We start from the raw sequence: 43,108 nt of genomic DNA, 5'->3' as shown, positions 1-43,108 counted from the left end.
ATGAAAGTGTCCGCATAAGGAAGTAATGTATGTCCGGTGTCCGCCAACGACAGAGTAATCGATGGCAGGGCGGCCATCCTTAATCACACCGATATTGGTCGTCGTTCCACCAACCTCAAAGTACACACCATTGGAGGCTCGCAGGTACATGAGAGATCCCATAACAGATGCTGCCGGTCCGGAAAGCATGGTCAGTACGGGACGTTTCTTCATCTCGTTGATCTCCATAACACCACCATCACCACGCATGATCATCAGTGGCACTTCCACGCCTGCCGCACGGACACTTGCCTCGGTAGAATTCGCTGTGTTAAGCATCTTCGGGAGGATGCTGGCATTGATCGCCGCCGTTCTTGTCCGTCTCGTGAGTCCGTAGAGCTTGGTGATATCAGACGCCATGCTGGTCTCCATTCCCATTTCTTTTTTCGTCACTTCGTAAACCGCTTTCTCACTGCTCATATCATCTACGCCGAACGCCTCGGACGCTACGATAACTTCCGCGCCTTCTCGCTTCATATCTTCCGCCGCTTTTTTGATGGAATCATGGTTTAAGTCTTGTTCCTTTATGAAACGGCTTGTAATCTCAATTTTCCTTCCGGATCCAAGATCAATGTCTTTGAGTTTTGTCTGAGCTTTTGCCAGGAATCCTTCCAAACCGCCTCTTGCGGATGCTACAATTCCGACTTTTGCCACATCTCCTTCGATAAGGGCGTTGGTTGCCTGTGTCGTACTGTGAGCGACGAACACTACATCCTTCGGATCAATATTATTTTCTTTCAGACAGTTTTCAAATGCCTGCACAACTCCGGCCGCCACACCCTTTTCATCATCGTGCGTCGTCTTGACAGAGGACTTTCCGATGATCTGCTGGGTAGCATTGTCGATTGCCACTGCTTTTGTATGTGTACCACCGACGTCAATTCCCATTCTGACTTTTCTTCTTTCCATATTTGTGATTCCTCCATCCATGATCCTAACCGAACATCAAGTAAACCATTGCCTGAAGGATGATGCAGATCATCCATCCGGATACTGCACTGAGCTTCAGGAAATCCTTTGTAGCAACCTTCGTGTAGTTTACACCCCATACGATCCAAGACTGTGTAATACAGCAGGATACATTCATAACCGTACTAGGTATGATAATCAGCGGCGCAAGGTATGCTGTGGAAAATCCGATTCCTTTCAGAATACCAAGTGTTGCCGCGCCGCATCCGAATAAGGTGAGCGGCCCACGAAACATTCCGATCGGAGCCAGAACCGCAAATACAATACTGATGACCAGCGTATTGTTCGGGATAATTCCTCCAAGCAAAGCGTTGAAATACGGGACACAGAGTTCTGCCGCCTTGTTAAAGATCGGAAGTACGAGCAGAAATCCTACCAGCGGAGCGGTATCTACCACGCCGTCGAAGAAATCTTTATTAATCATCCGGCAGGTCTGCCCCCAATTCTTGATCTTCTTGCAGGTAACGAGTGCGTAAAGACTTCCGATAATAAATCCAAGGATAATCGGAACTTTGAACACAATCAAAAGCACAACCGGGATAATCGGGGAAATCAAAGAGATTCCCGGAGCGTTATCCCCTCTTCTGTTCTTCTTTACCGGAACGGTTGCCGCCCAGGTATGTACTTTTTTCTGCCTGGATAGTACCAATACCATCACGATAATAAATGCCACCTGAATGAGAAGTGCATAGATCCCCCAGGATGTATGCTGTTCATAAGAATAGAGTGTCTTTCCATTTTCATCAAGGAAGAATGCAGAGTACTGTCCGTATAGTACCGGGTTGACAAACATTCCGGCGCCGACGCTCATCATAAACGCACAGGTTGCAAGTACCTTCGGGATTCCAAGGGACATAAAAATGGGAAGTACAATAACTCCGATTGCTACGACTGCTCCTGCCCCGAATATAGAGGAGAAGCATGCGGTTGTCACGACACAAAGCAGAATACAGGTCAGTGCCGGTTTGTCTCCGCCAAGCTCTGTCGTTGTACGAATCAGGGTAGAAGCGATTCCCGTGTTCATCAGGACACGTCCGAACCATGCGCCAAAGATGACGTTTACAAGTGTCGCTCCCCATCCTTCCGGACCACTCTGAAACGTCTTTTCCAGTGCCTCAATCCAGGTAATACTTACTGCATCTTTATTAGCCGCAATGAAATCCGGGTTGGTAGCGAATGTATTTCCGATCATTGGGAGTACTGTCCAGATGACGCCCATCACGAAAATGCCTAGCATTAGATTTCCTCCGCGTACTGCATAAACAACCAGTCCGAAGAAGGAAACCAATAACAAAATTCCAATTACATATTCCATAAATGCCTCCTGTTATTCTTTTGTTTTCTTTTCCTATCCGTTCTCTCTTTCTAAAAGCGCTTTCATATTTCCGATTATATCGTTTATACAAATAAAGTCAATATTTTCACTCGTTTTCTCAGCATTTTGTCATTTTACATAATTTAATTATTAATTTTTTGTAAAAATTTTTGAACTTCTTTTTCCAAAAATATGAAAGCGCTTTCATATTTATTGTTCAAAATAACCGAAGGCAAAGAAAATCACGGGACGGTCAAGACCGTCCCGTGATTTTCTTCCTGTCAGTTTACTTTTGCTCAGATTCTGAATTTAAGTATTTTTACTAAAAGATACCAGCCCTGCGGTATACTTCCTCGATAAATGCTTTCTTCTCCTTCACTGCCACGAGCACGTCATCACCAGATGAAGTGTGGATGTAGATCCGGTCAAAAGACATTGCGAGAGAAGAAAGCGGATTATGCGTCTCTTCCAAAAGCTCAATGTTACTATAGCGGATCCGCTTTTTGATAAGACCAAATACAATCAGAAGTTCCTGCTCTCCAAGAAGAATATAGTTCCTGAAACACATCGGCACCATCAGAAGATCCACTATAACAAGTACCATCAGTACAATGACGATCTCTATCATACTTTCCTTTCCCTGATTTAAACTTGAAAAAACGGCCCAGAGCATCATGACATTGACAAAAATGACCAATGCCCGCGCCCACAGATCCACTTTCCCCTGGAATTTCATGTCCGGAATTCCATGAGTGTCGTCCTCCCGTACCGGTCTTTTTTTCTCCTTTGCGTACCCTGTTCTGTTCCGAAATTCTTCCATCCTTTTAGCATCATGCTTCTGGCTGATTACAATCACCGCCATCAAAACCGCCACCAACACAAAGGCTACTGCAATAAAATATTTTCCCAGCTTTCCAAACCCGATTGTACCGACGGTAATCCATCCGAAAATAACCGCGATCACAGGGCCGGTGAGGACAATACAGTTCCGATTTATCATCACCGGTAATCCTGTCTTGATCGTAGACTTTACCGCCTGATGAAGCGCCACCTGGTCTATGAGCATCACGACCACTTGGACAAGAAACGGTCCCAAAATACTCGTTTTCCCTCCCCATGCATCCGGCTGTCCAAACAGCCCATAGTGGGTCGGGACGATGTCCGGGATCCGGCTCCACATGGCTGCCAGATAGACGCCCACCCCGATGGTAATAACCCACATGACAAGCGATGCCACAATCTCTATTTTCCTGTAATGTCTGAATGTCGTCATAATGGATCCCTCCTTTTATTTGATATAGAATCCGACACAGTTCATCTCTGTATCAAAAGAAATCGTAAACTGTGCCTTACCCTCCTCGAATTTTGCTATGACAATAGCAAGCGCGTATTCGGTTCCCGTATCCTTGTCTTTCTGACTGCTGACATTGGTGCCGTTAATCTTTTCAAACTCTCCCAGCGGCTCGATAGTTCCCTCGATCCCGGCAGTAATCTGCTCCTCTGTGACCTGCGCCTTTAACAGATCGCTTAATAAACCGTACGCCTCGCTGATTTTACCGGTACACGAAAGGGTCGCGACCTTTTCCGCCTGCTTTTCCACCTGGTTTTCGTCAAATTTGTCGGAAAGTCTGGATGTGCATCCAACGGCCAGAAATGCCGTCAAAACGAACACCAGAACGATTCCCAAAATCGGTTTGATTGTTCTCATACTTCTTCCCTTCTTTCTACTATTGGTATGGTAATACTCGTCTGATAACCTTCCTGGATACGGCTGACCTGCATTGTCCCGCCATAGGCTTCCACCACATGACGGACATTAACGAGCCCCAGTCCTGCATGGCCTTTTCTCGTCTTCGGCTTTGCCGGACAGGAGTTCCTCAGACAGATCACAAGGAATTCCCTTGCCTTCTCCACCTTGAGGAAAAGATACCGCTCATCTTTTGTATCAGCGATCGCCTCTCTTGCATTATCCAGCAAGTTGGTAAAAATCGTCGTCACGTCAATATCCTTCAGAAACGAAAGATCCGCCGTCCCGATCTCAATGTGGAGTCTTGCTCCCTTCATCTCCTGCATATTCAGCTTCTCATTGAGAATCAGGTTCAGCATCCGGTGATCTGTATATGTGACCCTCTCCAGGCTTCTCAGCATCCCGCCAATATCCTGGCAGTAAGCGTCCGCCGCTTCCAGATCTCCTGAATGGTACAGCTCTCCTATCATCTGGATGTGATTTTTCACATCGTGGATGACTTTGCGGGATGCCTGGTACTTTTCCTCCAGCTCCTGATATTGGTGCATCATCATCTGACGTTGCTGCTCATAGAGCTTCAAGCCTAAATTTTTCTTCTGCTGCTCCATCATGTAGCCAAACAGATAGGTCACCAGCAGATGCAGTAGAACAATCCCAAAAGCGATCACAGCAATGCTGCTGTATCCATAGATGAGCATCAGAGTGTCCCCTCCAAGATAGAGCCCGAAAAGAAGTCCCAGCATCAGGAACGGAAACACGAGAAAAATCATCGTCTGCCCCTTTGTCAGGAGCACCTGGTCCTTTCCCCGGAAAACCTTTACAAAGTATCGTGAGATTAGAATGTACTCTGCAGCCAGAATCAGATAAATCGCTGAACGCCATAGAAAATACCATTCTCCGACTTTCATCGCTACAGCGGAACCAAATCCGAACCACAGAAGCTGTAAAAGCAGTGTAAAGATCAGATAACTCCCGAAGACCGCCATGGCGAACAGCAGCGTCTCCACAATCCCCGTCCTGCTCCGCTGATAGGCTCCCACAGACAAAATGATTAAAATTACCATTCCTGTCCCCGCGTAAAGGAGCGCATGTTCCTGCCAAAGCGAGAGTACCGAGCTTAAAAACAGAAGAAGCACTGTAAGTGCCCTAAACATCCCCGGGATTTCATCCGCCCTGTGGTTTCGTTTCAGGAAATACCACGCCGCATAGCTGTAACCTGTACAGTAAGCCGCTCCTGACAGACCGAGGATCGCCCGTTCCAACATTGTATATCCAATTTCCATTTCCTTTCCCTCACATTCGTCCCGCCAGAAAGAGACCCAACTCCTCCCGGAAGCTCTTCCCTTTTTTCTGGGACAGTGGAACAATGCTTCCGTCCATCAGTGTGATATCATAACCCCGTATCCCCCGGACCTGATCCAGATTGACCACAAAGCTCTTGTGTGGCATCGCAAAGCCGTAAGGGCGCATCTTTTCCAGACATTCGCTGATTTTCTCCTGTTGTTCATAGACTCCCTCCCGTGTATGCACCTGAAGCATCCGGGAAGTATATTCAAAATAGTAAATATCCTCCACCGCAATCCGGATCCGCCCTGCCTTTGTGAACAGTTCTGCCATGGGACGCTCACTTTCCTTTTCCATATATTCCCTTGCCTCCTTGAGCTGCCGCTTGATGTCCGGCTCCTTGACCGGCTTTAAGAGATAACCAAACGCATGGACACCGAAAGCATATCCGGCGAAACCACCGTAATTTGTAATATAGATGATTTTCACCTTTTTATCACTCTTCCTGAGCGCCTTGGCTGTCTCGATCCCGTCAAGTCCCGGCATATCAATATCCAGAAACAGAATATCAAACGTCTTTCCGGAATTAAGAAGCGCTCTTCCATCGGAAAACACCTCTACTTCATACCTGTTTTCATCGCCATGCAGAATCATTTCTTTGATCTTCTCACTGACCAGTTTCTGATCGTCACAAACCGCGATTTGGATCATCCTCCCCCCCTCCTTTCCCCTTGTGCGTTCATTATAAGTCTCCTGTTTTCTATCTTCAAGACCCCTGTCACAAAAGAAAGAAAATCCCACACAAGAGACAGTTTCCTTTGCATTTCAAGGGCAGCATGGCAAAGCGCGAACCCAGAGGATACCTTTTCCTTTGGATTCGCGCTTTGTTGTTCGGCAAGAAAAGATTACTTCTGCTTTCCCATGCCCTTCCATATCTTTCTTTCCATATAGGTAAGCCAAATCTCCCACAAGAGATAATAGAAGATCGTAAAGACCACCGCCGCTATCGTATAGCGCAGGATATCATCCGGCTGATAAGACCGGTTCTCAAAGGTCAACAGCGCAAACACAGCTTCAACAACCACTCCGGCTGCTGCCGAAATCCAAAACGGCTTGTGTATCTGGCGGTGCATAAGTCTTTTTCTCTCCTTCTCTTTCATACCAAGTCGAAGAAGGAAGAGATCCTGTTCCCGTATGGCAGCCGCCTCACTCTCAGTCTTAGAGTAAATCTGGAAAAGACCGAAGACAAAGAGCAGCGCTGCCGCTACTGCCTGAATTGCCATATCTCCCACATTGAACTCCCTGACAGTCGTTATCATCTGATCCTTTGGATAGAGATTTCCGACCCGCTCATCAAACAAGCGATCGATAGGGTGATCCTCTTCCAAAAAGGACAGTGCCAATACCACATCGTCGTACTGCTCCTTTGGCACATCCCAAAGAATCAGATTCGTCGGTCCGTCTGTCAGATTGTCCTCGTGTTCCATCAGATATTGCTCCCTAGCCAGTTCTTCCTTCTCCCGAAGGATTGGCAGATTCTCCTCGTTTTTCTCCCTGATCTTTGTATATCCGCGCTCAAATTCCTCATCAGAAAATACAACCAGATGCTCCTGCTCTCCTTCTCCCAGCATCCCGATGAGAAGATCCCGCTCTCGCCCGGTCTCCTTATGTCCTTGGAAAAGCTCGTGCTTGCGGTCGACACTGTAATAGAAGAGAGGCTGTCCGAACCGGAGATAGTTTCCCGTTCTGGATCCGCTGTAATCCAGGCTCCGGGAAGGCATGGAAACATTCTGCTGGTAAACCGTGTAAATCTCTCCGTCTTTTAAGTCCAGGTCCTTAGACTTCTCTCCGAGCGCTTCTTTCAGCGACCGGTATGTATCCTCTGTGATCCCTATATAGGCCCCCTGTTCCGTATTTACTGACCGTTCATCCTGTTGCAAACTGCTGTTCCCACTGATGGAGCTGACTCTAACCATCGGATAAATCTGGACGTCGACATCATATGTATCCATGACCGCCTTCACCCGATCCATATCCTGATCGTATACCATACTCACAATATCGTACGGGAGCTGATCTGACGCCTGAGGCGTAATCACCGCCCCGATCAGAGGAACGCCCTCAAAAGAAAGCACGCATATATGTACGACCAGCATAACATAGATGCTCCAGCGATTCTTTTTGAACCGGTATCTCCACTCCTTCTTCCAAAGGATATTCCTAAGAAGCTTATCCTGATTTCCTGCGGCTTTTTTTACACTCCGAACCATACATCCGGTCAGAATCATAAACAAACCGATCGCCGCAAAAATATATCCAGCAATCCGGCCGTCCATGAATGTCATCGTATAGCATTTTTCCCCCAGTTCAAACACCCAAAGCCCAAAGATAATCCGCCTCCAAACAGCATTCGGAATCGTCTCTGCCTCTTTTTCCTCATAAAGCACCGTTGAATTTCCCATCCGAAGAATATTCTCCTGATTGAGCATCGTTGCAAACACCAGAATCAGCAAAAATCCGATTCCGCCCCATCCAAGTACTTCGATTGAGAAAAACGGCGGAAGCGCGATCCGGTCCTTTAATACATGCCGGATCAAAGTATACACAAGCCCTCCCGAACACAGACCGGTAACAGCCGAAAGAATCATACTGACGCCAAATTCCACCGCAAAGAGCAGATAGATGGTCCGGGTCCGAATCCCCAGAACCAAAAATGTCCGGTACTCCCGGTTACGCACTTTTGTATAGTTGGAAATCAGATTGTACATGAGAAGAACGCACAGAAAAATAATCATTACCGTGGCGCCCTGGAAAATCCCCTGGAGTCTTAAAAGCCACCGCGGAATCCCAGGTATCTGTGGTATCGCTCCTGCAGTGAGAAAGACTCCGAAAGAAACAATCAGAAAGATCGCCGTCAGGGCCCCGCCCACAATCAGAAGAATCCCATCGCTCATGCTCTCCCGGAAGTTCTCCCAGATAAGAATGGTGAGCTCTTTCGGATAACGTCCCGGGAAGTACAACGCTTTCTTTCTGCGAAGCTTTGCCTCCCTCTCCTGTCTCTTGACTTCGTGGTAAGCCGCAAGCTGTTCATACCACTCGTCCAGAAAGCGGAATCCCACATATTCAAAAAGGCTGGCGATGGAGACAAAAAGCAAAGGTACCAGTTGTTTTTGTTCCTCGTTCAATGGTGAATTGTTATTGACGCTCTCATAGACATTTGCCACAAGTATACAAACATTCAGGCTAAGAAACACCATCGCCCTGGAGGCCAGATCCAATATGTGAATCTTTTTTCCAAATACCATCAGAATCAGCCGAAGCAGATAGAGTACCCCCGCCAGAGTTACCGTAATATGACAGAGCGCCAGTGTAGGTCCTGCCGGTGACAGGATCCAGAAATCCATAAACGACTCTGCCCGGAACACCTGGATCCAGGCTCCGATCACAGAATACCGCTCCTCCCCTACCGGAAGGCGCCATATACCAAATATCAGTATTACCACCGCAAGTGACAATACGGCTCTCCAGATTTTTGCCGCCCGTTTCATCTTCTTTCCTCTCTTTCCCCTATATCTGCTCCAGTAGCGTTTCTAAAATGCCGCAAGCAGTTTTTCCAGATTTTCTTCTTTTGTAGCCCATGAAGTACAGATCCTGATCACCATATGGTTTTCGTCGTAACGCATCTCATGGTTGAACACAAATTGCTGTTCCAACTCCTGTAATTTCTGATCTTCCACTATCACAAACTGCTGGTTTGTAATACTATCGATGTAAAAGTGGTAACCCTTTTCCAGAAGTCCCTTTTTGAGCTTCATGGCAAGCCGGTCCGCATGGCGTCCCATCTCCATGTACAAATCATTCTCGAACATTGCCTGGAACTGAAGTCCGAGGAGACGGCCTTTCGCAAGCATACCGCCCTTTTGCTTCATCAGATAGCGAAAATCCTCCTTCATGGCGGGATGGTTAATGACCACACATTCTCCAAAAAGTGCCCCTACCTTGGTGCCCCCAATATAGAAAGCATCCGTCAACACCGCCAGATCGTGAAGAGTCACATCCGTCCCATCCGCCGCAAGTCCGTAAGCAAGTCTCGCCCCGTCCAGGAAAAGATACAATCCACATGCATCGCAGACATTCCGCAGATCCATAAGCTCCTGCTTCGTGTATAACGTACCAAGCTCCGTCGGATGGGAAATGTATACAAGCTTTGGCTGCACCATATGCTCGCGCGCCCCATCCGTCCAATGACTCTCATATGCCTTATTCACCTGCTTTGCGGTAATCTTTCCTTCCTGTCCTGGCATTGCAAGCACCTTGTGTCCACATGCTTCTACTGATCCGGTCTCATGCACATGAATATGCCCGGTTTCCGCACAAAGCGCTCCCTGATGAGGTCTGAGGGCCGCTGAAATCACTGTCAGATTTGTCTGGGTTCCCCCTACGAGAAAATGGACGTCCGCATCTTCTCTGCCTATGGCCTCCCGGATCCTCGCCCTTGCCTTCTCACAGTAGGGATCCTCTCCGTATCCCACACTTTGTTCCATATTTGTATCCACTAACTTCTTGAGAACTGCCGGATGTGCGCCCTCCACATAATCGTTTTGAAACATGATCATTGTCATTTCCTCCTATCCTTTCTATGTATCTTTTGCACCGCTCTTTGGTTTGCATACCATCTTTCCTTCTCCTTACAGAAACTGTGCAAAGAAGGATGCACCTATTACCGTCAAAAGTCCCGCCGTCACAATCGCCAGACTCCCCATGGCGCCCTCTACTTCTCCCATCTCCATAGCTTTGGCCGTCCCCATGGCATGAGATGCCGTCCCAAGAGCCAGCCCCTTTGCAACCGGGTGGCGGATCCTCAAAATTTTGAACAACCATTCTGACGTCATATCCCCGATCATTCCGGTCACACAGATAACCGCCACTGTGATGGCTGTGATTCCCCCCATCTCCTCGGAGACGCCCATTCCGATGGCCGTCGTGATCGACTTTGGAAGTAGGGTCACATACTGCTCATGGGTAAGCCCGAAAAGCTTTGATAAGAGCAGAATACTCACCAGGCTGGTCAGCACGCCCGCCAGGATGCCGCAAAGTACCGCCGCCAAATTATCTTTTAAAAGCTTGAACTGCTCATAGAGCGGCACCGCCAAGGCAACTGTCGCCGGCGTCAGAAAGTAGCTGATATATTTGGCGCTTGCATTATATGAATCGTACTCCACTCCGCTCACAGCCAGAAAGGCAATCAACACAATCGCGGTAATCAGGAGCGGATTGAGAATGGCAAGCTTATATCTGCGTTTGATCAGAAGCCCCACCTCGTAAAGCGCCAGACTGATCACCGGTCCGAAAAACAGCGACTGTTCAATAAAATCCTGCATCTTAGTTTTCGCTTCCTTTCTCCGTTTTCTCAATGACCTTTTGGGTCACAAGCCCGGTTGCTCCCATGACAAGGAGGGTGGTGACAAAGGTGATAACAATCACCGGAACGACCATCGGACGCAACTTCTCCCAGACAGTCATCAGCCCTACCGCCGCCGGGATAAACATGACCGGCATCAGTTCGATTAAGATAACCGCCGCTTCTTTTACCTGCGGGATGAGGATCGCCCCGGTCATCAGCGCCGCCATCATCAACACAAGCCCATATACACTGGCAGGAACCGGAAATGGCAGCAGCCAGCTCAGGATCTCGCCCAAAAGCGAAATCAGCAATATGATTAAAAACTGTCTCAATATTTTCATCTGTTTCTCCTGTTATTCTCTTCTTATTCCGCCAGAATATCCAGCACATAGACAACAAGCATGTCCACCATCTTGTCGTAACTTTTCACACCTTGTTCTTGCCCATTGGATTTTAAGTAAGCATCATTGATCTGGTTGGATACCTCGGCAATCTTCCCCTCATATTTCGCCCAGAATACGTCGTTTGCCGCAAGATCCCTCCGCGCGTTCTCCGGCAGCATCCCGTAGAGTTCTTCGTAAGAGGAAGGATCGTACTTCCAGAGTTGATTGGACGCATAGAGCCATCCGGAAAGCGCCGCACTGTAACGGAATTCCGGGGCGGCTGCGCGGCTGCAAGCAAGCCACGCAATGAAATTCGCCTCCTGCTCCTGCATAAATCCTTTCAAATGGGAAAGCTCATGGCACATAGTAAAAGGGATATTGTATGCCGTCATGTCGCTGTTATAATTCGCTTCTACGGTAAACGGAGAATAGATACCTGTCAGCGACTGAACCGATAAAAAGGCCGGGACAATCAATGATTTCGGCTGCGGATAATAACCCTTTAACTCCCGGTAGTCTTCCCCCAGCTCCTGCATGGCCCGAACCGCGTTTTTTCCGGCATCGGTGGAAAAGATCATCTCACCATCACTGTCCCGTGTGATCTGGGGCTCCGTCTCCTGCACTTTCTGGGCGAGCCACAGGCAAACATTTCTTAACTCCTCCACGGAATATTCTCTTGGCTGTATTCCACTTCGCTCTGCAAAAGATGTCGCTCGGTAATTGACGCCGCAATTAACGACATATAAAAAAGCGAGTACCGAGACTGTCCATAACAGTACTTTCGCGGCCCGCTTTGTCCGAAAGCGGTTCCAATTTTTATGAATCAAGGAAAGGATAATGTAAAGCATTCCCAGCACAAAAATTATCACGGTCAGGTACAGCCCAATCTCCGCCACAGACGTCGGCACCAGCCCGAAAACTCTCCCGAAAGCACCGGCTGATACCGGATAGAACCACGCCGCATACCAGTCGGCAAATCCGTCAATGTACACGGACGCCGCCATCAAAAGCATTGCCACCGCAAGAAGAAGGAGCGGAATCAGTACGCTCTTTTTAATTCTTCCTGCATTTCTCCTGGACCGCCGTCTTTTTATTCTTCTCTTCATTGTCATATCCTCCCGGAACTTTTTCCTCAAAGTATGCCAGCGTCCGGCGGATATCCTGATCCACCTGCTCTTTTACTGCCTCCAGGGACGGAAACTTCCGGATCCCCCGAAGAAAAATGTGAAACTCAATCGTCATCTCTCTTCCATAAAGATCCATGTCTTCGCCCGGTAGGAACGTTTCCACCGTCATCCTCGGATCGTCGTCCACCGATGGTCTCGTCCCCACATTGGTAACACCTGGATACCACTTGCCATCGATGCGGGCCCGCACCCCGTAGACTCCACGCTCCGGAAGCTTTGCCCCCTCGGCATAGTACAGGTTTGCCGTCGGCATCCCTACCTTTCTTCCATTTCCTTTTCCATGAATCACTGTACCTGTCAATGTATACAAAGCTGATCCTCCACCTGTCCAATTTCCTTCATAACGCTTATTATGACATTTTTCACCAGAGCAATCAAGTCTGACTTCTTTTTTCCTAATGATTCAGCCATGCGCTCTGAAATCACAAAATTCTGTCTCAAGCCACGAATCCGGGCCATGTGGCTGAATCGTTACTTTTCCCCCTTGCATTTCCTATGATGCAGGGTTAAAATAGCATACTGTAAATACAGCTCTGATCCATTTACAGGATCTGTTTTCTCACAACAAATCTTGAATTGGAAATGCTGTCGTAAAGGAGAATTGGCATATGGAAAACATACTGATTGCATTTTTACGAAAGTTTACAGATTATCCATTTCTTGTAAAGATGGATGGAAAAGAATACCTGATCGGAGAAGGGGAACCGACCTTTACAGTTGTATTCAAGGAACCGATTTCCAAGACAACACTTCTGACAAGCACCTCACTGGCTCTTGGCGAGGCCTACATGGACGGCGCCCTGGAGATTGAGGGAGATCTGTACTACGCACTTGACCACTTTCTTGGTCAGCTCGGCAAATTTTCAACCGATGAATCTGCATTAAAGAAACTGATGCACACTTCCCTCTCGAAGAAGAACCAGAAAGAGGAAGTCTCCTCCCACTACGATATCGGTAATGATTTTTATCGTCTCTGGCTCGATGAGACGATGAGCTATTCCTGCGGCTATTTCAAACACCCGGACGACACCCTCTATCAGGCCCAGGTCAATAAGGTAGACTATATTCTGAAAAAACTGCATTTAAAAAAAGGGATGGCGCTTCTGGATATTGGCTGCGGATGGGGCTATCTCCTTATCGAAGCGGCAAAAAAATACGGAGTTAAAGGAGTAGGTATCACTTTGAGCGCCGAGCAGTGCGCCGAATTCCGGCACCGAATCCAGGCAGAGGGCCTGGAGGACTCTCTGAAAGCAGAGCTCATGGACTACCGGGATCTTCCAAAGAGCGGCTATACCTTTGACCGTGTCGTCAGCGTCGGGATGCTAGAACATGTGGGACGGCCAAATTACCAGCTTTTTGTAGATTGTGTGAATGACGTTCTAAAAGATGGTGGAATCTTCCTATTACACTTCATCAGCGCACTCAAAGAACACCCCGGGGATCCGTGGATTAAAAAATATATCTTTCCCGGCGGTATGGTGCCAAGTCTCAGGGAAATGCTTTGCTGCCTTTCGGAAGACAATTTCCACACGCTGGACGTTGAGAATCTGAGACTGCATTATCATAAAACACTGCTTTGCTGGGCAAAAAATTTCCACAAACATCTGGAGGACGAACGAAAGATGTTCGACGAACGTTTTTTACGGATGTGGAATCTTTATCTGAATGCCTGCGCCGCCACATTCCACAACGGTATCATCGACATTCACCAGATTCTGCTCACCAAGGGCATTAACAACAGCCTCCCGATGGTGAGATGGTATTAGCTTTTTAATAGAAGAAAAAAGATAAGCTTTCCGCCGCAATACCTGCGGCTAAAAAGGGGCCAAGCGGAATGGCCTCTTCTTTTTTTCGCTTTTTCAGGACTGTCAGCCCCAGTCCAAAGAATCCGCCAAACACCAGGCCAAAAAAGAGAGCATACAGTCCCTTTTCAGGGCCAAGACATACTCCGGCGGCGGCCATTAGCTTAATATCCCCGCCGCCAAAAGACCCCTTTGCCAAAAGTGCTGCCACTAAAAGCGGAAGTCCACAGACAACCGCTCCTACCACCGCTTCGGAGACCGTAAGATCCGGCTCTGTCTGTCCCACAAGCGCCAGAAGTCCGCCTGCCAGAAGCAACAGAGGGTAACGGTTTGAGATCCTTCTGGTCTTCCAGTCCGAGACAGCTGCGCCTAAAATTACTGCCAGAAACAGGAATTCCCATATCAGACTCATCCTATCCCACCTTCCTTTCAGCCAGCGCATTGACATCTCCTGACAGACCATAAACCGGCAGGAAGAATCCACTTGATTTTTCTGATTGAATTATTAGCACAAAGTAAGGCAAATGTCAAATTTTTAGTCTATGCTCCACTGTTTCCAGTATCTGCTTTAAGGTATGACCTCCTTGACATTTTGGCGGACAGGGCTTACAATCAAACAGCAAAACTTTAGGAAAGGGATATAACTATACTATGAAAAAAAGAGCGATTGTCATATCAGCCATCTTACTTCTCATGCTCTTTATCGGCGCCTTTTTCCTTTACCGGAATTATCTTCCTAAGACAAAAGAGGGCGAAAAGAGCATTACTGTCACAGTCGTACATGGGGATGGTTCCAGTAAGGACTTTGACCTCCAGACTAACAGCGAGTATCTGCGCGAAGCACTGGAAGAGCAGGATCTGATTACAGGAACGGAAGGCGAGTACGGCCTTTTCATTACGGAAGTAGACGGCGAAACAGCCGACGACACCAGGCAGGAGTGGTGGTGCATCACCAAGGATGGGGAAAACGTAAATACCTCCGCAGACCAGACTCCTGTCGCAGATCAGGATCAATTTGAATTGACACTGAAAGAGGGCTATTAATGTCCCGGATCCATGTACATGAACTTCTTTTGATGGGAATTCTCACAGCATTGTTATTTATAGGACAGGTATTTCTTGCCTTTCTACCAAATATCGAGATTGTGAGTTTTCTCATTATCCTCTATACACTGGTTTTCGGCAGAAAAGTATTCCTGATGATTTACACGTTTATACTTCTGGAAGGGATTCTATACGGATTTGGTCTCTGGTGGTTTCAGTATCTCTATCTCTGGAGCATCCTTGCGGCAACGGTACTGCTGCTGCGCCGTTTTAACCACTTTCTCTTCTGGAGTGTAATATCCGGATTTTTCGGACTGGCTTTCGGAGCCCTCTGTGCCATTCCTTACGTCTTCCTCAGCGGCCCGGACGCCGCTTTTGCCTACTGGATAGCGGGAATTCCTTTTGACCTTCTGCACTGTCTGGGGAATCTGATCGTATGCTGTATTCTTTTCCGGCCGGTTTACGCCATTTTATCAAAGCTTTCCCGGCAATATCATTCATAGTTTTGCTTTACATCAGCTAAATCTTCATATTTGATTAAGAAATTTTCGTTTTCTTTTATGAACTGCACATATTTTAGACATATTTTCTGGTTATACTATAAGTCAGATAGTTGATGAACAATCACTATCTCCCCCCTCATAAAGTAGGCACATAAAAGTGCCGCACTTTACTCTCATTCCTTTAGATAACTTATAAACGCGAACACCCGTTAGCTACTTGGTTAACGGGTGTTCGTGTTTTTACTCTGTTTCCATCTCATAAATCTCTGTTTTATGAAATACTGCCCTCTGGTGTTTCTTCGTTTCTGGTAACCTGCCAGTACCAAAAGCAAAAGCAGGCAGCACCACGCAAGCTTTCCGCTCATTATTCCAGCCTTCTTACCTGCAAAAACCCCATGAACGAGGGACGTCATAAAAATCAGAATTCCATAGACTGCATGAGGCTTCAATATGACCTGTACTATCTTATTTCCTTTTAATGCACGATTCTTTTTCATGGGTGCCAACATACATAATACAAGTAAAATAAAAGAGATCAGACTCATCAGTTTTTTTCAATCAGCATAAATCCTCCTGTTGGTTTTGGTTAGTCATAACCAACTAAGTTTACACCAATTTGACAGAACTGTGAAGTTCTGATTTCTGATCTCTTTCCATTCTTTATTTCCGCCCGGTTCCCGGGATTTCCAATGCTTCTTTCACCAGACCCTCTTCACGCCGGCCAAAAAACTTATAACTGATCTTCAAATTTATCAATAGCGTCCACTTTTCCGATTACAGAAATGATATCTCCCTCCCAGAGGCGATCCTCCGGATGAATTTCAATCGTAGTCTTGTGATTCCGTTCGATAGCAATAATATTGAGCTGATAATTTCTCCGCAGAGCCAGCTCCTCGATACTGCGTCCATTTGCACTTCCGGACACCTGAACCTGACGGATCTCCACACTGTCATCCAAGGACAGGAAATCCATAAAGCTGTTAGAGACAAGTTTCTTCCCGAGCAGATAGGCCATATCCTTCTCCGGGTAAACGACCTCCGCTCCCAGTTTTTTGAGGACCGCTCCCTGCTCTGTCGTCAACGCCTTGGAAATGACTCTCGGTACTCCCATATCGATCACCGTCATCGTTGTCAAAATCCCGACACCCATATTTTCGCCGATACATACAATGACAACATCACAGTTTTGAATTCCTGCCTCCCTGAGAGACTCCTCATTAAGATCACTCGTCACAAAAGCCAGATCCGTATACTGCCTGATCTCTCTTACCTTACTTTCACACTCGTCGAGTACAATGACTTCTTTTCCGGCCTTTGCAAGCGTTACTGCAAGTGCCATTCCAAAACGCCCCAGTCCGATCACCCCAAATGAATTTGCCGTTGGTTTCTTTTTCATATCTGATTATCCTTTCTTATCCAAATGTTTATCCGATCGCAATCGTCTCTTCTGTGTATCGGATCATCTTTTCCGGTCGCTCAATCCACATTGAGATCAGCGTCATCGCTCCCAGACGTCCGATAAACATGACCAAAATAATCACCAGTTTCCCTGCCCCACTCAAATCCGGCGTGATTCCCGTGGAAAGTCCTACGGTACCAAATGCCGAGATCACTTCAAATAACAGCTGTATAAACTGAAATTCCGGCTCTAACACGCACAGCAAAAAGGTTGCCACAATCACAACCAGAGCGGACAACATGGAAATCGCATACGCCTTGCTGACATTCTGACTGGAGATGCTTCTTTTAAACGCGCCCACTGCCTGTTTGGAGAACATACTCCTTGTAGATTGTGCAAGTACAAAAAATGTACTCGTCTTGATACCGCCCCCGGTGGAACCCGGCGACGCCCCAATAAACATCAGAACACAAAGGACAAACAGTCCCGCATTTGTGAATTCTCCGATCGAATAGGTGGAGAACCCCGCTGTTCTCGCGGAAATGCTATGAAAAAAAGCCCCCATCCAGGAAATGTGTTCTGTAAATTTTAAGAGTACTGTTCCAAGAACAATCAATACTATACTTGTCGTCAGGACTACCTTGGAATGGAGAGCAAGCTTCCGGAAGTTCCTTCGTTTCAGTACATCCATGATGACCAGGAAACCAATCCCCCCAAAGAAAATCAACGTACATGTCGTCAAGTTTAATAAAATATTGTCCTGGTAAGGAGTCAGATTCCGAAGACCTCCCAGGATATCAAATCCGGAATTATTAAAGGCTGCAACGGAATGAAACACACTAATCCCAAGCGCATGGAGTGGAGCATAGTCTTGAACAAATACGATAAAACTTAACACCGCACCTGCTGTTTCAAAACATACCGTAGTAATCAAAATTGCTTTTACGAGCTTTACAAGCCCTCCATAAGAGTCCACGTTCAGCGCCTCTTTGACAAGTGTTCTGCCGCGAAGTCCCACTTTTCGTCCCGCCGCGATCATAATACCGACGCCAACGGATGTGACGCCAAGTCCCCCAATCTGAATCAAAAGAGCCACAATTGCCTGCCCAAGAGCTGTAAAATGATCCGCCGTATCAATGGCGATCAAGCCCGTCACACAGACTGCACTGGTAGACGTAAACAGTGCGTCAATCACACTTACTTCCGCCCCGTCTTTCACCGAACATGGCAGAAGAAGCAAAAAAGCCCCCAGCAAAATCACAACTGCAAATCCTGTCGTGATCAGACGTCCCGGCGGCTGGTACTTTAAAAATTCCACAAAATGCTTCATTTTCCTTTTCCCACTTTCCCCATTATTTTGTCTGTTTTTTCTGTCTGTATTTTAAAAGAACTCTCCTGCGGCAGTGTCTCGTTTCTTTCCATCCTTTTCTTTTTGAGAAATCAGTTCGTGTAAGAATCTCTCCATCCAGAATCTTCGGCGCCTGTCATTTTGAAGCAACCCCAATACATGCATTTTTACAAAAACAAAGTAAAAAAGAATAAAAAAGGACACGAAAAAAAGAGTCATGCCCCTGTCCATCTTCTGCCTGCTGCCGTGCGCTGACCCACGTAGGCCGCTCTTCACCGACTCATATTTTGTATCCAATATCAGAGCAGACTTATTGCCATGTTCTGAGATCGTCAACTTCTCTGATCCTTTTTCCTCTTCATATGCCGGAAAGCCCCCTATCGCATTTCCCAGATCAGTGAGGGTAAAACTCATCAGCGCAATCATAATACCGCACATCACTGCCACAGCTTTCTTTGCCATATTCATTTCACCCGCCACCTTCCTTTATAAATTCTTAACGAAATTGCCCTAAACATATCACGAAAGAACCTGTTTGTCAACACATGGAATGTATCCGTAGGAAATGCTTCCAGACACAAAGGGAGCCCTGGACTACAGATACTGTTCTGTAGTCCAGGGCTCCCTTCTGGTTTATATATTGACCGGAAATAGAATCTTCAGAAACGCCATCTGGGCATATTGCCTACTATTGAAATTGAAATATTTTCGTTCTGACTGAGCGTCATACAATTCAAAACCGCGTTCCGATACCCGGATAGTATACCTCAGATTCTGCATGGCTATATGCAGGGCGAGCTCCCATTCAACCCGGTTCTCCACTGCTCTCTCTGAAATCCTCAGATAAAGCCATTCAAATTCCTTATAGTCAAAGCCGTTCTCTAAAAATCCTGTCCATAACGTGACTTTCTGCTCAAGTGTCAAGGCATGTAAATAATCACTTGGCTCCACTTCCTCAAACAGGCTGCCATAGCAAAAACAACTATTCTCCCAATGATTCTCTATATTTTCCTTTTCAAAAAATTGGTGATATTTCCAATCCGCTACAATAATCCCTTTTCTCCAATCATCCGATCGAAACAGATTTTGTAGTATATGAGCCTCTTCGCAAGAACCACATTCGATTTTCAAGCAAAAAGAATGGATTGTGTCAACTTCTTTTCCAGACACTGTATTTTGAATTCCATAACACTGTCCGTCTTTTTCTTCCAATGTCAGCCACACAGTTTCCTGGGAAGGGTAGGCTGTTCCAAACACATCCAATTTCCATCTGGAATTCATTACATAAAAGTATTGTCCGAAAGTCTGCCAGAAATCGTCACCGGAAAAAGCGAAATCACGGAACAAAAGATAAATAACTTTTCCACGGTCCAGCCCGCCGCGGTAGACCAACGGACAAGACTGGGACCATTCACAAAGTTCAGAGAGAAAACAAAACAGCTCCTTTGCCGTTACCTCTGCTTGTTTTTCCGGCAACAGGCTCACCACTTGCGGTGTTTTTTTGAAAGAATGCATTTCCATCATGGCACATCAGCCCTCTCTTATATAAGATCCATTGCCTGAGCAATTTCAATGTTTACCATCAAGACATTCACTTTATCTTCTCCAAATACGCCAAGCACCTTACCAGACGTATTATTCTTGACGATTTTTTCAATTTTCTCCTCGCTCAGCCCGGAAGCCTCGGCAATTCTTGGAATCTGAATCTCGGCAGATTTCGGAGAAATATGTGGATCAAGTCCAGAGCCAGAGGCTGTCAGCAGATCCGTCGGAATATCTTCTCTTTTTACATCCGGGTTCTTTTCCAGGAATTTCTCGATATCTGCTTCTACACGCTCTGTCAATGCCGGATTTGACGGTGCATAGTTGTTGGATCCGGAGCTAAGCCCCGCAAACTCTGTTCCATCACTATAAGTCTGCTTGCCATCTTCTTCTGTATATACATTATAATGATAAGCAGAAGGACGGCTCCACATATAATAGTCTTCTGTAAACTCCTGCCCCACATTCTCGGCGCCTACTGTTTCCCCGTCTACGGAAACCAAATTCCCGTTTACCTGACTTGGAAAGATCAGACCGGAGATTCCCGTAAGCAGACAAGGAAACGCTAGGCCGCATATTAACATCAGAACCACTGTAATCATCACTGACTGACGTGTTCCATGTAATAGCTTTTTTACTGATTCTTTCATTTCACTATCATCCTTTCTTATAATCCTAATCCGATCATCGTCAGCAGTGGATGAATCAGCATATCGATAATCTTAATTCCTACAAACGGTGTAACAACACCGCCCAGACCATAAATTAACATGTTTCTTGCAAGCATTTTCCCAGATGACATCGGGCGATATTTTACACCCTTCATAGCCAGCGGAATCAAGCTTGGAATGATGATGGCATTGAAAATCAGCGCTGACAAAATCGCGCTGTAAGGCGATGCCAAATGCATAATATTTAATACCCTAAGTTCCGGGATCGCCATCATAAACATTGCCGGAATAATCGCAAAGTATTTTGCGATGTCATTCGCTATGGAGAACGTAGTCAAACTTCCCCGGGTGATAAGAAGCTGTTTTCCGATTTCTACAACTTCCAGAATCTTTGTCGGGTCAGAATCCAGATCTACCATGTTTGCCGCTTCTTTTGCGGCTGTCGTACCACTGTTCATAGCAAGACCTACGTTTGCCTGAGCCAGTGCCGGAGCGTCGTTTGTCCCGTCACCGGTCATGGCTACAATTTTACCTTCCGCCTGTTCCTTTTTAATAACATCAATCTTGTCTTCCGGTTTACATTCTGCAATGAAACCGTCAACGCCGGCTTCTTTGGCAATCGTAGCTGCTGTCAGCGGGTTATCCCCGGTACACATGATGGTTCTGATACCCATTGCTCTCAGACGTTCAAAGCGCTCTACCATACCAGGTTTTACCGTATCTTTCAGGTAAATGACACCCAGAATTGTCTTGTTCTCACATACGGTCAACGGCGTACCGCCCAGGCTGGAAATTTTATCTACTTCGTCATGTAAGTCGGCCGGGACAGATCCCCCCATTGCCTTTACATATTTCTCAATCGCTTCTGCAGCGCCTTTCCGGATTTTTGTTCCATCCGGCAGATCCACACCGCTCATTCTTGTCTGTGCTGTAAATTCAATATACTCAGCTTCTGCTGTTTCACGGCTCTGATCTCCCAGACGCTTTGCAAGCTCCAGAGTCGACTTTCCTTCCGGGGTTTCATCTCTAAGACTTGTAAGGGCCGCACAGCGAATCAGATCGCTTCTGTTTGCGCCGCCTACCGGAAAGAAATCTGCCGCAAGACGGTTGCCGTATGTAATCGTACCTGTTTTATCCAGGATCATAGTGTCTACGTCACCGCAGGCCTCAACTGCTTTGCCGGACATCGCAATGACATTAAAACGTGTAACACGGTCCATACCAGCAATACCGATCGCGGAAAGCAATCCTCCGATAGTCGTAGGAATCAGGCAGACACACAGTGCAATCAGTGTGGATGTCTGAAGCTGAACACCAGAATAAATACCAATCGGATACAAGGTTACAATTACAATCAGGAAAATGATTGTTAATGAAACCAACAGAGTGCTCAGCGCAATCTCGTTTGGCGTCTTTTTACGGGAAGCACCTTCAACCAGTGCGATCATACGATCCAGAAAGCTGTTTCCCGGTTCTGAAGTGATTTTTATCTTCAGCCAGTCGGATACAACCGTTGTACCACCGGTTACAGAGCAGAAATCCCCGCCGGATTCACGTACTACCGGAGCAGACTCACCAGTGATAGCAGATTCATCTACGGAAGCGATTCCTTCAATGACTTCACCGTCACCCGGGATAATTTCGCCTGCAGAAACCATGACGATATCACCTTTTTTCAGTTCGCTGGACATCACCATTTTTTCTGTGCCATCCGGCAGAAGAACACGTGCCTGCGTATCTTTCTGTGTTTTCTTCAGGCTGGCAGCCTGTGCCTTTCCCCGGCCTTCCGCAACAGATTCCGCAAAGTTCGCAAACAGTACTGTAATAAACAAAACAACACAAACAATAATATTGTAAACCCTTAAATTACTTCCATTACTGATGTCTCCAAACAATCCTGGGAAAATGGAGAGCAACAAGGTAATAAAGAACCCAATTTCTACCACAAACATGACAGGGTTTTTCATCATGTAAAGTGGATTCAATTTGGTGAAGGAGCCGATGACCGCCTGACGGAAAATGTCAGGCGTAACCAGCTTCTGATTTTTCTTGCTCATAAATGTTCCTCCTTATGCCCACAGGGTTAAGTGTTCCGCAATCGGGCCCAGCGCCAGTACCGGGAAGAAGGTCAGCGCCGCAAAAATATATACTACAAATACCAGAATAATTGCAAAGCTTACGGTATCCGTATGTAATGTACCGGCCGACTCATTGACAAACCGCTTCTTCATCAAAGACCCCGCAATCGCTAACTGAATTACGATGGACAGATACCTGCCGAAGAACATTGCAAGTCCGGCCGTGATATTCCAGAATAATGTATTATCCGCAAGTCCTTCAAAACCAGAACCATTATTTGCCGCTGAAGAAGCATATTCGTAAAGAACCTGCGACAATCCGTGGAATCCCGGATTCGTAATGCCCTCCATTCCGGCCTGCGTTCCAACTGCCAGTGCGGAAAACGCAAGAATCAAAAATGGGTGGATAATAATACACAGTGCCGTCAACTTCATTTCACGGCCTTCAATCTTTTTACCTAAATATTCTGGCGTACGTCCAACCATCAATCCGCAGATAAACACTGCTAAGATAGCATACATAATCATATTCATCAGACCGACGCCTTTTCCGCCGAACACAACATTCAGCATCATATGAAGCATCGGAATCATGCCGCCAAGAGGGGTCAATGTATCGTGCATGTTATTAACAGTACCTGTCGTAAAGGATGTCGTTGTCGTCGTGAACATAGCGGACTGTGCGATTCCAAAACGAACTTCCTTGCCTTCCATGCTTCCCATAGACTGAGACAAGCCCACATCCTGGAGAGCCGGATTTCCCTGATTTTCCGCCCAGAAGCAGACGCTTAAGCCGATCAGGAAGATAATGCCCATTGCAAGAAAGATACTGCGTCCTTCTCTTCCGTACATCCTTACCGTCAGACCCTTACGAACCTTCTCGGTTTTTACAACTGTCAGTCCGTTCTCACCTGCTTTTTCTGCCGCCTGTATACGTTTGCGATCACGTACCATCTTACCGAAAGTGATGACACATGCGCCCGGAAGCAGCATCATAGAATAAAGTTCAATCAGGTCGCTGATAATCGTCGGGTTCTCAATCGGGGTAGATGAGTTCGCTCCCAAAAATCCACCGCCATTGGTACCCAGATGCTTGATAATCTCAAGCGCCGCAACAGGTCCCTGTGCAATAATCTGTTTTGTACCTTCAATGGTATTGACTACGACGTTTGCACTGAAGTTTTGTGTCACTCCCTGCCATACAAGCAACAGTCCGCCGATAATGGAAAGCGGAAGCAACACACGGGTTGTAATACGGACAAGATCCGCAAAAAAGTTTCCAACATTATCTTTTGTTTTTCCTGCAAGTCCCCGGATAAATGCGATGCATGCCGCATAGCCTGTGGCCGCCGATACAAACATCATAAAAATGATTACCAGCATCTGGGACAGGTATGACAGACCGGATTCACCGGAATAATGCTGCAGGTTTGTATTTGTCATAAAACTGATAATCGTATTGAAGGAAAGTGATTCCTCCATTGCCCCAATCCCATTCGGATTGAAAAGAGCGATACTCTGGATTCTCAGGATAATATATCCCACAAGAATCATAACTCCGTTTGTCGCAATCAGTGACAAAGCGTATTTTTTCCAACTCATCCCGTTTTTCGGATTGACTCTGCCAAGCTTATAAATAACTCCGTCCACACGGTCAAATACGGGATCTGCAAAGGTGTGTTTTCCGGCAGCGATGTGGTACACATAAATTCCTACCGGAATCACCAAAATCAGATAAATTAATATTGTCAATATAATCTGTAACATGATGATCTCCTCCCGCCGGGTCTAAAATTCTTCAGGATGTACCAACGCATATACCAGGTAACACCCCAACAATAATACAATAACTGCAAGAACAACCATGTTCTCTTTCCTCCTTATTCATTCCTCTCTACCTGTTTTTGGCACCAATATACCAATAGAGTGACTAGCCCTATACAGCCAGCCAAAACTAACAGCATAATAATATCCATCATAAGGCTACTTCCTCCTTTCTGTATGGATTATAGCAGTATTCACCTGAAGATTGTTTTAAGACATCTCCCGCCATATTAAAAAGCTGTTAAGATTATATTTATGCGCCATTAAATACAATACCGCCTGCCCGATTTTATCAGGCAGACGGTATGTCTCCACATTGGCTTGTTTCTTATTTTTATACTGAAATATATCAAACTACTGCCGGATCATCCGGTATCCAACCCCAATATGAGTCTGAATATATTGCGGAGTCGCAGGGTTTTCCTCGATCTTTTTCCTCAATGTCGCCATAAACACGCGCAGGGAAGAAGCATCCGCAGAAAAAGCGTTCCCCCAAACTTCTTTCAGAATATAATTATGGGTCAGAACCTTTCCGGTATTTTTGGCAAGCACGCAAAGCAACTTATATTCGATCGGTGTAAGATGAATTTCCCGATCATCCCGGTACACGCAGCCTGCCGCATAGTCTATCGACAGATTTCCGTTACGATAAACGCTTTCCTGCGGCGCAAGCCCCGTATCATCCAGCTGGCGTCTGCGTAGTGCTGCCCGAAGCCGTGCCAGAAGCTCATCAATACTGAACGGTTTGGTAAGGTAATCATCCGCTCCGGCATCCAGTGCTTCCACTTTATCACTGTCTTCGCTTCGTGCACTTACTACAATAATCGGCACCGTACTCCATCCACGGATCTTCCGAATAATTTCCACTCCATCCATATCCGGAAGCCCCAGATCTAAAATGATCACATCGGCATTATAAGCGACTGCATCCATCAGACCGGCAGACCCGGTTCGCGCCGTATGATACTGATAATCCTGGGTATCCAGCGTTGTTCGTATTAAATTTGTAATTGCCGGGTCATCTTCAATAACTAGAATTTTGGATTTATTCATATTGTAAGCTCACCTCTTCCAATGGTAATGTAAAATAAAATACAGATCCTTGTGGTATATTATCTTCCACTCCTATCGTCCCACCATGCGCGTCAATAATGGATTTACAAAGGCCAAGGCCAAGGCCAAGCCCCCTTCGATTATCTGGTTTCCCAATCCCCGCGGTGTAAAACATATCAAACAGATGTTTCTTAGCTTCACCGGAAATTCCCTGTCCATCATCTGAAATGCTGATACGCACCATGTCATCCTGCTTTTCTGCTGAAAGTCGGATGTGCGACCCAACAGGCGTATATTTGATAGCATTATTTACAATATTGATAATCACCTGTACAATCAGGCGCACATCCATCTTTGCCATAAGAAGATCATCTGAAAGATTTACTGAAATATCATGCTGCTTGGACTGACGATCCACATGAGCGAGCGCTTCTTGGAATACCTCATCGAGCAGTTCCGCCTCAATCTGCAACTGCATCGTACCATTCTCAATCCTGGTGATAGACAGCAGGTTCTCCGTCAGATTGACAAGCCACATCGAATCATCATAGATAGCATTATACATTTCCTGTCGTTCTTCTTCTTTAAGTGAAATACTTTTTTCCATTAAAATAGTCGCGTTCCCGCTGATACTTGTGAGCGGCGTACGTAAATCATGGGAAATCGCCCGAAGCAAATTGGAGCGAAGCCGCTCTCTTTGGGTCTCCATCTCGACAGCCTGCTTCTCTGCACGCAGCCGGCGCCTTTCCAGCGTCATACCACACTCATTCAGCAAGGAGACCATCACATTTTTTTCAAACGCCTCCAAAGGCGGATAAAATCTAGCCGGTATCCCAATCACGCCCATTACTTCCTGGCTTCCGCGGATAGCGAGATACAGATTTTGCGCGTGGGAAAGCGTATTGGTCCCCGCACCTGCGTGTTTGTTATTCTTCGCGACCCAGTCTGCCACTCCCTGTTCCTCTGCCGTCATACTTCCAAGAAGCTCTCCTGCCTTTGTCTTTGGTGTGGCCTGAAAGGAAAGGTCGCCCCCCTTTCCTGCCAACGCATACAGGATCGGACGGTTCAAAAGCTTACTCACCTGCTCTGCGGCAAGCTCGATTGTTTCCTGCTCGTCACGTCCTTGCTGCATTTTCTGGCTGCTGTTCATTAAAAGCTCCATATAATATGCCCTCTGAGACGACTGGCGCGCCTGCTTCCGTACTCGGGACGCCAGTGTACAGGACATGATACTGGCTATCAGCATGATAAAAAAAGTAACCGGATAATCCGGATCCGCGGCCACCAGGGAGAAACGTGGTACTGTAAAGAAATAATTAAACAAAACTACGCTGCACAATGAAGCGATCACTCCGCAAAGATGCCCATGAGTACAAACCGCAGTCAATAAAACCCCCAAAATATAAACTGTAATAATATTCGCTTCCCGCAGTCCCAGAGAATAAAATCCAAAACCGATCAACGTAGCCCCGCTAATAATCAGTAATGTCTTCAGTAAGTCAACCCAACGGAACTTTTCTTCCTCATCTTTCCGGAACAGGGAAAACTTCTTTTTATATAGGGGCTGCGAATCAGGAATAATATAAATATCAATATCGTTTGCCAGATTCGCCAGTTTATCAGACAATGTCCTGTCCCGAACCCCCGCAACCGTATTATGATTGGTTCTCCCCACCACAATCTTAGTAATTCCGCTGACTCTTGCGTATTCCGCAATCTGTACCGCAGGTTCATCTCCATATACAGTGGTAATCTGCGCCCCAAGCTGTTCCGCCAGCCGCATGTTGTCCCTCAGTCTTTTCAGGCTTTCTCCCTTTAATTCTTTCGTCTCTGACGTCTCGACAAATAGTGCGGTAAAACCACTATGAAACGCCTCTGCCATACGTGCTGCTGTCCGTACTACCTTTGCATTGGAAGGTGAAGCGGAAAGACAAACTAAAATGTGCTCTCCGGCTTTTGCCGCACGTTCATTTCCTTCTTTCTGGGCATTCCTGCTCAGGCGGTCCGCAGTACGGCGAAGCGCGATCTCACGAAGTGCCGCCAGATTTTCTTTTGAGAAGAAGTGGTCTAACGCCCGATTCGCCTGATCTTTCCGATATACTTTTCCAGATTGCAGACGTATAATCAGATCATCCGGCTCGATATCTACCAATTCTACCTGATCTGCAGAATCAAATACCGAGTCCGGGATACGCTCGCTGACGGCAACTTGTGTAATCGAAGCCACAAGGTCGTTCAATGACTCCAAATGCTGCACATTAATCGTCGTATATACGTTGATCCCGGCTCTCAAAAGTTCTTCTACATCCTGATACCGCTTCGTATGTCTGCATCCGGCTGCATTACTGTGTGCCAGTTCATCTACCAGCATAATTTGTGGATGCCGCTTTAAAGCCGCATCCAGATCAAATTCTTTTAGCTGAATCCCTTTATAATTCACTGTTTTATTTGGAAGCTGCTCTAGCCCGTCCAGAAGTGCCAACGTATCCGGCCTTGTATGTCGCTCAATATAGCCGACTACAACGTCCTGTCCCTGTTCGCTGGCTCTATGCGCAGCTTTTAACATTGCATACGTTTTCCCTACACCGGCAGCATAACCAAAAAAAATCTTAAGAGTTCCCTGCTTTCTTTCATCTGCCGGTCCCTGATTTTTAAAATCCAACGCAACAATCACCTTCCTTTTATTTTTTCTAATTATACCATGCTTTATCTTGCTTTGAGTATAAAGATATCTCTTCTCGCATTAAAATTATGTTAAGATACAATAAAGTCCCTCTTTAAACCTTAATGTCATCTTAATGCCAAACAGAAAAGTTTTATACAATTTTTATAGCCAAACATAGATAAAACGAAGATAATGACATACAGATACTATATTAGTGTTATTTTGTATATTAAGACTTGAATGTCAGTTGGAGGTGAACCTTGTGGGGCGATGGAACATCCGGCGTAAACAGAATATGTCTCCCTTTCAGGTGATCATACTTGGCTTTCTGCTTGTGATACTTTTGGGAAGTTTTTTGCTTATGCTTCCTGTAGCCACCCAAAACGGGCACCCTACACCATTTATAGACGCTCTGTTTACCTCGACTTCTGCTGTCTGTGTTACAGGTCTGGTCATCCATGACACAGCGACATATTGGTCCCAGTTTGGACAGTTTGTTATCATTGTGCTGATTCAGATTGGCGGACTCGGCGTGGTAACGGTAGCCGGAGCTTTTGCCATTCTTTCAGGCCGCCGGATCGGATTGATGCAAAGAAGCGCGATGCAGGAGGCGATTGCCGCCCCTAAGGTAGGCGGTGTCGTCCGCCTGATCTGGTTTATTCTGAGGGTGTCCCTCATCGTCGAATTCATTGGCGCCGCCCTGCTCTTTCCTGCTTTTGCGGCCGATTTTGGAATAGTAAAGGGACTGTGGTTTGCCTTTTTCCATTCCATATCCGCTTTTTGTAACGCAGGATTTGACCTGCTGGGAATCAGAGAACCCTTTTCTTCTCTTACCAGTTATGCGGCCAACCCTGTCGTTCCCATTGTGATTGCTTTGTTGATCATTATTGGAGGTATCGGTTTTCTTACCTGGGAAGACATCCGGTGTAACCATTTTCATATTCGGAAATACCGTATGCAGACCAAAGTAATTTTGTCGGTGACGGGAATTTTGATTTTCCTCCCGACTCTGTACTTTTTCTTTTTTGAATTTGCTGACGCCCCTGTTGGGGAAAGAGTACTGCTGTCCTTTTTCCAGGCAGTCACTCCTAGAACTGCCGGATTCAACACCGCTGATCTTACCTCCATGAGTGAGACAGGACAATCTATGATTACGATTTTAATGTTGATCGGAGGTTCTCCCGGCTCTACCGCAGGAGGTATGAAAACAACAACGATAGCCGTTCTGTTGGCTAATGTTATAGCGGTTTTTCGGCGCACCGAAAATCCACACTTTTTCAAACGCCGCATTTCCGCAGAAACGGTATCACGGGCATCTACCATACTGATCATGTATCTGGTTCTGTTCCTGACAGGCGGTTTCATTCTCAGCCGTCTGGAAGGGATCCCGGCTCTGGTCAGTCTCTTTGAAACGGCTTCCGCCATTGGTACAGTCGGTCTATCATTAGGCATTACGCCAGAACTTAGTACGATCTCGCATATGGTTTTAATTGTCCTGATGTTTTTTGGTCGTGTAGGTGGTCTTACTTTAATTTACGCCACCCTTTCCAATATGCGAAATTCAAACGCCCGACTCCCACAGGAGCGGATCACAGTTGGTTAACAGAAACAGATAAAAAAATAATTTACGGAGGAAGATATGAAGACAGTATTATTAATTGGACTGGGCCGTTTTGGCCGACATGCCGCTTTGAAATTAAACGAATTAGGACATCAGGTAATGGCCATTGACAAGGATGAAGAACGTGTAAATGACGTTATGCCCTATGTAACAAACGCTCAGATCGGTGACAGCACAAGCGAGGAATTTCTGGAATCCCTCGGCGTCCGTAATTTTGATGTATGTATTGTCACAATCGGTGATAATTTCCAAAGTTCTCTCGAGACTGCGTCTCTTCTAAAAGATTTAGGTGCAAAACGTGTCGTGGCAAGAGCGGCCAGAGATATCCAGGCTAAGTTTCTCCTTAGAAACGGAGCAGATAATGTCGTCTATCCGGAAAAAGAAATGGCAATCCGGACTGCCATTCGTTATACTTCTGACCATATTTCTGACTATGTGGCCTTGGGAGACGATTATGCTCTTTTTGAGGTGGAAGTCCCGGAAAGCTGGGTAGGAAAAACCATTGCTCAGTTAGACGTGCGGAACCGTTTTCATGTAACGATTATGGCAATCAAGCAACATGGCAAATTCACCATGACAGTAATCAAATCAGATACCCGGTTCCCGGCAGACAGTACGATCCTTGCATTAGGCACATACCGTGATGTTCAGCGTTGTTTTCATATCTGATCTAAATGTTACAAATCCATGATAGAGAGAGGTTATCGGTATGGAAGTTATGGTTTTAACCGGCTGCTTTATTTTTATTTCTCTAGTGGGATATTTGTTTGCCGGAAGTGTAGATAAATTTCTGAATCATGTGCTGAAAAACAGAGAGAACGATGAATAATCATCATTCTCTCTGTTGCATATTATACTATCATTTTTATTTGCCTAATTTCCACCAGCTTTTTTCCTGAAAATAAGATCCCAAGCTGCCAATCGCCTCTTTTCCTTCCCCTTTAAAATTCTTTTCGATATCGATAGCTGATGTAAGCACGTTTAAAAGCCCCATGGGAATGGATAACGTATTCAAAAACAGCCTGGTATGGCTTGGCACTGTCAACACATCATCACTGAATCTCGTAATCGCCGCCTCTTTACTATCTGTAATCGCAATTACATGGCTGCCTTTGCTTTTTGCGTATTCAGCGATCTTTTCCGTCATAAAATAATAGTCCGGAAAGGAAATAACAACAGTCAGTGTCTGATTCTGGATCAATGGAAGTCCCATATGAATATTATCATTCAGTTCTGTGTCCATCACCACTGACCCAATCGTACATCCTGCCAATCTGATGGAAATCATTTCTGCAAGCATCTTAGATACACCCCGGCCGCAAAGCACGATCTGCTTCCGGTAAACAAACTCCTTGGCGATCCGGAAAAGAGCCTCATAGTCAAGAGAAGCATAGTAATTTTCCCACTGTACATTTTCTTCTTCCGCGATCGATTTTAAAAGCTCCTTTTTATTATCCAGTTCATATTTGGGAATCGTGGACACCCCCAAATCTCCGCTCTCATGTAAAAAAAGCTTTTCTCGCAATCCCAGATATTTCCTTGCTTCATATTTAAACTCCTTAAAGCTTGGAAACCCAAGCGCCGCACATGCATTAAGAATCGTCACTTCTGTGACAGAGGTCGCGTCACTTAATTCTTTCATTGTAATAAACGACATCTTATCTATATGATTGATCATATAGTCCGCGATTTTCTTCTGCTTTTTTGTCAGTCCATCATACCTGCTTTTGATTGTTTCGATAATATCCATATATTCTTCTGTTCCTTTTCTAGTGTTCTTTCAGGTATTCCGCCATCAAAAGACCACATTCAAGCTGGATCGATACCAGTTTGCGAATCGGAACAACCAGATAGTCAATCTCCTGTTCAAGATATTCAGCCAGTTCTCTATGCTCCTTTTCCGCAATCTCAAATGCCTTCTTCAGTGCGGCCGCCTTTTCCTGTTCCTCTTCACCCTTACCTTGCATTTTCTCTAGTTCATACTCGTTTGCCCGGATGAGCATCCCGTAGCTCAGAAGTTTATAGAACTTAGAAACAAGTCCATTATCAAACTTTTCTGCAATCGTAGCCGTCTTATGATACTCTGGATTTTCTTCCACCATTCTCTTTGTGGCTTCTCCGGAATCATCCTCCGTAAACGCACACAGCGCCAGTAAGAACGGATTTTCCTCCTCCATATACCTGCGGGAAATATCCAGTGTCTCACGAATAAAACGATTGCTCTTTTCATTCCATTCCAACTTTTCCAGTACCGCATCTTTCCTCAAAATATCGGACGGGCTCATATCTTTAATTCTCTTATCATAGAAATACGGAAGCTCCGTCAGCAAAGTAAACGCGCCGCATACGTCTTTTCCATAATCAGCGCTGCAGGTGCCGCATTTGATCGCTTCCTTCATGTCCACATTTCCATACTGCTCCATGTAGTCATAGTCCTGCCGTATTCCAAGACTCTGATATACTGCCGGCGCCCATTCCACACAGTACGGCGCCTCCGGTTCCCCCAGATTGAGCGGAACATCCTGACGGTTTGCCGCTTCACGCATCTCTTCATAGATCTCCGGCGTCTTTCTGGAAAGATACCAGTACACTCCGCCGAAGCCCGCATTATGTAAGGAATAAATAAATTCCGGTCTGATCTTGTCAATGAGATGCATCATTGCCGTTGTCTCCGGAAGTGTATTGTGGAAATGAAGCTCTTTGTAATCGATTGGAAATGTCCAGTCCACCTGCCTAAACCCTGCCGGACGGAAAAAGTTCCTTGAATAGTTATACAGTGTATATGGTCCTTTCAGCCATTTCTCATTTAGTCTTAGTCCATCCGCGTCCCAGGCTTTCACAATATACCATGTATAATCCAATTCTTTTCTAAGCTCTTCATCTTCTGCAAGCCGTTTTGAAAAATATTCCAGCATCATCGTTCCGATTGGTTCATTCGGGTGTGGACATCCAAACATCAATGCTGTATGTGAGCCGCTTCCAATCTTTAAGCAGTACAGTTCTATTCCGTCCCTGGTCTGTCCGATTTCAAATATAGATACGCTCTCCGGATGCTCTTCGGCCAGTTTTTTTGATGAGCTGTTCATCTCTTCCACAGTCAAAAACTCTTTATAATCTGGAATCCCTTCCAGAAGTTTCTGGTATATTTTTTTCATCTGTAGTTCCCTCCTGGTGAAAAAATTTTCATACCCGTTTTGCTGTAAATATTTTCCATATCATCTACATCTTAACGGGGTTTTTGAAAAATGTCAATTTTTATTAGTTTCTCTTTATTGGAGGGCCGGAAACCCAGCCCTCGCCTTTCCTTCTAATTTGCTTTTTCTACATGAGAGTAGTCTGCCCATGCCCACTTTCCTTCCCCATCATACGGAAGGTTTTTAAATCCGGCATTGCTTGCCTCTGGCCCTGCGAAGCTTACAATATTGATATATGGAAGTTCTTCCGCAAGGATCGTCTGCGCTTCTTTATAATATGTCGCACGTTCACTCTGCTCAGCAGTAGACGCCCCCTGCGCCAGAAGTTCATCTACTTTTGTATTACTGTAACTTCCATAGTTAGAGCCGCCTCCTGTACCGATTCTATTTACAAGAGCTGACGGGTCAGGTCCCATGAATCCACCCATCAGGCAAATATCAAAATCTTTTTCCACTGACACTTTCTGGCTCCATGCATTATACTCAGAAACCTCAATTTCCGTCTGAATACCAACTTCCGCAAGCGTTGCCTGAATCAGTCTTGCTGTATCCGGGTATCCTGATCCCTCAAATACATCAATCGTTAATCCTGTGATGTAATTGCCGTCTGCGTCCGCAGTAAACCCTGCGTCCTCCAAAACTTTTTTGGCCCCTTCTATATCAAATTCCGGAGCTGTATCCTCTGTATTGGCTGCCCATTCTACATAAGACGGATACAGCGCATATTCTGGTTTCTGAATTTCATTAAATACTTTTTCTGATACCTCATCCCGGTCAACCGCCATGGCAATCGCTTTCCGGACAGCCTGATTTTTCAATGTATCATTGTTAAAATTAAACAGCATACGGATTGGAGACGGGTACTCATTAATTTCCACCCGGATATTCGGATCTGCTTCCAGCTCTGTCACATAGGATGCCGAGAAATTTTCAAAGAAATCAATCTCTCCGTTCTGAAGCGCCTGAACCGCTGTCGCTTCATCCGGAATAATGGAAAAGATCAGTTTGTCCAGTTTTGCCGGATCCGCAAATTCCTCGTTCTTTACAAGAGTTACACTCTCACCCTGGTTATATTCCTCCAGTTTAAACGGTCCACATGTTACTGTAGGATTCGTCGCCTCGCTGTTCTCTTCCCATGCCTGACCATTATTATAAACATGTTCCGGCATAATAAAAGTTGCATACCATCCCAGGAAATAAACAAGTGATGAATCCGGTTTATTCAAATTAAATATAACGGTATAATCATCCGGCGCTTCAATAGAATCTACAACTGCCATACTTGCACTGAAATAGTAGGTTGGATTTGCCTTGATCGTGTCAAACGTATACTTAACATCCTCGCTTGTCAGCGCTTCTCCATCCGACCACTTCAGATCATCCCGTAAGTGGAAGGTCAGTTTTGTCGCATCCTCATTATACTCCCAGGACTCCGCCGCTTCCGGCACAAGATTTTGTTTACTGGAATCCAGCGCACACAGCCTCCGGAACATATTCTGAGCGATCGGATAACCATTGTCATCTCCCGCGACATCCGGGTTAAACGACATCGGGTCCCCTGCCGAACGGACAATAAAAGTACCTCCGCTTCCATCTGAAGAAGACGCGTCACCACCACTCCCTTTCCCGGAGCCGGAGCATCCACCAAGCGCTGCCGTAACACACAGCGCCGCTGCCAATAAACAAGCAATTTTTTTCCTCATGTTTTTTCCTCCTCTTTTGATTTTATTTATTGATTCTGGAACACGTTGCCCAGTGTCCATTCTCCATTACTATTTTCTCAGGATAAGACTGTCTGCATGTCTCGCACGCACAATAACATCTCGGTTCAAAGTAGCAACCCGGTCCCGGATTCAACGGTGTCGGCGGTTCCCCTTCAATGGCAATATTCTGTACTTTCTCCTCCGGATCAATCGATGCACAGTTGGAAATCAACGCCTTTGTATAAGGATGCTGTGGATTTTTAATAACATCATCAGCGGTTCCATATTCCACGACCCGCCCCAGGTACATCACCGCAATATAATCGGAAATATACCTGGTCAGCGCAATATCATGGCTGATAAACAGCACCGCGGCACCCTGATTACGGCTCAGATCAATCAGCATATTGATAATATCCGCCCTCACAGAAACATCGAGCATGGATACCGGTTCATCCGCAATAATAAACTGTGGATTTAGAAACATGGATCGGATGATGGAAATTCTCTGAAGCTGTCCGCCAGACAGTTCGTGAGGAAACCGTTTCATAATATCCTCTGCCGGACGAAGCCCGCCTTGTTCCAGTCCTTTTAAGCAGATCTGATACCGTTCCTGATCGTTTTTCCCGATCTTATAGTTTTTCAATGGCCGCATCAGAATCTTTCCAATCGTATCCCTTGGCGTGAAGGTATCAAATGGATTCTGAAAAACAATCTGTACTGTCTTGTGAAACTCTTTTGCATCCTTTTTGATCATTGCACCCGTGGAGACGCCATTGATAAAGCAATCTCCCTTTGTCGGCTTCTCCAATCTTGTCAGAATCCGCCCCAACGTAGATTTTCCACATCCGGATTCCCCGATAATTCCGAGAATTTCTCCCTTTTTAATAGAAAGGGACACTCCGTCCACCGCTTTGATCCAGTTCTTTTTCCCTGTTGCCTTTGCTTTGTCCTTCCCTTTATACGGATACCACATCGCTACATCTTCAATCGAGATAAATTCTCTATTCTCCATCTTTCACACCTCCTCTTTCGTAAAGCCAGCAGGAAACCATCCTGCCATCCTCCATATAGGAAGCCTGAGGCTTTTTGCGGAAACACTGCTCCGTCGCTTTCGGACAACGAGGCGCAAAGATGCAGCCCTCTTGTTTCCTGGAAAGATCCGGAAGAAATCCCGGAATAGCATGGAGTCTCTCATTTTCGCCTTTCAGAGACGGAAAAGAATTCAGAAGTCCCTGGGTATACGGATGCATCGGATTTTTAAAAATGTATTCGACCCTTCCGATCTCCATAAATTCTCCCGCATACATCACCGCTACTTTATTGCACGAGGCAGCCACAACAGACATATCGTGGGTAATCATAATCCTCGTCATATCCATCTCTTTCTCCATCTGTACTACTTCCTGGAGAATCTGTCCCTGGGTAACAACATCAAGTGCTGTCGTCGCCTCGTCGAAGATAATCAGCTTTGGTTTATGCAGCAGACTAATCGCAATCGCTACCCTTTGCAGCATCCCACCCGACATCTCGTGTGGATAAAGCCGGTAAACCCGTTCTGGAAGATTGACCAGTTTCAGAAGATAGATCATCCGCTCTTCAATTTCTTTCCTGGACGCCTGCGGTTCATGGACATGATAGATATCTTCCACCTGCCTGCCGATTCTGTGAACCGGACTAAGTGCGTTCATTGCTTTCTGGAACACAACAGAAATCTCTTTCCAGCGCAGCTCATTCATCTCTTTCGATGTCATCTTAATTAAATCTTTTCCCTCAAATTCTGCCGCCCCGCTGATCAATGTAGACTTTTCATTGTGGAGGCGCAAAAGCGCATTTGCTAACGTCGATTTCCCTGACCCGGATTCTCCAACAACTCCCAGGGAGTCCCCTTTCTCAATGGAAAATGACGCATTTCTGACTGCATACACTTCTTTCTCTTTATTAACGTATGTCACATTTACGTCATCTAACTTCAGAATTGTTTCCATTTAATTCGCCCCCCTGTTCAGATGTTTTGGATTCAGCACATGATTGAGTCCGTCTCCCAACAGATAGAATACAAGGACAGTAATAACGATAGCGATTCCTGCAAATGCGGAAATCCACCATGCACTTGTAATGTACTGTTTTCCGGTATAGATCATCTGCCCCCAGCTGATAATGCTTGGATCTCCAAGTCCAAGGAAGGAAAGCCCCGCCTCTGTGAGAATAGCGTTGGACATTCCCATCGTTGTATTGGCTATCACTGGGAAAATTCCGTTTGGTAAAATATACTTAAAAAGAATCTGAAGTTTCGTCTCCCCCATCGCCTCCGCACTTTTTACGAAAGTGCGCTGTCTCAGTGAAAGTGCCTGGGCACGCATCAGCTTTGCATTGCTTGGCCATGTCGTGATTCCGATTACTACCATAACATTTGTGATACTGTTTCCAAACAGAGCAATGATCAGAAGAATCAGGAAAAAGCTCGGAAGCATCATAAATACATTGATCAGTTCCGACACAAACGTGTCCACTTTCCCACCAAAAAAGCCTGCCACACCTCCGATCAGAACTCCCAGAACACCGGATATCAGTGCCGAAATCACGGCAACCCGTAGAGACGTTCTTACACCGTATATAATCATACTGTAAATATCCTGTCCCATATGGTTCGTACCCAGCAGGTGGCCATTTTGTCCTAGACTGTTTAATATGTCCTTCCCATAATGATGCGGATTTTCAGAAGCAACTACCGGGGCAAGAATCACCAATGCCAGCAGGATGACAATCCCAATCATTCCTGCCAGAAGCTGTCTGTCTCCCTTAATCGTTTTACAAATTTTTTTCATCTTTTCCATATACTCCACCTCTATTCATAGCGGATTCTCGGATCCAGCATTGCGTAAATGATATCAACAACCAGCATGACCACCGCAATGGATACGGACATAATCAGATATATTCCCATCAGGGTTGGATAGTCTCTCTGGTTGATAGCTGTCATTACAAGCCGTCCCATTCCAGGCCAAGCAAATACAATCTCAATTAGTGTCACTCCGGTAATCAGGTAAGCCATGGAAATACCAAAAATCGTAACCGTCGGAAGAATTGCATTCTTAAATATGTATTTATTAAAGATTTTCTTCTCACTCATGCCGACAGCTCTGAGTGTTGTGACGAAATCCTCATTCGTAACCTGAAGGACAGATGACTTTGCGATCCGGAAATATTGCGGAATCAGCACAAGCGTCAAAGTTGCCACCGGAAGAACCATATGTTTCGCAATATCCATATAGTACATTATCCCCGTGTAGGAAGCTCTTGTATCCGTCATTCCATAAGAAGGTAACAGGCCCAATCCAGATGAGAACACAAGGATCAGCATTAACCCCAGCCAGAAGTTAGGCATTGAGTTAAACACATAGGAGGTTCCGGACGATACAACATCGAAGATCCGGCCCTCCCTTCTGGCGGCACAAATCCCCATGATCGTGCCAATCAACGCGGCCAGTATGGCGGCTGTAAGCCCTAAAAGTACGGTTGCTCCCACTCTCTCGGAAATCATCTCCGAAACAGGTCGGTTGTAGATCATGGAATTACCAAGATCTCCCTGCAAAGCGGTTTTCAGGTAACTCGTAAACTGCACCGGAATCGGTTCGTTCAACCCATATTTTTCTTCCAGCGCCTGCCTCATTTCCGGACTATCATTGTCTTTTCCCATCAATGTTGTGATCGGATCTCCCGGAGCCATCTTCATCAGCGCAAAATTTAAAGCAAATGCAATAAGCACTGTAAGAATCCCCGTACAAATTCTTCTTACAACGTATCTCTTCAATGTATGTCCCTCCTCCTTAGTTAGTTTTATACTTATTATTATAATTTTTCACTTTAATTTCGTCAATATATTGTGTCATATTTATACTTTTTACTATTATTTTCGTTGTTTTTTACAACTTTTTTCATTTTTACCCAACTTTTCGTACCGCAGTATTATAATATTTGCACTAATTTTCTTTATTTATAAATGTATGTGTTATATTCAATTTATGTATATAAAAAGAAGGTTCTTATGAAATAAGAAAAACCTCAGTCAGACCTGTTCTCCTCCTGTCTGACTGAGGTTTTTCTTTTTATGATATGTTACCTGATCATGTTCATCTTCTTTACACTTTAAACCGATATCCCACTCCCCAAATCGTCTCAATATACTGTGGCTTAGATGTGTCGTACTCGATCTTTTCCCGGATCTTTTTGATATGGACAGTTACAGTGGCAATATCTCCGATGGACTCCATGTCCCAGATTTCACTGAAAAGCTCGTCCTTAGTATACACATGGTTCGGATGGCTTGCAAGAAAAGTGAGAAGGTCAAACTCCTTCGTCGTAAATGCCTTTTCTTTCCCATTGACCCACACGCGTCTTGCAGTCGTATCAATCTTCAATCCCCGAATCTCGATCAACTTGTTTTCTTCCACATGGCTTCCGATCAGGCGCTCGTAACGAGCCAGATGTGCTTTCACCCTTGCCACCAGTTCACTCGGACTGAACGGCTTTGTCATATAGTCATCGGCTCCAAGTCCCAGACCCCGGATCTTATCGATATCGTCTTTCTTAGCAGATACCATGATAATCGGCACATCCTTTTCATCCCGAACCCTCCTGCAGATTTCAAATCCGTCCACACCAGGAAGCATGAGATCCAGTATCAGAAGATCAAAGTCCTCCTCCAGGGCCTTCTGAAGCCCCATGTTCCCATCGTTTTCTACTTCCACTTCAAAGCCGCTTAACTCCAGATAGTCTTTCTCCAGATCCGCGATTGCCCCTTCATCTTCTACAATAAAAATCTTACTCATAGATTGGTACCTCCTGATATTTTCGGATGACAAAATACATAACCGTCCCTGTACCCGGTCTGCTTGTGGCCCAGATCTTTCCTCCATGCTCTTCAATAATCTTCTTCACAATCGATAGTCCGATCCCACTGCCTCCCTTGGAAGAATTCCGCGAGGCGTCCGTCCGGTAAAACCGGTCAAAGATATATGGCAGATCCTTGGCGTCAATCCCTTTTCCGTTATCTTCCAGCTCTACCTGGATAAAATCTCCGACATCCTTGACTCTGAGATTAATCCGTGGCTGTTGCTTGTCCATATATTTCAGGGAATTGCTGATGATATTGTTGATCACACGCATAAGCTGCTCGGCGTCCGCAATGACCTTGACGTCATCGCTCACATAATTAAAATAACCGAATTCCACACCCTGGTTTTGAAGATCAGATGAAAGATTCTCGGCACAGTCGTTGAAATAATCGTTGACCCGAACCGGCGCGAAATTATATGGGATGCGGTTTGTATCAATCTTCGTATAGAATGTCAGCTCATTGATCAGGGTATTCATTTCATTAGCCTTATTGTAAATAGTACGGATATAGCGATCCATCTTCTCCGGCGTATCCGCAACCCCATCCATGATCCCCTCTACATAGCCTTTGATAGCCGTAATCGGTGTCTTTAAATCATGGGAAATATTACTGATGAGCTCTTTGTTGTCCTTGTCATTTTTGAGCTTCTCCTCTGCGTTATCTTTCAGTCTGCGGCGCATGGTCTCAATGTCCTTGCAGAGCTGACCTATCTCGTCATTCTTCTCCGGCCGGAGTTCAAAGTCCAGTTCTCCTTCCGTGATACTTTTCACCGCAATCTCCATCTTCTCGATAGGGCGCAGGAGGCTTCGATATATCCACAGAATCATCGTCATGGCTGTTAGAGCGAGAATCAGAATCACTCCACCCATCATCGTAACAAGAAACTCATGAACCTCCGGCATCTCATTTAAGGTTCCAAGCGACTGCTTGAATTCCCGATACTCCTCCCCTGAAATCCCATAGGTCTGTTCAATGGCATTGATGTGGTAATTAGCTACTCCCCACACGACGAATCCCGCCAGAACCGCCGGTAAAATCGTGATAATAACAAATGAAATAATCAATCTTGTCTTTAATTTCAAAACAGTTCTTCCTCTCCGCTTTCCTGGCTCTGATCACAGATACAGTATATCACGAAGGGGGCGCTTCCTCTATAAGCGCCCCCGAAATTTTCGAAACTTTTTATAAATAGCTTTTCAGAGTCTCTACCTTGTCCAGCTTCTCCCACGGGAGAGCCAGATCATTACGTCCGAAGTGTCCGTATGCAGCCGTCTGCTTGTAGATCGGTCTTCTTAGATCCAGCATCTTGATGATTCCTGCCGGTCTTAAATCAAAGTTCTCACGGATGATCTTTACAAGTGCTTCATCAGAAAGCTTTCCTGTTCCAAAAGTATCCACCCATACGGAAGTCGGCTGTGCCACTCCGATTGCATAGGAAAGCTGCACCTCGCACTTCTCCGCAAGTCCTGCCGCCACGATATTCTTGGCCACATAACGTGCCGCATAGGCCCCGGAACGATCTACCTTTGTGCAGTCCTTTCCGGAGAACGCGCCGCCGCCGTGGCGTGCCATTCCGCCGTAACTATCTACGATAATCTTCCGTCCGGTCAGTCCGCTGTCTCCGTGCGGTCCGCCAATCACAAAACGCCCTGTCGGATTAATAAAGAACTTCGTATTCTCGTCAATCATCTTCGGATCGAGTACTGGATCAAAGACATATTTACGAATGTCTTCGTGGATCTGCTCCTGGGAGATCGCCGGATCATGCTGTGTGGAAAGAACAACTGCTTCCAGACGCGCTGGCTTTCCATCCTCGCCGTACTCCACTGTTACCTGAGACTTTCCGTCCGGGCGCAGGTATGCCAGTGTACCGTCTTTTCTTACATTGGCAAGCTGCTTGGTGAGCTTATGTGCCAGAGCAATCGGATATGGCATATATTCCTCAGTCTCATTGACCGCATATCCGAACATCATGCCCTGATCTCCTGCTCCGATCGCCTCGATCTCTTCATCGGACATCTTGTGCTCTTTTGCCTCCAGCGCCTTGTCAACACCCATAGCGATATCGGTGGACTGCTCGTCGATTGCTACCAGAACGCCGCAGGTATCAGCGTCAAATCCAAATTTTCCTCTCGTGTAGCCAATCTCTCTTACCGTGTCGCGCACGATCTTCTGTATATCGACATAAGCGTTTGTTGTAATCTCGCCCATGACCATTACAAGCCCTGTCGTCGTACAGGTCTCACATGCCACACGGCTCATCGGATCCTGCTCCATCAATGCGTCCAGAATCGCGTCGGAAATGGCATCGCAGACTTTATCCGGATGACCTTCCGTTACTGATTCAGAAGTAAATAATAATTTTTCCATGATTTCCTGCCTTTCCTTTTCTCTCATAGCTTTGTCTGTTTCCCTGGCGGACTTGTTTTTTGCGGGACACGGGTTTCATGTTGCTAAATATAGAGTTCCGCTTGCGGAACTCCCGCGCCGAGCGCGGTCGTTTTAACGACAGATTTTCACTTCGCGCGAGTGCGCATCCCGCGGAGCGTTTTTTTAGTAGGGAACCTTGTTCCCTAGTAAAAAAAATAAGCCCACCATAAGCGGACTGTATATTGATATCATATATCAATCCTCTTATTGTTCGATTACTCGCTCAGGCTGGCACCTTCCGTATCCGGGGTTGCCGTGGCTTCCTAGATCCTATGTATCTCCACCACTCTGAATAAGAGAAAATATAACTTAATTTACTTGTCACTGAACAAAATCATAACATTATCGTATGTTTCTGTCAAGAGGTTTTTAAATCAAAGCAGGGATACGGCTCTCCGCATCCCACTCTTCTCCACCTATTAACTTACCTTTAGTCTGAATTTCTGAATCTCTTTCTCGCTGGAAACCTTCTCAATCTCTGCTCCAAGCTCTCTTAACTTCTCTTCAAACCGCTCGTATCCACGCTGAATATAAACGATATCATCTACAATCGTGATACCTTCCGCCGCCAGTCCTGCCAGTACCAGCGCCGCTCCTGCTCTTAAATCCGGTGCACTCACACGTGCTCCGGAGAATCCCTCCACACCCTCGATGGTGGCAGAGTTACCCTCGATCTTGGACACCGCCCCCATACGTGCAAGTTCGTCAAGGTATTTGAACCGGTTCTCAAAAATGCTCTCAGTGATGGTGCTGGTTCCCTCACACAGAGCAAGCGCCACACCCATCTGCGGCTGCATATCTGTCGGGAATCCCGGATAAGGAAGCGTCTTCACCTGTGTATGGCGCAGCTTTCCCTTGGATACAACACGCACCGCATCGTCAAACTCCTCTACCTCACATCCGATCTCCACAAGCTTCGCAATCGTTGCTTCCAGATGCTTTGGAATGACATTGAGCACAGTCACATCACCCTTTGTGACCGCAGCGCCGAACATAAATGTCC

At 45.9% G+C, this 43,108-nt stretch carries 40 protein-coding genes and 1 riboswitch (1 of these 41 running past the window's edge); of the genes, 5 read left to right on the top strand and 35 right to left on the bottom strand.

Annotated elements, in window-relative coordinates:
* The 12 genes from AOA56_RS13055 to AOA56_RS13000 form a co-directional block, all read right to left on the bottom strand.
* Positions 1-948, bottom strand: a 948-nt coding sequence (locus tag AOA56_RS13055; RefSeq protein WP_278277153.1) for a hydantoinase/oxoprolinase family protein, incomplete at its 3' end; no start/stop codon positions are given.
* 25 nt (positions 949-973) lie between these two features.
* A complete protein-coding gene (locus tag AOA56_RS13050) occupies positions 974-2,323 on the bottom strand; it encodes a hypothetical protein (RefSeq protein WP_053769836.1) in 1,350 nt (449 codons plus the stop codon).
* A gap of 322 nt (positions 2,324-2,645) precedes the next feature.
* The gene (locus tag AOA56_RS16050; protein WP_053769835.1) at positions 2,646-3,596 is read right to left on the bottom strand and encodes a PH domain-containing protein; all 951 of its coding nucleotides are present in this window, start codon (positions 3,594-3,596) and stop codon (positions 2,646-2,648) included.
* Between the two features lie 15 nt (positions 3,597-3,611).
* Positions 3,612-4,031, bottom strand: a complete 420-nt coding sequence (locus AOA56_RS13040; RefSeq protein WP_053769834.1) for a DUF3887 domain-containing protein — start codon at positions 4,029-4,031, stop codon at positions 3,612-3,614.
* The gene (locus AOA56_RS13035) at positions 4,028-5,353 is read right to left on the bottom strand and encodes a sensor histidine kinase (RefSeq protein WP_024731591.1); all 1,326 of its coding nucleotides are present in this window, start codon (positions 5,351-5,353) and stop codon (positions 4,028-4,030) included. Before AOA56_RS13035 ends, AOA56_RS13040 begins: the two co-directional genes overlap by 4 nt.
* A 10-nt stretch (positions 5,354-5,363) precedes the next feature.
* On the bottom strand, positions 5,364-6,065 hold the full coding sequence (locus AOA56_RS13030) for a LytR/AlgR family response regulator transcription factor (protein WP_053769833.1): 702 nt from the start codon (positions 6,063-6,065) through the stop codon (positions 5,364-5,366).
* A 194-nt stretch (positions 6,066-6,259) separates the two neighbouring features.
* Entirely contained in the window at positions 6,260-8,902 is a 2,643-nt protein-coding gene (locus AOA56_RS13025) for an FtsX-like permease family protein (protein ID WP_053769832.1), read from the bottom strand.
* 42 nt (positions 8,903-8,944) lie between these two features.
* Positions 8,945-9,970, bottom strand: a complete 1,026-nt coding sequence (locus AOA56_RS13020) for a threonine aldolase family protein (RefSeq protein WP_053769831.1) — start codon at positions 9,968-9,970, stop codon at positions 8,945-8,947.
* A 72-nt stretch (positions 9,971-10,042) separates the two neighbouring features.
* A complete protein-coding gene (locus AOA56_RS13015) occupies positions 10,043-10,735 on the bottom strand; it encodes an LrgB family protein (protein WP_024731587.1) in 693 nt (230 codons plus the stop codon).
* Between the two features lies 1 nt (position 10,736).
* Positions 10,737-11,099, bottom strand: coding sequence for a CidA/LrgA family protein (locus AOA56_RS13010; RefSeq protein WP_024731586.1), 363 nt, complete (start codon positions 11,097-11,099; stop codon positions 10,737-10,739).
* Between the two features lie 23 nt (positions 11,100-11,122).
* The gene (locus AOA56_RS13005) at positions 11,123-12,247 is read right to left on the bottom strand and encodes a DUF3810 domain-containing protein (RefSeq protein WP_053769830.1); all 1,125 of its coding nucleotides are present in this window, start codon (positions 12,245-12,247) and stop codon (positions 11,123-11,125) included.
* Positions 12,195-12,638, bottom strand: coding sequence for a riboflavin kinase (locus AOA56_RS13000; RefSeq protein ID WP_048620556.1), 444 nt, complete (start codon positions 12,636-12,638; stop codon positions 12,195-12,197). Before AOA56_RS13000 ends, AOA56_RS13005 begins: the two co-directional genes overlap by 53 nt.
* Before the next feature lie 298 nt (positions 12,639-12,936).
* Between AOA56_RS13000 and AOA56_RS12995 the strand changes: the two genes are divergently transcribed.
* Positions 12,937-14,094 (top strand): SAM-dependent methyltransferase, encoded by a 1,158-nt coding sequence (locus tag AOA56_RS12995; RefSeq protein ID WP_053769829.1) that lies wholly within the window; start codon positions 12,937-12,939, stop codon positions 14,092-14,094.
* A gap of 4 nt (positions 14,095-14,098) precedes the next feature.
* Here AOA56_RS12995 and AOA56_RS12990 read toward each other — a convergent pair whose 3' ends face one another.
* The gene (locus AOA56_RS12990; protein WP_162224707.1) at positions 14,099-14,542 is read right to left on the bottom strand and encodes a prepilin peptidase; all 444 of its coding nucleotides are present in this window, start codon (positions 14,540-14,542) and stop codon (positions 14,099-14,101) included.
* Between the two features lie 239 nt (positions 14,543-14,781).
* Here AOA56_RS12990 and AOA56_RS12985 point away from each other — a divergent pair, with 239 nt between their 5' ends.
* Positions 14,782-15,174 carry a DUF4430 domain-containing protein gene (locus tag AOA56_RS12985; protein WP_024731581.1) on the top strand — a complete coding sequence of 131 codons (393 nt, stop codon included), beginning with the start codon at positions 14,782-14,784 and terminating at the stop codon, positions 15,172-15,174.
* Entirely contained in the window at positions 15,174-15,677 is a 504-nt protein-coding gene (locus AOA56_RS12980; protein WP_053769827.1) for a hypothetical protein, read from the top strand. The genes AOA56_RS12985 and AOA56_RS12980 overlap by 1 nt, the downstream gene beginning before the upstream one ends.
* A 221-nt stretch (positions 15,678-15,898) precedes the next feature.
* Here the strand turns inward: AOA56_RS12980 and AOA56_RS12975 are convergent, their stop codons facing one another.
* The 11 genes from AOA56_RS12975 to AOA56_RS12930 form a co-directional block, all read right to left on the bottom strand.
* The gene (locus tag AOA56_RS12975; protein WP_152334142.1) at positions 15,899-16,174 is read right to left on the bottom strand and encodes a hypothetical protein; all 276 of its coding nucleotides are present in this window, start codon (positions 16,172-16,174) and stop codon (positions 15,899-15,901) included.
* A 233-nt stretch (positions 16,175-16,407) separates the two neighbouring features.
* Positions 16,408-17,073, bottom strand: a complete 666-nt coding sequence (locus tag AOA56_RS12970; RefSeq protein ID WP_024731578.1) for a potassium channel family protein — start codon at positions 17,071-17,073, stop codon at positions 16,408-16,410.
* Between the two features lie 28 nt (positions 17,074-17,101).
* Entirely contained in the window at positions 17,102-18,406 is a 1,305-nt protein-coding gene (locus AOA56_RS12965; RefSeq protein ID WP_024731577.1) for a TrkH family potassium uptake protein, read from the bottom strand.
* Between the two features lie 51 nt (positions 18,407-18,457).
* Positions 18,458-18,892, bottom strand: coding sequence for a hypothetical protein (locus AOA56_RS12960; protein WP_024731576.1), 435 nt, complete (start codon positions 18,890-18,892; stop codon positions 18,458-18,460).
* A gap of 165 nt (positions 18,893-19,057) precedes the next feature.
* Complete coding sequence (locus tag AOA56_RS12955) at positions 19,058-19,948, bottom strand: hypothetical protein (protein WP_024731575.1); 891 nt, start codon at positions 19,946-19,948, stop codon at positions 19,058-19,060.
* Positions 19,949-19,965: 17 nt separating this feature from the next.
* Positions 19,966-20,616 (bottom strand): potassium-transporting ATPase subunit KdpC, encoded by a 651-nt coding sequence (gene kdpC, locus AOA56_RS12950; protein WP_053769826.1) that lies wholly within the window; start codon positions 20,614-20,616, stop codon positions 19,966-19,968.
* Between the two features lie 17 nt (positions 20,617-20,633).
* A complete protein-coding gene (gene kdpB / locus AOA56_RS12945) occupies positions 20,634-22,694 on the bottom strand; it encodes a potassium-transporting ATPase subunit KdpB (protein WP_053769825.1) in 2,061 nt (686 codons plus the stop codon).
* A gap of 12 nt (positions 22,695-22,706) precedes the next feature.
* Positions 22,707-24,482 (bottom strand): potassium-transporting ATPase subunit KdpA, encoded by a 1,776-nt coding sequence (locus AOA56_RS12940; protein ID WP_053769824.1) that lies wholly within the window; start codon positions 24,480-24,482, stop codon positions 22,707-22,709.
* A gap of 21 nt (positions 24,483-24,503) precedes the next feature.
* On the bottom strand, positions 24,504-24,581 hold the full coding sequence (gene kdpF, locus AOA56_RS16840; protein ID WP_082136338.1) for a K(+)-transporting ATPase subunit F: 78 nt from the start codon (positions 24,579-24,581) through the stop codon (positions 24,504-24,506).
* A gap of 312 nt (positions 24,582-24,893) precedes the next feature.
* Complete coding sequence (locus AOA56_RS12935) at positions 24,894-25,592, bottom strand: response regulator (protein WP_024731572.1); 699 nt, start codon at positions 25,590-25,592, stop codon at positions 24,894-24,896.
* The gene (locus AOA56_RS12930) at positions 25,585-28,254 is read right to left on the bottom strand and encodes a sensor histidine kinase (RefSeq protein ID WP_034594196.1); all 2,670 of its coding nucleotides are present in this window, start codon (positions 28,252-28,254) and stop codon (positions 25,585-25,587) included. The genes AOA56_RS12935 and AOA56_RS12930 overlap by 8 nt, the downstream gene beginning before the upstream one ends.
* A 298-nt stretch (positions 28,255-28,552) precedes the next feature.
* On the opposite strand from AOA56_RS12930, the gene AOA56_RS12925 reads away from it, so the two are divergent.
* Complete coding sequence (locus AOA56_RS12925; protein WP_082350014.1) at positions 28,553-29,860, top strand: TrkH family potassium uptake protein; 1,308 nt, start codon at positions 28,553-28,555, stop codon at positions 29,858-29,860.
* Positions 29,861-29,896: 36 nt separating this feature from the next.
* Entirely contained in the window at positions 29,897-30,547 is a 651-nt protein-coding gene (locus tag AOA56_RS12920; RefSeq protein ID WP_024731570.1) for a potassium channel family protein, read from the top strand.
* A gap of 196 nt (positions 30,548-30,743) precedes the next feature.
* Here the strand turns inward: AOA56_RS12920 and AOA56_RS12915 are convergent, their stop codons facing one another.
* The 11 genes from AOA56_RS12915 to AOA56_RS12865 all read right to left on the bottom strand — a co-directional run.
* Positions 30,744-31,628 carry a MurR/RpiR family transcriptional regulator gene (locus tag AOA56_RS12915; protein WP_024731569.1) on the bottom strand — a complete coding sequence of 295 codons (885 nt, stop codon included), beginning with the start codon at positions 31,626-31,628 and terminating at the stop codon, positions 30,744-30,746.
* Positions 31,629-31,647: 19 nt separating this feature from the next.
* On the bottom strand, positions 31,648-33,033 hold the full coding sequence (locus tag AOA56_RS12910) for a M14 family zinc carboxypeptidase (RefSeq protein WP_024731568.1): 1,386 nt from the start codon (positions 33,031-33,033) through the stop codon (positions 31,648-31,650).
* 152 nt (positions 33,034-33,185) lie between these two features.
* A complete protein-coding gene (locus AOA56_RS12905; protein ID WP_053769823.1) occupies positions 33,186-34,775 on the bottom strand; it encodes an ABC transporter substrate-binding protein in 1,590 nt (529 codons plus the stop codon).
* A gap of 22 nt (positions 34,776-34,797) precedes the next feature.
* Positions 34,798-35,790, bottom strand: a complete 993-nt coding sequence (locus AOA56_RS12900; RefSeq protein WP_024731567.1) for an oligopeptide/dipeptide ABC transporter ATP-binding protein — start codon at positions 35,788-35,790, stop codon at positions 34,798-34,800.
* Positions 35,780-36,763: an ABC transporter ATP-binding protein gene (locus tag AOA56_RS12895; protein WP_024731566.1), complete on the bottom strand. Its 984-nt coding sequence runs from the start codon at positions 36,761-36,763 to the stop codon at positions 35,780-35,782. The genes AOA56_RS12900 and AOA56_RS12895 overlap by 11 nt, the downstream gene beginning before the upstream one ends.
* Complete coding sequence (locus AOA56_RS12890) at positions 36,764-37,612, bottom strand: ABC transporter permease (RefSeq protein ID WP_024731565.1); 849 nt, start codon at positions 37,610-37,612, stop codon at positions 36,764-36,766.
* 11 nt (positions 37,613-37,623) lie between these two features.
* Positions 37,624-38,589: an ABC transporter permease gene (locus AOA56_RS12885; protein WP_048620543.1), complete on the bottom strand. Its 966-nt coding sequence runs from the start codon at positions 38,587-38,589 to the stop codon at positions 37,624-37,626.
* Between the two features lie 328 nt (positions 38,590-38,917).
* Positions 38,918-39,607 (bottom strand): response regulator transcription factor, encoded by a 690-nt coding sequence (locus AOA56_RS12880; protein ID WP_048620542.1) that lies wholly within the window; start codon positions 39,605-39,607, stop codon positions 38,918-38,920.
* A complete protein-coding gene (locus tag AOA56_RS12875) occupies positions 39,600-40,757 on the bottom strand; it encodes a sensor histidine kinase (RefSeq protein ID WP_053769822.1) in 1,158 nt (385 codons plus the stop codon). The genes AOA56_RS12880 and AOA56_RS12875 overlap by 8 nt, the downstream gene beginning before the upstream one ends.
* A 100-nt stretch (positions 40,758-40,857) precedes the next feature.
* The gene (gene metK, locus AOA56_RS12870) at positions 40,858-42,045 is read right to left on the bottom strand and encodes a methionine adenosyltransferase (RefSeq protein WP_024731564.1); all 1,188 of its coding nucleotides are present in this window, start codon (positions 42,043-42,045) and stop codon (positions 40,858-40,860) included.
* 261 nt (positions 42,046-42,306) lie between these two features.
* Positions 42,307-42,404, bottom strand: a riboswitch (SAM riboswitch).
* Between the two features lie 120 nt (positions 42,405-42,524).
* A protein-coding gene (locus AOA56_RS12865; RefSeq protein ID WP_024731563.1) for a UDP-N-acetylglucosamine 1-carboxyvinyltransferase crosses the window boundary here: on the bottom strand, positions 42,525-43,108 show its 3' end. 709 nt of this gene lie beyond the right edge of the window; 584 of the gene's 1,293 nt are visible here — the last part of the coding sequence; its start codon lies off the right edge, out of view; it ends in the stop codon at positions 42,525-42,527.

It is taken from the genome of Sellimonas intestinalis (assembly GCF_001280875.1).
In the GTDB taxonomy this organism is placed as follows: Bacteria; Bacillota; Clostridia; order Lachnospirales; family Lachnospiraceae; genus Sellimonas; species Sellimonas intestinalis.
The sequence above is the reverse complement of the archived record's forward strand: the minus strand, read 5'-3'. Positions and strand labels throughout refer to the sequence as shown.

Excerpts from the sequence above, each read along its gene's own strand:
- AOA56_RS13050 (WP_053769836.1), bottom strand. The coding sequence starts at position 2,323 with ATGGAATATGTAATTGGAATTTTGTTATTGGTTTCCTTCTTCGGACTG.
- AOA56_RS16050 (WP_053769835.1), bottom strand. The coding sequence starts at position 3,596 with ATGACGACATTCAGACATTACAGGAAAATAGAGATTGTGGCATCGCTT.
- AOA56_RS13040 (WP_053769834.1), bottom strand. The coding sequence starts at position 4,031 with ATGAGAACAATCAAACCGATTTTGGGAATCGTTCTGGTGTTCGTTTTG.
- AOA56_RS13035 (WP_024731591.1), bottom strand. The coding sequence starts at position 5,353 with ATGGAAATTGGATATACAATGTTGGAACGGGCGATCCTCGGTCTGTCA.
- AOA56_RS13030 (WP_053769833.1), bottom strand. The coding sequence starts at position 6,065 with ATGATCCAAATCGCGGTTTGTGACGATCAGAAACTGGTCAGTGAGAAG.
- AOA56_RS13025 (WP_053769832.1), bottom strand. The coding sequence starts at position 8,902 with ATGAAACGGGCGGCAAAAATCTGGAGAGCCGTATTGTCACTTGCGGTG.
- AOA56_RS13020 (WP_053769831.1), bottom strand. The coding sequence starts at position 9,970 with ATGATCATGTTTCAAAACGATTATGTGGAGGGCGCACATCCGGCAGTT.
- AOA56_RS13015 (WP_024731587.1), bottom strand. The coding sequence starts at position 10,735 with ATGCAGGATTTTATTGAACAGTCGCTGTTTTTCGGACCGGTGATCAGT.
- AOA56_RS13010 (WP_024731586.1), bottom strand. The coding sequence starts at position 11,099 with ATGAAAATATTGAGACAGTTTTTAATCATATTGCTGATTTCGCTTTTG.
- AOA56_RS13005 (WP_053769830.1), bottom strand. The coding sequence starts at position 12,247 with ATGAAGAGAAGAATAAAAAGACGGCGGTCCAGGAGAAATGCAGGAAGA.
- AOA56_RS12995 (WP_053769829.1), top strand. The coding sequence starts at position 12,937 with ATGGAAAACATACTGATTGCATTTTTACGAAAGTTTACAGATTATCCA.
- AOA56_RS12990 (WP_162224707.1), bottom strand. The coding sequence starts at position 14,542 with ATGAGTCTGATATGGGAATTCCTGTTTCTGGCAGTAATTTTAGGCGCA.
- AOA56_RS12985 (WP_024731581.1), top strand. The coding sequence starts at position 14,782 with ATGAAAAAAAGAGCGATTGTCATATCAGCCATCTTACTTCTCATGCTC.
- AOA56_RS12980 (WP_053769827.1), top strand. The coding sequence starts at position 15,174 with ATGTCCCGGATCCATGTACATGAACTTCTTTTGATGGGAATTCTCACA.
- AOA56_RS12975 (WP_152334142.1), bottom strand. The coding sequence starts at position 16,174 with ATGAAAAAGAATCGTGCATTAAAAGGAAATAAGATAGTACAGGTCATA.
- AOA56_RS12970 (WP_024731578.1), bottom strand. The coding sequence starts at position 17,073 with ATGAAAAAGAAACCAACGGCAAATTCATTTGGGGTGATCGGACTGGGG.
- AOA56_RS12965 (WP_024731577.1), bottom strand. The coding sequence starts at position 18,406 with ATGAAGCATTTTGTGGAATTTTTAAAGTACCAGCCGCCGGGACGTCTG.
- AOA56_RS12960 (WP_024731576.1), bottom strand. The coding sequence starts at position 18,892 with ATGAATATGGCAAAGAAAGCTGTGGCAGTGATGTGCGGTATTATGATT.
- AOA56_RS12955 (WP_024731575.1), bottom strand. The coding sequence starts at position 19,948 with ATGATGGAAATGCATTCTTTCAAAAAAACACCGCAAGTGGTGAGCCTG.
- kdpC (WP_053769826.1), bottom strand. The coding sequence starts at position 20,616 with ATGAAAGAATCAGTAAAAAAGCTATTACATGGAACACGTCAGTCAGTG.
- kdpB (WP_053769825.1), bottom strand. The coding sequence starts at position 22,694 with ATGAGCAAGAAAAATCAGAAGCTGGTTACGCCTGACATTTTCCGTCAG.
- AOA56_RS12940 (WP_053769824.1), bottom strand. The coding sequence starts at position 24,482 with ATGTTACAGATTATATTGACAATATTAATTTATCTGATTTTGGTGATT.
- kdpF (WP_082136338.1), bottom strand. The coding sequence starts at position 24,581 with ATGGTTGTTCTTGCAGTTATTGTATTATTGTTGGGGTGTTACCTGGTA.
- AOA56_RS12935 (WP_024731572.1), bottom strand. The coding sequence starts at position 25,592 with ATGAATAAATCCAAAATTCTAGTTATTGAAGATGACCCGGCAATTACA.
- AOA56_RS12925 (WP_082350014.1), top strand. The coding sequence starts at position 28,553 with ATGTCTCCCTTTCAGGTGATCATACTTGGCTTTCTGCTTGTGATACTT.
- AOA56_RS12920 (WP_024731570.1), top strand. The coding sequence starts at position 29,897 with ATGAAGACAGTATTATTAATTGGACTGGGCCGTTTTGGCCGACATGCC.
- AOA56_RS12915 (WP_024731569.1), bottom strand. The coding sequence starts at position 31,628 with ATGGATATTATCGAAACAATCAAAAGCAGGTATGATGGACTGACAAAA.
- AOA56_RS12910 (WP_024731568.1), bottom strand. The coding sequence starts at position 33,033 with ATGAAAAAAATATACCAGAAACTTCTGGAAGGGATTCCAGATTATAAA.
- AOA56_RS12905 (WP_053769823.1), bottom strand. The coding sequence starts at position 34,775 with ATGAGGAAAAAAATTGCTTGTTTATTGGCAGCGGCGCTGTGTGTTACG.
- AOA56_RS12900 (WP_024731567.1), bottom strand. The coding sequence starts at position 35,790 with ATGGAGAATAGAGAATTTATCTCGATTGAAGATGTAGCGATGTGGTAT.
- AOA56_RS12895 (WP_024731566.1), bottom strand. The coding sequence starts at position 36,763 with ATGGAAACAATTCTGAAGTTAGATGACGTAAATGTGACATACGTTAAT.
- AOA56_RS12890 (WP_024731565.1), bottom strand. The coding sequence starts at position 37,612 with ATGGAAAAGATGAAAAAAATTTGTAAAACGATTAAGGGAGACAGACAG.
- AOA56_RS12880 (WP_048620542.1), bottom strand. The coding sequence starts at position 39,607 with ATGAGTAAGATTTTTATTGTAGAAGATGAAGGGGCAATCGCGGATCTG.
- metK (WP_024731564.1), bottom strand. The coding sequence starts at position 42,045 with ATGGAAAAATTATTATTTACTTCTGAATCAGTAACGGAAGGTCATCCG.